Source organism: Polaromonas sp. P3_A5 (assembly GCF_056403055.1).
Window position 1 is genome coordinate 1 of the sequence record NZ_JBFUGF010000005.1, and the last position, 57,671, is coordinate 57,671.

Sequence of the window (57,671 nt, forward strand, 5' to 3'; positions counted from 1 at the left end):
CGCCGCTGGCGTTCTTTTCACAGCCCCAGTTATTGGCGATCGGCAGAACCGTACTGGCAGCAGATTGAACAGTTTCCGTGATGCTGGTACGGCACTGTGATGCAGCCAGAATCACTTCAGACACTTTCGCACGAATGGTGTAGTCCTGATAGGCAGGCAGAGCCACCGCAGCCAGGATACCGATAATCGCCACGACGATCATCAATTCGATCAGGGTAAAACCCCGTTGGATGGAACGCTTCATAAAAAACTCCTTGGTTAAAAACCGGCTGTAGTAATTTAAACAGTTATGGCAGTTTGATGCCAATTTAGATAGTTACAGCAATTTTTGAACCATATTAAAGAGTTTTCTTTTTTATGATTTTGAAGCTACAAAAAACCGAAAAATTACTTTTTTGACGTATGTCTTTAAATTTCACGACATTTCTGTCATTTGATGCAGACGGATCGGACCATCTTTAAATCTGTCATGCCCATGAGTACCTTTTCCATGCCGTCCATCTTGAGAGTCCGCATGCCGCTATTGACGGCGCTTGAAAACAGCTCCGCGACGCGGGCCCGCTCCTGGATCAATTTTTTGGCAGCATCATCGGCAATCATCAGTTCATGCAGGCCAATACGACCCTTGTAGCCGGTCTTGTTGCACTTGTCGCAGCCGACCGCACGATACAAGGTCAATTTATCGTCCTTCCCATAGCGCGCCATCCAGTCTTCATAGAGTTTTTGTGACTCGCCACCAGGATCGGCTTTCCAGGCTTCGGTATGGCGCAGCTCTTCAGCGTATTCCTTGATGAAATCTTTGACTTCCTGAGCACTGGGCTGATAAGCCTCTTTGCAGTCGCAGAGTTTTTTGGCCAGACGCTGAGCCAGGATACCCAACAATGCGTCCGCAAAATTAAAGGGGTCCATGCCCATGTCCAGCAGGCGGGTGATGGACTCGGGGGCCGAATTGGTGTGCAGCGTCGAGAAAACCATGTGCCCTGTCAATGAAGCCTCCACGCCCATCGCCACGGTTTCTTTGTCGCGGGACTCACCGACCATGATGATGTCCGGATCGGCTCGCAGGAAAGCACGCATGACCAGTGCGAAGTCAATGCCCGCCTTCCGGTTAATTTGCACCTGACGCAAACCCTTCTGGGTAATTTCCACGGGGTCTTCAGCGGTCCAAATTTTGGTGTCCGGGGTGTTGAGAAACTTAAGGATGGAATGCAGCGTCGTGGTCTTGCCGGAGCCTGTGGGGCCACATACATAAAAAAGACCATACGGCTTGGAGATCGTTTTTTCCAGTCGCTCCTTGTTGTGCGCCGTCAATCCGAGTTTTTCAAGCGGGATCGGCTCACCTGCGGCAAGAATCCGCATGACCACGTCTTCCACGCCACCGGCGGAGGGGATCGTGGCTACACGCAATTCGATGTCGAGTGGGCCGTATTTTTTGAACTTGATCTTCCCGTCTTGCGGTTTACGTTTTTCAGAGATATCCAGGTCGCACATGATCTTGAGCCGCGTGACCATGGCTTGGCGAAACTGTGCCGGCACTTCAATATAGGGCTGCAAGGTGCCGTCAATGCGAAACCGGATACCGGTTTTGGCTTTCCCGGGCATGGGCTCGATGTGAATGTCCGAAACCTTCTGGTTGTAGGCGTCAATGATGACCTTGTTGACAAACTTGACCAGCTCGTTGTCCGCTGCGGCAGACTCCAGCGAAGAGTCGTCATTTGACTCACTCTCCAGTGGTGAGTCCATGTCTGCAAGCAATTGGTCGATGGTGCTACTGTCTGCAGCCACGCCAAAGAGCTGCCCCAGGGTTTCTTCAAATTCGGTCTGGGTTGTAACGCGGTAAGAAAATTTGGAGACGCGGGGAAACACCTGTGGAACCACGCGTGCCCCTCGCACAGCCTCCGGATCCACACACATGATCACGAGGCCTTCGGTAGTTTCCTCCAGCGGAATCCAGCCTTGCTGTTCAATAAAGTCCCGTTTTAACGCACCATGCAACATCTCCGAGCGAATCCGTCCAGCATTGAATGCTTCGTAGGCCACACCGAAAAACTTGGCAAGCGAAGCACCAATCTGAGTGGGCCGGATGTGGAAGTTGGCCATGAGCATATGCTCGACGGACTGACCTTCTTCCCGGGCCTGGCGGATGCATTGCTGTAATTCTTCTTGGGACAGCACACCTTCCGTCACCAAGCCGTCGTACTTGGTAGCTTTGCGCCTTTGGCTGTCGCCCGCTTTTTGCATTCGCTGGCGTATGGCAATGCCCAAAGTCTTGCACAGCTGCAGCGCACCGTCTTCCTCAAGCTTCCCAAAAGGCTGATCGCTCCGGTTGTTGATAACCTGCAGCACGCCGTACAACGTCTCTCCGTCCATGACGGGAGCCACCAGCATCTGCTTGGTTCTGTACCCGGATCGCTTGTCAACTTCCTGGAGAAAGCTCAACGCAGGATGAATTTTCTTCAGCGCCTCCTCATCGTAGACGTCCGCAATATTCACCATCTGGCGAGCCATGGCAACGTAGCCCGCAATGCTCTGCGCGCTGACCGGGAGCTTCAGGTCGCGGCTGGTATTGAGCCCCGTTTTGACCTTGGAAACAATGGAACTGCGGTCTTCGTTGACTGCATAAAGTGTTAACCGGTCCGCATTAAAAAGCTTGCAGATGTCCTGGCTGGCTTCGAGCATGATCTGCTCGACATTTTCCGTTTCGTGAATCCGGTTGGTAACCAGCTGAAGCTGCCGGAAATACAGGGCTTCAAAAGTAACGCCCCGCTCCTGGGGAGGCAACATCTGCGAGTCAAAAAACTCGTCCTCGGGGTCACGTTGCAATACGGCGCTCATAGCTCAAACTCCTGGCCTGCCCTCAACCACCGGATGTCGTGCGATACATTCGGGCCAAACGGGCGGGTTTGGTCAAAACGCTGTATCTCGGCCATGATCAGGTCGGTCTCGGCCGGTTTGGTATGGGTAATGTAGATGGGATAACTGTTTCCTCGCTCGATGCAATCGAGTTCATTGGCAAGCGCATGAGGAGAAAGATGAAGGCTCCGCTTGGCAAGGTCGCGCTCGCGATTGCTAAATGCCGTTTCGATGACCAGCATGGCAACCCTTATCTGATTAATTCGGGCCCACAGAGCCGGATTCTGTTCCGTGTCGCCCGTGAACACCCAATACCCCTTGCCCGTGGCCACCGCGTAGCCTGCAGCCGGGACGGTATGCACGGCAGGTAGAACCTCTATTTGCTTACCAGCCAATAACAAGGTTTGTCCGATTTCCAGAGGGTGAAAACTGACAAACGGGGCCTCGGGGCTGGGAATGCGGGAAAAGTCGGGCCAAATGGTGTTGTTGAAAATATGCGCCTTCAGTGCGTCAATCGTGCCCTGCAGCGCATGAATCTGGATAGGTGTTGTTCGCCGGGCGGCAATGGCGTCCACCATCAACGGTAACGCGGCCACGTGATCGAGGTGCGAATGCGTCAGCAGAACATGGTCAACACCAGCCATCTCATCCAGCGTGAGATCTCCCACTCCCGTACCGGCATCAACCAACAAGTCATGGTCAAGCAAAAAAGACGTGGTCCGGCAGTCTTTGGCAATGGCTCCCGAGCAGCCGAGTACACGTACTTTCATGAGATTTTCCGGTTGGCCTTGACTTGGAGGGTTGTGCTATTTGGTTTCAAAATTGGTTGCGCCATCCCATTCCGGATCAAAAGGCAACAGCCTCATAGAGGCTACACGCTCCGCATACAGCCGGTAAAGGAACTTTTTGCCATTTATCCGATGTAAATTGAGCAATTGCACATCGCATTGATCCCAATCCTGCGCGCGGTAAGCTTTTAACGCCATTCCCCAGGTTTTCAGCTCAGCCGCAATGTCCTTGTCGATCTGGTCTCCCGGCACCAACGGCCAAAAAATGGAAACCGCCTGATCTTTGCCTTTCACGCGAACCTTGTCGAGTTCCTGCCATGCAAAATCATTCGCCTGCTTTCGGGTTGACTCGCTGACCACGATATCCACCCCGTAGGTTTTTGACAGCCCCTCCAGACGCGAACCCAGATTCACGGAATCGCCAATCACGGTGTAACTGCGGCGGATATCCGAACCCATATCACCCACACACATCGTGCCCGTATTGACACCGATACCTATGCCAATCTCGGGTAAACCCTTGATCTTGTGTTCCTCGTTGATCTTCTTGACTGCATTCGACATCTCGAGTGCCGTTTTTACTGCAAGACCAGCATGATCAGGCGTGTCGACAGGGGCACCCCAAAAAGCCATCACGCAGTCACCCATGTATTTGTCAATGGTGCCTCGATTGCTGCGAATCAGGTCTGTCAGCCGGCTGAAAACACTGTTTAGCAAAGCCTGTAGTTGGGTAGGCTCCATCGACTCCGACATTTTGGTGAACCCGCGCATGTCGCAAAACATGACCGTCAGCTCCTTGGTCGTTGCCTTCATGCTGTAGCTGTCGGGATCTTTCACCATCTCGTCAACCAGTTCGGGGGGTACATAGGTGCCGAACAGATGGGCCAACTCCCGCTTGGATCGGCTTTCCACGAAATATCCATAACTCATATTCAACGCAAATGCGGTCAAAGCCATAACCAGCGCACTGGCCAACGGCAGCACAAGACCGTAACCAGAGTAAAGCCAGAAATTCAAGCCGGCTATGGCGGCAATCACCGCCAGGCTGACCAGCACCGCACGGGAAGCTGAAAGCAGGGGCAGTGCAAAAGCCAGCGTCAGCCCCGAAAAAAGCAGGATGACCACCTCGAATCCGATGGCGTAGTCGGGCTTGACGAATACCTTCCCGTCAAGAAAACCAGAGATGACATTGGCGTGCGTTTCCACCCCCGGATAGGTTTCCCCCACCGGAGTCACTCTCAAATCGAGCAGGCCGGGCGCGGTGGTGCCGACCAGGATGATCTTATCCTTGAGCGTGCCAGGCGCAAGGCGTTTGGCCAGGACATCCGCCGCGGAGATATACCGAAACGAGCCGCCGTTCGCACCACCATTACCCCTGAAGGGCACCAAAGTGGCTACGCGATCATCGACCGGAATCGCCAGGGTTTTGTTGCCTTGCTTGAGCAGAATGCTTTCCAGCCCTTGATAGTTCCGGGTCAGGAATTTTTCCTGCGGAAAACCAGGCTCGACCTTGGGCAAACCCGCAAGCATGCGAAACATGGCGAGCGCCAATGACTCGTAGTACTGCCCCTTGAACTCCGCCAGCAAGGGAATAGAGCGCACCACACCATCGCCCTCGGTAATGGAGTTGAAGAAACCTCCCAAAGGGGCAGCTTTGGCCAACAACTCAATGTTGGCCCCGTATCCATTCCAGCTGGTGAATTTGATAGGACGGCCACCAAGCGCATCGCTGCCCATAACTGGCGGCGGCAAAACTCCATTGACCCGGCCATCTCTGTCGCTGGTGAAGTAATAGCCCATCACGACGGGGCGTTTTTCGATCGCTTTCGCGAAAACCGCGTCGTAATCCAGGCTGGTCTGCAGCTGGCTGAGTTTTTCCGAGAAACCCGGTTGATCTTTCAGCTCCGCCTGTGCAAGCTGCTTGAGCCGCTTTAGACCCGAGCTTTCGTCGGCTTCGGCAAATACGACGTCAAACCCCAGCAGTGCCGTTTTTTGACGATCCTGCAGCTCTTCGACCAGCTCCGCCAACCTGTTACGGCCCCAAGGCCATCGCCCCACCTCCGCAAGGCTCTTCTCATCGATGTCAACGATAACAATGCGTTCGTCCAGCGTATGCGGCATGGTCGCGCGCAGGCGTGCATCGTAGATGATGTCGTCCAACCTCTGCAGAACACCAATGCGAGCGACCCCGCTGGCATGCATCAATGCAAATACCAGCGGAATCAACGTGACGGCGATACGAGGCCAGTGCCGGAAGAGGAGTCTCATGCGACCTCGTTTGAAGGGTGCTTGCGGTCCGCTTGGCGCGAGACCTCTTAACACCAATGTCAGTGTTGGACGAACTGCATTTGCGTTCCGGCCAGCTCAAGCATGTCCCCATTTTTCAGGACAACCGGCTCCGCACCGATGGGGGCTCCGTTAAGCGTCGGCTTGCCAGTGCCCTCGACATGGGCAACGACAAAACCCTGAGGCCTCTTGGTAATGGCGGCAACTGCGACCCCGGGCTTTCCGATGGTTGTGACTACCTTCACCAATGCCACTTCACGACCAGCCGCAGCGCCCGACATCACTTTGATAGCCGCCGTGAGGCCCGTACCGGCTTCCGTCGATGCCACTGGCGAACCTGTCGGCGCCGGGGGCACAAGACCGGCAGAGCCGGCTTTTATAATCATGGTCTTCTCAAAGCCTGCGGGTGCAGCTTCGTTGACGTACTTGATTTTGTACTTGCCAATTTCAACGGTATCGCTGTTCTGCAGCAGCAGCTTTTTAACGGCCTTCCCGTTGACATAGGTGCCATTGGTGCTGTTGAGATCCTCTAGATAGACCTCGTTGCCGGTCATTTGCAAAACGGCATGCTCCCCACTGACAGCTAGGTTGTCGATGACGATGTCGTTGTAGGGCCTGCGCCCCAAAGAAGTCCGGTCTTTCGTCAACTGGACTTCCTTGATCACAACGCCGTCAATAGAGACGATCATTTTCGGCATGGCCGACTCCTGTCTGTTTGTAATATTTCAGTCATCGCTATTTTCCCAGCATTCTGGACAAAAGGCCGCGCTTGGTCGAGTCTTCTTTCGCGTATGCCAACAGTACGGAAATATTATCGCGTCCACCAGCCTCATTCGCCGCAACAATCAGCTGTTTCGCTTTTTGCTCCAAGGTCCCTGCGCCTGTAAGGATAGCCGCAATGCCCGGATCCGCAACCATGTCCGAGAGCCCATCCGAACACATCAGATAAAGGTCCCCCGCGTCCACACGATGCTCATTGACCTCAACCAGCACCGTGTCTTCGACGCCCAAGGCGCGTGTGACCAAGTTCTTGTTCAGGGAAGTCAGCGCCTGCTCGGGAGTTATCAGCCCAGCGTCAATCTGTTCTTGCAACAGCGAGTGGTCTTTGGTGATTTGCTGCAGCTCCTGGCCGCGCAGGCGATAGCAACGGGAATCACCAATATGACCCAGCATCAGTCGCCCGTCCTGGAACACCCCTACCACCAGCGTGGTGCCCATACCCGCGTACTGGGGGTTGGAGTTCGCTGCGTTGAAGATCGAATGATTGGCATTTTCCACGCAGATTTCTAAAGCCCGGCGCACTTCCTTGGCATTGGCATGCCTGCCCGCCTGGGAAAGCCAACGGCCCATTTCCGACTTGATGAAAGCGGCAGCCATGCCGCTTGCAATTTCGCCTGCGTTATAGCCACCCATTCCGTCCGCCAGGATGCAAAGCCGCGTCGCAGCATCAAAAGCAACTGCATCCTCATTGTTGTCCCTCGTCAACCCCGGGTCGGTATGTGTACAAATCTCGTAGTTCATCTTGTTCGTGTGATCACTGGGTGTCGGTATCGGCAGCAGGTGCTTTGGAAACCACGGTTTTCTCAAACGTCTGCGTGCCGTCGACATTCACGGCCTGGGTCGCATCATAGGTCTTCGGGCCGGCAGCTGGTACAGCCGCTGATTGCACGACTGTGGCGTCAAATTGGGCTGCTGGCGCACCCTGTTGAGGCGCAAACGATGGGGCCGGTGCAGTACCTTCCATTGCGGCAATGACAGCGCGCAGATCTGTCGCCAATCGATCACCATCCTGATACCGCAACTCCGGCTTCTTGGCCAGAGACAGCGCAACAATCTCGGCCAGCCGCGCCGGCAGCTCTTTACGGATGATACGGATATCGGGGGCTTCTTCGTTCGCGATCTTGTACATCAGTTCGGCCATGGAATCGCCACGGAATGGCAACACTCCAGCCAGCATCTGAAACAGCATGACACCCAGCGAGTACAAGTCCGAGCGCCCGTCGACTTTTTTACCGGCAATCTGCTCCGGCGACATGAAGCTGGGCGTCCCCAGTACAAGGCCGGTCTTTGTTTTGCTTGAATCCGTAATGCGGGCGATGCCGAAGTCGGTCACCTTCACCGTATCGCTTTCGATTTCATACATGATGTTGGCCGGCTTGATGTCCCGGTGCACCACATTCTGCTTGTGCGCGTAAGCCAGGGCTTCAGCCACCCGTGCCACGATGGACAGGACCTTCGGGACCGGCAACAAATGACCGTCCTTGGTGACATCTGCCAGGTCCTTGCCCTTCAGAAACTCCATGGCAATGAATGCCAGGTCGTGTTCTTCACCTGCATCAAAAATCGTGACGATGTTCTGGTGCTGCAGCCGACCAGCGGTCTCGGCTTCCCTGAAGAAGCGCTCCCGCGCATCGTCAAGCTCCTCGCCCTCGAACTCCTGGCTCAAGGCCATGGTCTTGATGGCGACGACACGGCCAATCTTTGGGTCCTTGCCGAGGTACACCACGCCCATGGCGCCCTTGCCCAATTCCTTTTCAACTTGATAGCGACCCAACATGGGCTTTTCAACACCCCCACCGTCAAGGAGCATGGTCCCGCCCGGGTGCGCGCCGCCACCGCCCAAAATGACGGTTTCCGACAGGTTTTTGGCCCGATTGAGCTTGGACTGCAGGTCTTTGTGGTTCTTGTTGTAGGTGGCCATGTACTCGTACACGGCCTGAGCTTTGTTGAACTGGCGCTTGCGCTCGAAATCCAGCGCCAGGTTGTTCATGTTGTCCATCAGCGCATCGGTGAAAGGTACGCGGCGAAAACGATCAAACGCCATATCGAGCTGGCCTTGGCCTTGCAGCGCCAGACCCATCATGCGATTGGTCTCGGCCGATTCCTCGTCGGACTTGAGCTTGCCAGCCTCGGTCATGAGGAAGCGCTTGGTCGTCAACGCCAGGTGGCCGATCACCAGCAGGGCTGCGGGAAAGACAAACTTGAGCCAGGTCGCGGCCGCCGACAGCAAGCCGAACTCAACCACCAGCAACACCACGAATAACAGCAGTGTGATGATCGCGGCCTTGCCAGCCGACAGCCGTGGCAGGCCGGCAACCAGATAAGCCACAACCACCAGCAGCACACCCAGAGTGACCCAGACACCCCAACCAGGCTGCACGATGAAATGCTCACTCAGGATACTGGAGGTAATGTGCGCGATGGTTTCTGCTGGCGAAAGCCCCGGACCCGCCGGCGTCGGGAATTGGGTGCCTACCCCCGCCGCAGTGGCGCCAATGATCACGATCTTGTCGGCATACTTGGTAGCCGGAATCTTGCCGGAAATCACGTCATAGAATGAATCAACGGCAAAAGCTGGCCGACCGTCCTTGCCCTTGTAAAACTGTGGAAGCATCAAGGCTGATTCGTCGGTTTTGACCATCAGCTTGCCGATCTGCACAGACTCACCCACATTGAGTTTGATGTCGGCAGGCCCCAGGTTCAGGCTCCTGGCCGCGGCGAGCAGGCTCATGGAAGGCACGGCTTTCCCGTAATAATTGATAAGCAACGGTTCTTGCCGCACGGCACCATCCACGTCGGGCAGCTGGTTGAGGTGAGCAATACCCGCCGCCGCTGCACCTATCAACTCAATCGGTTGTTGACCGCGGATGGCCGGAAGGGAAAACCCGTTAAGCTCGTCTACAGCACTCTTCAGTGCGTAAGCCGGGAGCGGATTGTCCGGACGCCCTTGCGGCACTCCCAGCGAAAAAACCGAAGGTACCAAAACATTGCCGGCCTTGGTCATGCTGGCCGCGAGCTTGGCGTCAGTGTCCAGGGCTATTTCAGCCTCAGCGATGACTTTGCCCAATTGTTCAGGCAGACCACCGCTTGGAGCGGCCGCTGGATCGGATACTGGACCAAGAGCCTCCTTGATTTTGCGGATGAACACCAAGCCTCTATCGGTTTGCGGTTCAAAAAAGAAGGCTGTATGCGCAATGGTTTTGGCCTTGGCGGCCGAAAGCTGGTCAATCAGCTGCGCATGCACGTCGCGCGGCCAAGGCCAACGACCTATGTTGGCGATACTCTGGTCGTCGATCGCAATGATGGCTATGCGGTCTGAGGGCTGCCGCGAAGTGCTGGTGCTGGCATAGTCATAGTAACGGCGCTCAAGTGTGCCGAAAAAATCAGTCAGGCCATGCAAAAAAAGGACGGCCAGCACCACCAGAACGCCCACAAACCAGTCGGCCCGCCAGAACTGACTCAATTTCCTAGATGTTTTGGCCACTTCCCGTCCCTTGTCCTGATTCGCTATGCATAGCCCCAGCCATTTTTGTAATTGCTTTGTACTATCGGTCCCCCGGCAACAAATTTCGTGCGCCGGGTACCACCCGCCGACTGTTTCGGCAGGTTACAAGTCTCCTGACAATGGACATTAACAGACGGGGTGCGGCTGGACAAGCGACTTCTGCACCGCAAGCGTGCCGACTGTTGCAAATAAGTGGTTTTCTGGTATGCGCGGTGCGCATCCGGTCCGCAGCAGGTGGCGAACGCTAAGAAACGACCCTAACCGCCAAAGGGGGCTGCGGCGGCTGGGCCGTACGCCAGTTCAGGCTGAAGGCGCCTTTGTCTGCTGCCGTTTGGTCAGGTAGGTGCCCAGAGCCACCACAAGCACGGCACCCACAATCCCACCGGCAGTCACCGTATGGTCGCTAACGGCACCAAAATAGCTCACTACCGCAGGATCCGTCAGCAGCATCTCACCCGCCAGAAAGCCCAAAAGAGCTGCGCCGATGGTAATGATGATGGGGAAGCGCTCCATCACCTTTGTCAACAAGGTGGCGCCGAAAATAATCAGCGGGATGCTCACCAGAAGACCCAGTACCAGCAACGGGAGGTTGCCCTTGGCGGCTGCTGCGACTGCCAGAACGTTGTCCAGGCTCATCACCAGATCGGCAATCAGGATGGTGCGGATGGCTGCAGCCATGCCATTGATCTCGTGTCCCTCGCCGTCTTCATCTTCTTCGCCCTTGAGCAGGTCCACGCCAATGTAGACCAGCAGAACCGCACCTATCATCTTCAGGTACGGCAAGCTCAACAGCTGAATGGCCACGATGGTCAGCACGATACGCATCACGATCGCGGCGGCGCTGCCCCAGAAGATCGCCTTGCCGCGCTGCTCGGGTTTGAGTGTGCGCGCAGCCATGGCAATTACCACGGCGTTATCGCCAGACAGCACGATGTTGGCAAGAAGGATGGAGCCGAAAGCACTCCAGAAGAGGGGGGACGCGAGGTCCAGTCCGAAAAACATGGCAGCTCCTGTTATGAATTAAAAAAGCGCCGGGAAGCGCTTTTTTGTTTTGGAGAGTCTAAGCCGCAATAGGCCAATCCCGATTGGTATTACTGCTTACCTGCTTGACCGCGGTCAAGTTTTTAAATCACTTTTTCGTTGGTGGCTTACAGCAGCGCCTTGAGCAATTTGGCCATTTCCGACGGGTTGCGCGTCACGGTGAAGCCGCAAGCCTCCATGATGGCCAGCTTGGCATCCGCCGTGTCGGCGCCACCGGAGATCAGCGCACCCGCGTGACCCATACGCTTGCCGGCAGGGGCAGTCACACCAGCAATGAAGCCAACGATCGGTTTTTTCATATTGGCCTTGCACCACTGGGCGGCTTCGGCTTCATCGGGACCGCCGATTTCGCCGATCATGATGACGGCGTCAGTGTCCGGATCGTCATTGAAGGCTTTCATCACGTCAATGTGCTTGAGGCCATTGATCGGGTCGCCGCCGATACCGACTGCACTCGATTGGCCCAGGCCGATTTCGGTCAATTGCGCCACAGCTTCATAGGTCAGCGTGCCGGAGCGGCTGACTACGCCGATACGGCCCTTGCGGTGGATATGGCCGGGCATGATGCCGATCTTGATTTCTTCAGGTGTGATCAGGCCGGGGCAATTGGGGCCCAGCAGCAGGGTTTTCTTGCCGCCGGCAGCTTCCTTGGCTTTCATGCGGTTGCGCACTTCCAGCATGTCCTTGACCGGAATGCCTTCGGTGATGCAGATCGCCAAGTCCAGGTTGGCTTCAACAGCTTCCCAGATGGCGGCGGCAGCGCCCGCAGGGGGCACATAGATGACCGACACGGTTGCGCCGGTCGCCTTGGCGGCTTCGGTCACGTTGGCAAAAATCGGGATGCCTTCGAAGTCTTCGCCGGCTTTCTTGGGATTCACACCGGCCACAAAAGCTTCTTTGCCGTTCGCGTAGTCGCGGCACATGCGGGTGTGGAATTGACCGGTTTTGCCGGTGATGCCCTGGGTGATGACTTTGGTGTTTTTGTTGATGTAGATGGACATGTTCTTGGCTCCGGGCTTATTTGACAGCGGCGACGATTTTGGTCGCGGCTTCGGCCATGGTGTCTGCGGCGATGATGGGAAGGCCAGAATCGGCCAGCATCTTCTTGCCCAGGTCTTCGTTGGTGCCCTTCATGCGCACGACCAGTGGAACCGAAAGGTTCACGGCCTTGCAGGCGGTGATCACGCCGTCGGCGATGGTGTCGCACTTCATGATGCCGCCGAAGATGTTGACGAGGATGCCTTTGACATCAGGGTTCTTCAGCATGATCTTGAAGGCTTCGGTGACTTTTTCAGCCGTTGCGCCGCCGCCCACGTCCAGGAAGTTGGCCGGCTCACCACCGAACAGCTTGATGGTGTCCATGGTCGCCATGGCCAGGCCTGCGCCGTTGACCAGGCAGCCGATGTTGCCGTCCAGGCTGATGTAAGCCAGGTCGAACTTGCTGGCTTCGACTTCGGCCGGGTCTTCTTCGTCCAGATCGCGATAGGCCACGATTTCGGGGTGGCGGAACAGCGCGTTGGCATCGAAGTTGAACTTCGCGTCCAGGGCCATGACTTCACCCTTGCCGTTGCGGTTCAGGGGGTTGATTTCAACCAGCGACGCATCGGTGTCCATGTAGCACTTGTAGAGCTTTTGCAGGATATCGACGGTTTGCGCCACAGAGTCGGCAGGCATGCCGATGCCGGCGGCGACTTCCCTCGCCTGGGCGTCCGTCATACCGACCAGCGGATCGACAAACACCTTGATGATTTTTTCAGGGTTGGAGTGAGCCACCTCTTCGATGTCCATGCCGCCTTCGCTGGAAGCGATGAAGGCTACCTTTTGCGACTCACGGTCGGTCACGGCCGAAACGTAATATTCCTTCTGGATGTCGGCACCGTCTTCAATATAGAGGCGGCGGACTTTCTGGCCTTCTGGGCCGGTCTGGTGCGTTTTCAGCTGCATGCCGAGGATTTCGCCGGCAATGCGCTTGACGTCGTCGATGGTTTTGGCAACCTTCACGCCGCCGCCCTTGCCGCGGCCGCCCGCGTGGATCTGGGCCTTGACCACCCACACCGGGCCGCCTAGCTTCTGGGCGGCTTCCACCGCTTCCTGCACCGTGAAGGCCGGGATGCCGCGCGGCACTGGCACACCAAAATTGCGCAAGATTTCCTTGCCCTGGTACTCGTGAATTTTCATGAAAGACCTTCAGAATTCAGTAAAAGAGGGGGGTGCAACAGGGATTTGGGCAGAGGAATGGGGTGTCGGAAACAGGCCACACCGGCCCAAAAAACCACGTCGGCGGTCACTGCAGGCAGCAACGCAGAACTGTATCATGGTGCGACGCACAACTCTTGTGCCCGCCTTACACCCCGAAATGGGCCGAAATTGACCTCTAGGGCGGCCAGCCGCCCATTTTGTTTTGTACCTGGAAGTTCATGCCTAAAGTATTTATTGACGGCGAAGCCGGCACCACGGGCCTGCAAATCCGCGAGCGGCTGCAAGCCATGCCGCAGATCGAACTCGTCAGCATCGCGCCCGAGCTGCGCAAGGACGCGGCCGCCAAGCGCGCCCTGATGGCGCAGGTGGATATGGTGATCCTGTGCCTGCACGACGACGCGGCACGCGAGTCGGTTGCCATGATTGACAGCTTGACCGGCAAAAAACCCAAAATCATTGACGCCTCCACGGCTCACCGCACCGTGTCCGGCTGGGTTTACGGCTTTCCCGAACTGACCCAGACCCAGCGCACCGCCGTGGCCGCTGCCGACCGCGTGGGCAACCCCGGCTGCTACGCCACCGGTGCGATCGCGCTGATCCGCCCGCTGGTGGATGCTGGCGTAGTGCCTGCCGACTTCCCGCTGAGCCTTCCCGCCGTGAGTGGTTACTCCGGCGGCGGCCGGCAGATGATTGAAGACTACGAAGCCGGCACCGCTCCCCTGTTTGAACTTTACGGCCTGGGCCTGAAACACAAGCACCTGCCCGAAATCATGAAATACACAGGGCTCACACGCCGGCCGGTGTTCATTCCGTCGGTAGGCAACTTCAAGCAGGGCATGCTGGTGCAATTGCCGCTGCACCTTGACTTGCTGCCCGGCAAACCAACCGGGGCGCAGTTGCAGGACATACTGGCCAGACACTATGCCGGCAGCGAATGGGTCACCGCCGAAGCTGCGCCCGAGTCGGGAAAGCTGGATGCGCTGGCGCTCAACAACACCAACAAGATGGAGTTGCGCGTGTTTGCCAATGAAGAGTACCGCCATGCGGTGCTGGTAGCGCGGCTGGACAACCTGGGCAAGGGCGCATCCGGCGCTGCAGTACAAAACCTCAAGTTGATGCTGAAGCTGTAGGCGCCGCGCCAAGCCCGGCAACCGAGGGCCTCGGGCAGAGCTCAGGACAACGGTAGCGCGCGCGGCAATTCCCGGCCAACCTGGTTGACCACGTCCTGCCAGCTGCGATTCTCGCCTTGGCGAAAAAGCCGCGCACTGGGGTACCAGGGAGAGTCCTCCCTGTCGAGCAGCCAACGCCAGTCCGGACGAAAGGGCAGCATGACCCACAACGGCTTGCCCAGGGCTCCTACCAGATGGGCGACGCTGGTATCAATGCTGATCACCATATCAACGCAATCGGCGAGAGCCAGGGTATCGGCAAAGGTCCGCAATTCCTGCCCGGCGTGGAAGATACCCGATGCCTCCAGCGCGGCCAGATCCGGCTCGTTCACATCCTTCTGCAGGCTGATGAACTGATAGCCGGGTGGCATCGCTTCATGCAGCATGGCCATCGACATCGAGCGGTTCAGCGCAGTCTTGAGTGCCACATTGCCGGACCAGACCAAACCTACGCGCGGGCCGTCACGCGCGGGCAATCTGGCCTCCCACGCCTGCTTGAGAACCGGGTCGCTTCGCAAATAGGGCGCACCGGGAACATTGGTGACGCGCGTGCCAAAGGCCAGTGGCAGACTGAACATCGGGCATTGAAAGTCGAAAGATGCCGCAATATCTCTGCCGTCCCTGCTTTCCACCAGAGTACAGCCACTCTTCCAATCCGCACAAAGGGGCCGCAATGGCGCTGGCAGATGCAGGAAAATCCGTGCACCCATGGCCAGAATCACCGGGATATAGCGCAGCAGCTGGATAGAGTCGCCCAAGCCCTGTTCCGCATACAGAAAGATGGTCTTTCCCTTCAGGGGCTCCCCTGACCACATCGGCTGGGACAACACGGGCTTGAGCGTGCGCGGCCCCAGCGCATGGGCATACCAGCGCCACTCATACTCCTTCCACCCCTCTTCCCATTGGCCGAGCAGCAGTTGTGCAAATGCCTTGTTCCAGTGCAGGTTGGCATGCCGGGCATCCACAGCCAGCCCGATTTCGCAAATGGCCACCACTTCATCGCATTGCCTCAAGCTCAGCAGGGTGCAACCCAGGTTATAGAGAACATCAGGGTTCTTTGGCTGGAGGTGTTGCGCGCGACGGTGAAAATCCATCGCCTGCTCGAACCGCCTGAGCCGGTCGCAGGCCGCGCCAGCGTTGGACAGGGCATCCACATTTCCAGGCTGGAGGGCAATGATCTTTTCATAAATCTCCAGGGCTTCCTCATGCCGGATCATTGCTGCCAGGACCGCGGCTTTTCCACTCAGGGCAGGCACGTCGTCCGGATCTGCTGCCAAGGATCTGTCGATGATGGTCAAGGCCTCTTCGTGGCGCTCCAGGCCGTTCAGTGCGCAAGCTTTCTCCATGGGGAAAACCGGATGGGCCGCAGCAACGGATTGCTGGTCAGCAAAATCAATGGCCTCCTGCCAGCGCTCATGCGCAAGCAAAAGGCTGATGCGACGATAGCCCGCGTCGGTAAAACCCGGGTTGATGCGTAGCGCCTGGGCATACGCATCCAGTGCCGGCACCGGCTGGCCCAGGTCCTCGAAGGCGCGGCCCAGCTCGAACCAGGCGAAATCAAAGTCCGGCTTGAGCGCCAGCGCCGCCCTGAAGCTGTGGATGCCCTCCTCCGTCAAGTGCAACTGCATCTGCACCTGGCCCAGCAGAAAATGCGCATCAAGCAGTGTTGCGTCCAGTCGGATCGCATGGTGAAAACTATCAACAGCTTCCCGCAACTGGCCCAGTTCCATCAGGCCATAACCCAGGTTGACATGGGCCAAGCCATCGTTCGGTGTCATGGCAACCACCCGGCGATAGCAGTCGGTGGCCTCGGAAATCCTGCCTTGTGCCAACAATTCGTTGCCACGTGAGCGCAATGACTGGGCATCTTCGTCCGGGACAATCGGTCCGGCAGATACAGCGCTTTTATTGCGTGCCAGAAGGGTGCGGATACTCTGGAAAATGGCTGACTCCTGAAAGCTTTTCACATTCCCAGGCCAGACTTTGGGAGGAAGGGCCACTGCAGCCTGGATCTCAAGCTCCTTCGTTATCAGGATTTTTGAGCACCCACGATGCAACCTCCAGTGTAAAACCTCTTCCCGCCAGAAATCGGATTTGCCGGGCATGTTCTGCGGGGTTGGCCGGGGCTGTGCCAAACTTTCGCTGCCAGATGTCTCGCGCCCGTTCGCGCTCGGTGGCCTTAAGCTGCCCAACCGCTTCCCGTATGGCCGTCACGTCCAGTCCTTTGGCCTGCAGCTCCTGCTGGATACGCGAGGCGCCCAGCTTGCGGGAACGCCGGTTGATGACCGAATCGATGACACGCTCTTCGCTGATGAAATCCTTGAGCTCAAGGTCGTCGAGCACCGCCTTCAGCTGGCCCGGCGTTTCTTCATGCGGAGCCAGCTTGCGTTCAAGTTCGGCGCGTGAATGTTCGCGCGCGGCCAGGTAACGCAATGCACGGCCCTTGAGGGAAAGGCCAAAACCCGCGCGGCGGGCGGGTTTGGCGGGGGAGCTGTCTGCCGGGTTTTCCATGTCAAGGGACCCAGCCAGATTGAAATGCAAGCGCTACTCTTTTGATAGCTGCTTGCGCCCATTCTGATTGGTCTGTCGCCTTATTTGGCATTCAAAAGACAGGCTCAGGCGGCTACTTTGGCGGGTTTTTCGGCTTTCTCGGCCTTGGGCGCCTTTTCAGCCGGTGCTGGCTCGGTGCCGGCCGCGGCTTGCACCAGCGGAATACCCAGCGATTCGCGCACCTTGTTTTCGATCTCGATGGCGAGTTCGGGGTTTTCTTTCAGGAACTCACGCGAGTTGTCGCGCCCCTGGCCGATTTTTTCGCCGTTGAAGGCGTACCACGCACCGGCTTTTTCAACGATGTGGCCGGCGACGCCCAGATCCAGCACCTCGCCCAGGCGGCTGATGCCCTCGCCGTAGAGGATGTCGAACTCTGCCGTCTTGAACGGCGAGGCCACCTTGTTCTTGACCACCTTGACCCGGGTTTCGTTGCCGATCACCTCTTCGCCCTTCTTGATGGAGCCGATGCGGCGGATGTCCAGGCGCACCGAGGCGTAGAACTTCAGTGCATTGCCACCGGTGGTGGTTTCGGGCGAGCCGAACATCACGCCGATCTTCATGCGGATCTGGTTGATGAAGATGACCATGCAATTGGCCTTCTTGATGGTGGCGGTGAGCTTGCGCAGCGCCTGGCTCATCAGGCGGGCCTGCAGGCCGGGCAGCGAGTCGCCCATTTCGCCTTCAAGCTCGGCCTTGGGCGTGAGTGCCGCCACCGAGTCCACCACGATCAAATCGACCGCGCCGGAGCGGGTCAGCGAATCAACGATTTCAAGCGCCTGCTCGCCGGTGTCGGGCTGGCTGATCAGGAGGTCTTGCAGGTTCACGCCCAGCTTTTGCGCGTACTGGATGTCCAGCGCGTGCTCGGCATCCACAAAGGCGCAGGTGCCGCCCAGTTTTTGCATTTCGGCGATGACCTGCAGGGTCAGCGTGGTTTTGCCCGACGATTCAGGGCCGTAGATTTCAACCACACGGCCGCGCGGCAGGCCGCCGACGCCCAAGGCGATGTCCAGGCCCAGGGAGCCGGTGGAAACGACCTGGATGTCCTCGATCACCTCGCCGTCGCCCAGCTTCATGATGGTGCCTTTGCCGAACTGCTTTTCGATCTGGGCCAGCGCGGCCTGCAGGGCCTTGGCCTTCTCGGTGTTCAGGGCGGCGCTTTGCACAGGGTTTTGAGCGGGGTTCAGTTTGCTGGTCAGTTCCATGAAAAACTCCTTGAAAATCAATGATGTAAAACTTTTTGCTCTAATTTCCAGCCTCTGCTTTTAATCACAGCGCTGGATGCATGATCAGTACTTTATGGGCGTCATCGAAATAAGTAAACCCTATTTTTAGTCAGTTTGCCTGATCAATTGAGATACCATGATTTCATGCCCGAAGCAGTCAATCCACCTCACATTTCCAGCCCCTTTGGCGCCACCGAAGCCGGCTGGCGGCAGACCCACCTGGGCCGGCTGATGGGCCACGCGCTGCGCCGCTTTGACGAGCGCGTGCTGTCACTGATGGCCAGCAGCATTGAGGTACCGCTGGCGCTGTCCAACCTCGCGGCGCGCGACCAGGTCGGCGCTGCGCATATCCACATCACACGCCACCTGGCCGTGGGCGGCTCGCGCCTGACGGACCTCGCGCAAAGCGCCGGCATGAGCAAGCAGGCCATGGGCGACCTCGTCGACCAATGCGAAGCCTGGGGTTTGGTGACGCGCCAGCCCGACCCGCACGACAAACGCGCCCGCCAGGTGCTGTTCACCGAATCGGGCCTGCTCTGGCTGGAAGCCTTTCACAGAGCGGTTCGGCAAGCCGAGGATGAGTTTCGCCAGGCTGTGGGGCATGATGTAGCCACAGTGGTGGCGCTGGGACTGGAAGCATATGCAGGCTGAATGTGGCACCCACGGTCGCTCACCGCGCGTAACTCCCTGCACCTGGGACAGACGCAAGCGCCTAAAATTCAGGCAAACACACTAACTTGCGGCGCAGCAGGCGCTGCCGCCCCACCCGGAGACAACCATGCGTATCCTGATTGCCGAAGATGACCAGGTCCTGGCCGACGGCCTGCTGCGCACTTTGCGTGCCTCCGGTGCGGCAGCCGACCACGTGGCCAGCGGCACCGAAGCCGACGCCGCGCTGCTCACCAACACCGAATTCGATCTGCTGATCCTGGATCTGGGCTTGCCGCGCATGCACGGGCTGGAAGTGCTCAAGCGACTGCGCGCCCGCGGCTCGGCCATGCCGGTGCTGATCCTGACCGCCGCCGACAGCGTGGAAGAACGCGTCAAGGGCCTGGACTACGGCGCCGACGACTACATGGCCAAACCGTTTTCGCTGCAAGAGCTGGAAGCCCGCGTGCGTGCGCTGATCCGCCGAGGCATGGGCGGCGCCAGCAGCACCATCAAGCACGGCCCGCTGGTGTACGACCAGGCCGGACGCGTGGCCACCATTGATGGCCAGATGCTGGAGCTGTCGGCGCGCGAACTCGGCTTGCTCGAAGTGCTGCTGCAACGCGCCGGCCGCCTCGTCAGCAAGGACCAGCTGGTGGAACGCCTCTGCGAATGGGGCGAAGAGGTCAGCAACAACGCGATCGAGGTGTACATCCACCGGCTGCGCAAGAAGATTGAAAAAGGCCCGGTGCGGATTGCAACAGTTCGAGGCCTGGGTTACTGCCTCGAAAAAATACCAGGTTGAACAATGCCCCCACGGTCGCTCACTCCGTGTAGCTTCCTGCCCCCCGAGGGGGCCGCCCGCCTGCGGCCTGGCAAAGCCAGTTCCGCGGCTCATGCTGGCTTGAAGATAACGCCACCGCGCTCTAGGCTGTGGCATTAAGGCTCTTCCAGCGTGAGCGCCGAAGCCTTTTCGGCGAAATCCTCGACTGGATGCTCACGCCACTGTTGTTGCTCTGGCCGATCAGCCTGGCGCTGACCTGGCTGGTGGCGCAGAACATTGCCGGCAAGCCGTTTGACCGTGCGCTTGAATACAACGTGCAGGCACTGGCCAAGCTGGTGGCGGTCAAAAACAACCAGGTCCAGTTCAACCTGACGGCGCCTGCGCGCGAGATCCTGCGTGCCGATGACACCGACCTGGTCTATTACCAGGTCGTGGGCACGCAAGGCGAACTGCTCAGCGGCGAGCACGACCTGCCCCTGCCGCCCGATGAAGACAAGCCTACCAACGGCGAGGTGCGGCTGCGCGAAGACCTGATCCAGGGCGAAGATGTCCGCGTGGCCTATACCTGGCTCAAGGTCGAGGTCAAAGCCCCGGCGCCGACAGGCAAGGCGGCTGCACCGCGCAGCGACAAGGGCGCTGGCGCACCCGAAGCCGTGTCCGCCCAGATGGTGCTGGTGCAAGTGGCCGAGACACTGGAAAAGCGCAAGACCCTGGCCACTGAAATCGTCAAGGGCACCATGGTGCCGCAGTTCGTAACGCTACCGCTGGCCGTACTGCTGGTGTGGCTGGCACTGGTGCGCGGCATCAAGCCGCTGGCCCAGCTTGAAAAGCGCATCCGCGCACGCAAGTCCGACGACATGAGCCCGCTCGATGAAACCGCGGTGCCGGAAGAGGTAGCACCGCTGGTGTCCTCCATCAACGATTTGCTGAGCCGGCTCAAGGTGTCGCTGACCACGCAGAAACGCTTTCTCGCCGATGCCGCGCATCAGTTGAAGACACCGCTGGCGGGCCTGCGCATGCAGGCCGACCTGGCGCAGCGCGAAACCGATGCCGATGAACTCAAAAAATCGCTCAAGCACATCGGCCGTGCCAGCATACGCGCCACCCACACCGTCAACCAGCTGCTGGCGCTGGCGCGCGCCGAGACCACGGGCCGCAGCCTCGCCAAGCTGCACATCGACCTGGTGCATATCGTGTCGGAAGTGATGGCCGACTCGGTGCCTCGCGCCCTTGAAAAACAGATCGACCTCGGCTACGACGGGCCCGCCGCCGGCGAGCAGGCGACTCAGCTGGAAGGCAACCCGACCCTGCTCAAGGAGCTGGTGCGCAACCTGCTGGACAACGCCATCAACTACACGCCCGAAAAAGGACAGGTCACGCTGCGGCTCATGACCGACCGCTTCAGCGGCGTGCTGGTGCTGCTGGTAGAAGACTCCGGGCCGGGCATCCTTGAGTCCGAGCGCGAGCTGGTGTTCCAGCCGTTCTACCGCACGCTGGGCACCAACGTCGACGGCTCCGGCCTGGGCCTGGCTATCGTCCTGGAAATCGCCAAGCAACACGGCGCCACCATCACGATTGAAGATGCGGCCCTGCCGGGCCACCCGCAAACGCCGGGCACGCGCGTCACCGTGCGTTTTGTCGGCATGGATTTACCTGACGGTCAGTAGCGGCCGCACCTGCACCCATGCCCTTGGGGCCCGGAAGTTTTTAAGAAAATCGCCTGAAGGCCATACAGTACTTGCGCGAGCAGCTCCTGAAATGATAGCGAATCAGGATCTGGCAAGCGGCCACTTATCGTAAAGCTTCACGCCGATGCGCTCGCCCCACAGCTCGATTTGCGCGGGCGTGCCGGCGTGCGGCTGATTGGCGCTGCCGCCGCGCACATAACCCAGGGCCACGCAGACGCCGGCCAGCGGGCTCCAGCCGACCGATGAGATTTCGCCCACCGTTTGCCCGCCCATCACAATCGCTTCCCCGCCCCAGGCAAAGGCGTCCGGCGTGTCAAACACCAGCGTGACCAGCTTTTTGCGCAGGGCCAGTCCCTGTGAATTGAGCAACGCGGCCTTGCCGATGAAGTCAGCGGGCTTGTCGAGCCTCACACTGAAGGCCAACCCGGCCTCCCACGGCGTTTCGTCCGGGCCAAGCTCTGCGCCCCAGGCGCGCCGGCCCTGTTCGATGCGAAGCGCATCCAGCGCGTAGTAGCCCGCATCGCGAATGCCCAGTGCCTTACCGGCCTCCATCAGTGCCAGGTACACATGGCGCGCCATTTCGATCGGCGTGTAGAGCTCAAAGCCCGGCCCGCCCACATAACTCATGCGGGCGGCGCGCACGCGGGCAAAGCCGACATCGATGTCCTTCGTCCATGAGAACTTCAGCGCCTCGGGCGACAGGTCGTCCGGGCTAACGAGCGCCAGCAGCTCACGCGCCTTCGGCCCCATCACCGACAGCACCGAGTACATCGCAGACACATCGGTGAGCACCGCATGCTCCGCCTCGCCGATATGCCGAGCGATCCAGTCGAAGTCCCTTACCGTTTGCGCGGAGCCGGTGATGATGAGGAATTGGTTCACGGCTTGCCTCATCACGGTCAAGTCACTTTCAAAACCGCCGCGCTCATTGAGCATGGCGGTGTAGACCATCTTGCCGACATGCACGCCCATCTCGTTGGCGCACAGGCGCTGCAACACGGCCAGTGCATCGCGGCCCTGCAACAGGTATTTGGAGAACGAGGTCTGGTCGTAAAGGGCAACGGTTTCGCGCGTGGCCTTTTGCTCTTCAATCATCCAGGGTAGCCAGACCGGTTTATCGAGGGAGTATTCCGGGCGCGCCTGCCCCTCCGGCCTGAAATAGCTTGCACGCTCCCAGCCATTCTTGCTGCCGAACTCCGCGCCTCTGGCGGCCAGGATGTCGTACAGCGGTGAGGTACGCAACGGCCGCGCCGTTTCCAGTTCCTGCCTCGGCCAGCGCATCGCATAGTGCAGGCCCAGTGTCTCACCGGTGCGCTCGGCCAGGGCCCTGCGGTTGCCGGTGAAGCTGCCGAAACGGCGTATGTCCACGTCCCACAAATCGGTGCTGGGCTCGCCACCCACAATCCATTCGGCCATGAGCCGGCCCGCGCCGCCGCTGTTGGCAATGCCGGCGGAGTTGAAACCCGCGCAGACAAAGTAGTTGCGCAGTTCAGGCGCCTCACCCAGGATGAAGTTGCCGTCGGGCGTAAAACTCTCCGGCCCGTTGAGCAGCATCTTGATTTCGGCCGTCTCCAGGCACGGCGTGCGGTGCAGCGCGGCGGTCATCAGCGGTTCGAACTGGTCCCAGTCTTCGTCCAGCAATTCGAACTGGAAGGTAGCCGGAATCGGGTCCATCTTCCAGGGTTTGGCCTGGGGTTCAAAGCCGCCCATCACCAGGCCGCCGACTTCTTCCTTGTAGTAGATGTAGCCGTCCGGGTCGCGCATGACCGGCAGCATGGGGTGCACACCCGGAATCTTGCCGGTGACGATGTAGAAATGCTCGGCCGAATACAGCGGCACATTCACGCCCGCGAGCTTGCCGAACTGCCGCGCCCATTGGCCGGCGCAATTGACGACGACTTCGCAGCGCACGTCACCCTGCGCGGTCTTCACGCCCACAGCCCTGCCGTTTTCAATGATGACACCGGTCACCTCGATGCCTTCAACCATCTTCACGCCGCGGTTGCGCGCGCCCTTGGCCAGCGACATGCAAAGGTCCGCCGGATTGGCCTTGCCGTCGCCCGGCAGCCAGATCGCGCCCTGCAGGTCGTCGGTGCGCATGATGGGATATTTGTCGCCGGCTTCCTGCGGCGAGATCTCATGGCATTCCACGCCAAAGCTGTTGGCCATGGCGACCTGCTTTTTGAGCACCTTCATGCGCTCCGGCGTGCGCGCCACGTTGACGCTGCCGCATTGTTTCCACCCGGTGGCCAGGCCCGTTTCAGCCTCAAGCGAGGCATACAACTCGATGCCGTACTTGCTCATCTGCGTCATGTTGCGGTTGGGCCGCATCTGGCCGACCAGGCCGGCCGCATGCCAGGTGGTTCCGCTGGTGAGCTTGCCCTGCTCGAGCAGCAGTACGTCTGTCTTGCCCATTTTGGCCAGGTGATAGGCCACGGAGCACCCGGCGATGCCGCCACCCACAATGACGATCTGCGCTTGAGTCGGGATATTCATGCGTGCAGTCCTCTACGGTATGAAATCAGCGGCTGCCGCGGAACCGGCTTTGCCGGGCCGCAGGCCGCGCCCCCTTGAGGGGGAGGCGCCGAAGGCGCTTCGGGGGGGAACTCATATCTAGGCCAACCGTATCGCCATCACGCCGCCCACAATCGCGCAGGTGCCCACAAAACGGCGCACGGTAAATGTTTCTTTCAACATCCAGGTGCCCAGCAAAACGGCGAACAGCACCGAGGTTTCGCGCAGCGCCGCCACCGTAGCCACCGGCGCGCGTGTCATGGCCCACAGCGCGATTCCGTAGGAGCCCAGCGACGCCAGCGCGCCGCCGGTAGCCACAGGCCAGCGATGGCGGGCGTAGTCGGCCATGGCACGCCCGCGCCGCGCCATCATCAAGAGGCCGAAGGGCCAGCCGTCGAGCAGGAACAGCGTGGCGACGTATTGCAGGGCATTGCCGGAGGCGCGAACGCCCAGTCCATCCACCACCGTATATATGGCAATGATGAGCGCGTTGGCCAGCGCAAAGCCAACCGCCTTGGGGGCATGCAGGGCATGGCGGCTCAAGCCCAGCACCAGCACGCCGCCGGAGATGCCCAGGATGCCGGCCCACGCCAGCGGGCTCAAAGTTTCGCCCAACGTGAAGGTTGCCGACAGCGCCACCAGCAGCGGCGCCACACCGCGCATCAGTGGATAGGTCAACCCCAGGTCGCCGTGCTTGTAGGCCTGTGTGGTCGCGATGAAATAGCCGATGTGGATCAGCACCGAAGCGCCGATAAACGGCCAGGCCTCGATACGCGGCAGGCCCACCACCAGCACCAGCGGCAACGCCAGCACAGAGCCGATCAGGTGAATGACCGCCATGTCCAGCGCCTTGTCGGCACTGGACTTCACCAGGGCATTCCAGCCTGCGTGCAGCAGCGCGCCAAACAGCACAGCGCCCAGCACCGGCCACGTCAGTGCCAGAATTTCAGGCGGCAAGCGAGGGCTCTGCGGCGGGAAGGGTGCAGCGCCTGGCCCGTGCCAGGTAGTGCGCCAGTGGCGGCGTGGCCTTGTGCGCATCTTTCGCAAGATCGTCCCAGAGGCGCAGCTTCACCGCATCCCCGGCACCGGGCTGCGCGATGAAGCGCGCCGCTTCTTCAGCGGAAAAAATGCCGCCTTGCAACTGCAAGCTGCGTTTGGAATCCGCTGAAAGGCTGGAATGGTAACCACGCCGCGCCGCGCACAGATAGCGCTTGGCGTCCACATGCAGCTTGATGGCGTCCAACACCTCGTCGGGGAAAAGACCCCGCAAAAAAGGCAGTGCTCGGTACTGATGCACATCATCCACACCACGCAGCGACGGTGTTTCGCCCAGGTCGTGCAGAAGATGCCCAAGGTCATGCAACAGCGCCGCGGTCACCAGGGCATCGCTCGCGCCTTCGGCTTCGCCGAGTGCCGCAGTCTGCAGCGCGTGCTGCAGCTGCGTTACGGGCTCGCCGCTGTATTGTTCGCCGCCGCGCTCTTTGAAAAGGTGTTCGATGTCGTCAAAGTTCAGCACGTGAATTCCTAGAAAAGTGAACTCGAAAAGAAGAACGCTTTCGCCAGTGGCCGCCGCGGAACCGGCTTTGCCGGGCCGCTGGTGGCCGCCCCTGGGGCTGAGAGCCGCGGCTCCAAGCCTGCCTTCGCAGGCTTGGACGGCCTCGAAGAGCTTCGGCCTCTGGCCGTTGCACGGGGCGCCGAAGGCGCTTCGGGGAGAACTTTAGCCATTCCAGGGGAGCGAATAAGTTTTCAGGTTGGTAAAGCTTTTAATCGCTTCCTGCACACCCTCTTTATAGCCCAGGCCCGAATCCTTGATACCACCGAAAGGCGTGAGCTCCAGGCGATAGCCCGGCACCTCCCGCACATTGACGGTACCGACATGCAGCTCGCTGACAAACCGGTTGATATAGTCCAGGCGGTTGGTGCAGACGGCGCTTGAAAGGCCGTAGGCCGTGCCGTTCGAAATCTGGATAGCTTCGTCGATGTTTTTGAAACGTATGACCGGAGAGACGGGCCCGAAGGTTTCCTCGCGCGCCACCGTCATCTGCGGTAACACATGGTCCAGCAGCGTAGGCGAATAAAGCGCGCCGCGCCTATGGTTGCCCGCCAGCAATTTCGCGCCCTGCGCCACCGCCTCATTCACACGCGACTCAAACAGCATGGCTGCCGGCTCATCAATCACCGTGCCCATGTCATTGGCCTTGTCGGCCGGGTCGCCGTATTTCCAGGCCAGGGTCTTGGCCAGCACCTGCTCCACAAATTCGCCCGCCACCGCCTCATGCACCAGGAGCCGCTTGATGGCCGTGCAACGCTGGCCCGAATTCTTATAGGAACCCTGCACGGCCAGCGTGGAGGCCTCGTTGAGATCGGCATCCTCCATCACGATGATGGGGTCGTTGCCGCCCAGCTCCAGCACCACGCGCCGGTAGCCGGCCTTGCCGGCAATGTACTTTCCGATGGCCACGCCACCCGTAAATGTCACCAGGTCCACCAATGGGTTGGTGATCAATTCGTCCGCAATCTCGCGCGGGTCGCCCGTTATCACGCTGAGCATTTCGGGCGGCAAACCCGCCTCATAAAGGATGTCGGCGAACAGGAGGGCAGAGAAAGGCACTTTCTCGGACGGCTTGAGCACCATGCGGTTATTGGTTGCAATGCTGGGCACCACCTTGTGCGCCACCTGGTTCATCGGGTGGTTGAAAGGCGTGATGGCGGTGATCACGCCCAGGAGCGGGGAGCGGTGCGTGTAGACGCGACGCTTCTTGCCGTGCGGCGTGAGGTCGCAGCTGAAGATCTGGCCGTCGTCCTTGAGCACTTCGGTTGCGCCGAAGAGCAGCACGTCACTGACACGGCCTGCTTCGTAGATGGAATCCTTCAGGCACAGCCCTGCCTCCGCCGTGATGAGATTCGCGACCTCCATCAACCGCGACTGGACGATGGCCGCCGCGCGGTTGAGGATGGCTGCGCGTTCATAACGGCTCAGCTGGGGCTTGCAGGCGTGCGCCTTGGCGAAAGTCTCACGGACTTCCTCAAGCGTAGCCTTGGGCACGCTGCCCAGCAGCTTCGCCGTGTACGGATCGAACACCTCGATCGCGCGGTCACCGGTCCGGCCGGCACCAACCTTGCGGCCGGCCAGTCGCATGGCGTTGAGCTGGTGGTCGCGGATGTACTGGTCAATCACTCTGCGGCTTTCAGGACAGGTTATGTGCGGACATGTTTCTGGCGTTTGTTGCCGGATATCTATTGGGCGTAATTGAGCGCCAGGTCGAAGGCATCGAAGTTACGAAAACGCCGGTTACGGTTCAGGCCCGGCAAGTCCCGGTTCACGATCAGCGGGACACGCTGCTCGCTCATGCCGCCGTGCGAGCGCAGCGGAACTTCGAGCGCAGAGAGATCGTGGCGCGAGGCTGAGGTGCCGATCACGGTGAAGCGTTCAGACACCGCCACAATGTCGCCGATCCTGTCGGCAGGGAGTTCAAAGCGCTCGGCGGCCTGCTCACGTGAAAGCACCAGCTCCATGCCCTTGAGCGCCGCCAGCCGTTTGCGGGCGGCCTCGATGTTCGTGCCCTCGGGCAGGTAGATCGTGGCGAAGGATCCCAGCGCGCCGTGATGCACCACATAGGGGTCGGTGATCGGAAGAATCACACGCGCAACGCCCGCGCCCAGCCAGCTGTCAAACCAGTCCTGCAGGTAGATCACGTCGGGCGTGCCGTCCATGGCGACCTTGGCGTTCATGCCATGGTCGGCCGTGAGCACGATCACGCAGCCCAGATCGTCGAGCTGCTGCATATAGCCGTCCATCATGCGGTAGAAGGAATTGGCGCCGTCGGTGCCGGGCGCGTGCTTGTGCTGCACGTAGTCGGTGGTCGACAAGTACATCACATCGGGTTTGTATTTCTGCATGATCTTCACGCCGGCCGCAAACACGAACTCCGACAAGTCTGCGCTGTAGACACTGGGTAGCGGCTGACCCACCAGGCCCAGCACATCTTCAATGCCGTTTTCTTCCAGCGTGACCTGGTCGGCCTTCTCGGACGAAAAGCAGATTCCTCTCATCTTGTGGCCCAGCAACTTGCGCAACTTGTCTTTGGCTGTGACCACCGCCAGGGACTTGCCCGCGTCCGCAAGGGCCGCCAGCAGGGTGGGCGCGCGCAGCCACTTGGGGTCATTCATCATGACCTCGGTGTCGGTGGCGGTATCGAACAGGTAGTTGCCGCAGATGCCGTGCACGCTGGGCGGTGCGCCCGTCACGATGGACAGGTTGTTGGGGTTGGTAAAGCTGGGCACCACGCAATCACCCGTCAGGCCAGAACCCAGCGCCAGGGTGCGCTTGAGCCACGGCATGTGGCCGGCGGCCACGGCTTGCGCCAGGTAATCGGGCTCGCAGCCGTCAACGCACACCACCACGACGGGCTGGGTCGGCAGCCTGTATGCCCGGCCATTGACTTTCACTTCGGTCTTTTTATCAGCGACTGCCACGTTGGAGCCTTCCCTTGTCCATGTTTTTCTCTGGGCCTTTTGCGATGTCGTCATCGACCAGGTGCGACGCCCTGGCCTGTGCCGCACGGGCAGCCGGGCTGGCCTGCAGGCGCGCCTGACGCCGCAGGTCGTTTTCAATCGTGCGTTCCTTGCTTTCGATCACGTGGTCGTACATGGCCCGGCCTGCGACGTCCGCGTCACCGGAGGCGATGGCCTTGACGATCTGCCTGTGCTCATTGGCCGAAATCGGCATGAGCCAGCCGTCGGCCAGGTTCAGGCGCCGGAACAGCGACAGCTCCTTGATGAGCTTGCGATAGATGGCCGTGAGCTTGCTGTTGCCTGCCATTTCCACCAGCCGGTCGTGGAATTTCAGGTTAAGCAGGTGGTAGTTGTAGGCGTCTTCTGCCTTGACGGCCTTTTCCATCGAGTCGACGAGGCCCCGGATTTCCTTGAGTTGGGCCGGCGTGATGTTCCTGGCGAGCTGGCGGCCGACGAGTTCGTCCATCGCGGCGCGCAGGTCGAAAATCTCGACGGCTTCCTCGATGGGAATGTCACGCACGAAGACGCCGCGATTTTTTTCGTTGCGCACCAGGCCAGCTTCCTCCAGCATTCGGAAGGCTTCACGCACCGGCCCGCGGGAGACGCCCATCTTTTCAGCCAGCGCTGCCTCAATGAGTTTGCTGCCCGGTTCGTATTCGCCAACAAGAATGGCGCGCTCGATTTCCTGCTGCACCACCGTGGTGAGGGAACTGGTCTGCAACAGCGCGATAGTGGGATGAAACACGGCATTCATGCCCTGCATTGAAGCACAAAACACAGGATTGTCAACAATCTGCAAAAAACAATTGACAAGATAAAAGGGGCAGCGTTAAATAAATATTGAGCTGGGTTGATATGACCTGAACACAGGTTGGTCATCGCAGTGTCACTGCCCCGACACGAACAGGTCACAACATTGCAGGTTTTCCACAAAGGACTTTTTATGCAGCTGGCTACCCATCTCAAATCCCTGCCAAAGGCGATCGCTCTTATCGGCTTTTTTGGCCTGCTCACCGCCTCCACCGGCGCATTCGCCCAGAAGACCCAGTTGCTGGTCTACACCGCGCTGGAAACAGACCAGATCAAGGCCTATCAAGAGGGCTTCAACAAGGTCTACCCCGATATCGAAATCAAGTGGGTCCGCGACTCGACCGGTGTGATCACCGCCAAGCTGCTCGCCGAAAAATCCAATCCCCAGGCCGACACCATCATGGGTGTGGCTGCCTCCAGCCTGGCCCTGCTCGACAAGCAGGGCATGCTCGAACCCTACGCGCCGATCAACCTTGACGGCATCATGAGCCAGTACCGTGACAAGAAGAAAGTTCCCGCCTGGTTCGGCATGGACGTGTGGGGTGCCACCGTGTGCTTCAACACCGTCGAAGCCAAGAAGAAAAACATCCCTACACCCGAGACCTGGCAGGACCTGACCAAACCCATCTACAAGGGTCAGGTCGTCATGCCCAACCCCGCCTCCAGCGGCACCGGCTACTTCGACGTGACCGCCTGGCTCACGCTCTTTGGCGACAAGGACGGCAAGGGCGGCGGCTGGAAGTACATGGACGCGCTGCACGAAAACATCGCGCAGTACACTCATTCGGGTTCCAAGCCCTGCAACATGGCCGCCTCCGGAGAATTTCTGGCGGGCATTTCGTTTGAATACCGCGGCAACACCAACAAGGCCAAGGGTGCGCCGATCGATCTGGTGTTCCCCAAGGAAGGGCTGGGCTGGGACCTGGAAGCCTTTGCCATTCACAAAGGCACCAAGAAACTGGACGCCGCCAAGAAACTGGCTGACTGGGCTTCGAGCAAGGACGCCATGATGCTGTACGGCAAGAACTTCGCGATCACCGCGCAGCCCGGACTGGCGCCGCCGCTGGCCAATGTGCCAAAAGACTATGAGGCCCGCCTCGTCAAGATGGATTTCAGCTGGGCAGCAGACAACCGCGAGCGCATTTTGAATGAGTGGACGAAGCGCTATAACTCCAAAACAGAGAAGAAGTAGCCCCCTGTCGGCGGCCTTTGGCCGCCGTCTCCCCCTCAGGGGGACGGCCGCTGTGGCCCGGCGGAGCCGGTTCCACGCCGCCGCTTGCCCTTTGCGCTGGCGCGACCGTTCAGGTAATACACGTATGACCCACGAATGAACAACGACACCTTTCTGAACCTGCGCCATATCCGCAAGGAATTCGGCGCCTTCACCGCGCTGCAAGACATCAACCTGGACATCCGCAAGGGCGAGTTCGTTTGCTTTCTGGGGCCTTCGGGTTGCGGCAAGACGACGTTGTTGCGCATCATTGCCGGGCTGGAAGTGCAGACCTCGGGTGAAGTGCATCAGGGCGGGCGCGACATCTCGCGGCTGCCGCCGGCGCTGCGCGACTACGGCATCGTGTTCCAGAGTTACGCGTTGTTTCCCAACCTCAGTGTGGCCGACAACGTGGCGTATGGGCTGGTCAACCGCAAGACACCCAAGGCTGAAGCGGCCCAACGCGTGAGCGAGCTGGTCAAGCTGGTGGGCCTGCCGGGCAGCGAGGCGAAATATCCCAGCCAGCTCTCGGGCGGTCAGCAGCAGCGCATTGCGCTGGCACGCGCGCTGGCCACCTCGCCAGGCTTGCTGCTGCTGGACGAACCCCTGTCGGCGCTCGATGCGCTGGAGCGCGTGCGCCTGCGCCAGGAAATCCGCGCGTTGCAGCAAAAACTGGGCGTGACCACCATCATGGTGACGCACGACCAGGAAGAAGCTTTAAGCGTCGCCGACCGCATTGTGGTGATGAACCACGGCCTGATCGAACAGGTGGGAACACCGATGGAAATTTACCGCGAGCCGGCTTCGCCGTTCGTGGCGGATTTTGTCGGCAAGGTCAATGTCATGCCAGCGAATGTCAGCGGCAGCCAGATGAGGTTCGGCACCATGTGCCTGCCTTGCGACGGAGCCGACCGCGAGGTCAAGGTTTACCTGCGCCCTGAAGATGTGCTGGCCCGGCCCATTGCAGCGGATGACGCCCATGTGTTCGACGCCACCATCGAAAAAATCGAATTCCTCGGCTCCTTCTGCCACGTTCACGTGGCCTCTCCTGCACTGGGCACCCACAAGCTCACGGTTTACCTCTCGCTCAATTTCCTGTCGGAGCAATCCTTGCAGGTCGGCTCGACCCTCCCCCTCAAATTGCTGCCAGAGCGCATCAAGGTGTTCTGATGCCCGTCTATACACCTCCTGCTTTGCCCCTGGTGCGGCAGCGTGTGCACTGGATTGACCACCTGGCCTATGCTGCCCTTGCGCTGGCAGCTATTATTTTGATAGCGTTTCTGGCAGCCCCGTTGCTGGCCATCCTGCAGCAGGCCGTGCAGGACAAGGCCGGGGATTTCATCTGGCTTGACAATTTCATCGAGTACGCCAAAACGCCGGCACTGCTCGAAAGCCTGTGGAACAGCCTCTGGATTTCAGGCGCCGTCACCCTGATTGCGGTACCCCTGGCGTTTGGTTTTGCCTATGCGCTGACCCGTTCGTGCATGCAATACAAGGCGCTGTTTCGCGGCATCACGCTGGTTCCCCTGCTGGCCCCCTCCCTCCTGTCGGCCATTTCGCTGATTTACTGGTTTGGCAACCAGGGGGTGCTCAAAGGCTGGATGCAGGGTATCGGCATCGACCAGATTTATGGTGCGCCCGGCATTGTGGTGGCCGAATGTTTTGCGGTGTTTCCGCATGCGCTGATGATTCTGGTCACCGCGCTCAGCCTGTCCGACGCTCGGCTGTACGAGGCGGCTAATGCCATGGGCACCAGCGCCAGGCGCAAGTTCTTCACCATCACGCTGCCCGGTGCCAAGTACGGCCTTATTTCCGCGGCGCTCGTCACCTTCACGCTGGTCATGACGGACTTCGGCATTCCCAAGGTGATAGGCGGCAACTTCAATGTGCTGGCCACCGACGTCTTCAAGCTGGTGATCGGCCAGCAGGATTTCGCCAAGGGCGCAGTGGTCGCTATCTTGCTGCTGGCGCCCGCCGTCCTGACATTCGCGGTAGACAGCTACGTCAGCAAGCGCCAGACCGCGATGCTGACGGCGCGTGCCGTGCCCTACCGGCCCACGCCTTCGCGCGGCTACGACCGGGTCATGACGCTGTATTGCTGCGCCATCGCCTTCCTGGTGCTGGCCATGCTGGGCATGGCGGTGTTCGCATCCTTCGCCAGCTTCTGGCCCTACAACCTCACGCCCAGCCTGCGCCACTACACCATGGGCCTGATCGACGCGGAAGTCGGCGTCGGTTTTCTCAACAGCCTGAAGATGGCGGCGGGCACGGCCTTCTTCGGCACCGCTCTGGTGTTTTGCAGCGCCTACCTGCTCGAAAAAACCAAAGGCATGGACGGCCTGCGCGGCTTTGTGCGCATGCTGGCCATGTTGCCCATGGCCGTGCCCGGCCTGGTGCTGGGACTGGGCTACATCTTCTTTTTCAATGCGCCCGGCAATCCGCTGAACGGCCTGTACCACACGCTGACCCTGCTTACGCTGTGCACCATCGTGCACTTCTACACCACCGGCCACCTGACGGCCGTAACCGCACTCAAGAGCCTTGATGGCGAATTTGAAGCCGTGAGCGCCTCGCTCAAGGTACCCTTCTTCAAGACCTTCTGGCGCGTCACCCTGCCCATCTGCACGCCGGCGCTGGTCGACATCGCGCGCTACTTCTTCATCAACGCCATGACCACCATCTCTGCCGTGGTGTTTCTCTATTCGCCCGAAACCAAAGTTGCGTCGATCGCCATCCTGAACCTGGATGAAGCCGGCGAAATGGGCGCCGCCGCAGCCATGGCCGTCCTGATCGGTATGGCATCAACGATTGCAACCCTGCTTTTCATGGCGCTGGCCTGGTGGGTAAACCGCCGTACGCAGGCATGGCGAACCAGCTCGCGCTAGGAGCTTCATGACAGCCCAGCGCAACATCCGCATGCTCACACGTTACAACGCGTGGGCCAACGACCGCCTGTTCGGCGCATTAAAGCAACTTCCTGCAGCTGAACTCCTGGCACCGCGCGCGACAGGCTTTGGCAACATGCTTCGTACGCTGAACCACGCCTATGTGGTGGATCTCATCTGGCAGGCGCACCTGCAGGGGCGGCCGCATGGCTTCAGCTCCCGCAACACAGAGGCTACTCCCACACTGGAAGCGCTGTGGGCAGCTCAGGGGCAAATCGACACCTGGTACATCGAATACGCGGACACCCTGAGCGTCGAGGCACTCGACGAAATCGTGCATTTCACGTTCATCGATGGCGACGCGAGTGCCATGACACGGGGAGACATGCTGCTGCATGTCGTCAACCACAAAACCTACCACCGGGGCTACGTGGCCGACATGATTTACCAGGTTCCGGCGCGCCCCCCAGGCATGGATTTGCCCATATTCCTGCAGGGATACCCGGCCCGACTGAATTGAATCGCCCGCAACGAAGACCACAGGCATAACAAATGGACAGAGACAAAATCCTCCTCACCCCCGGGCCGCTGACCACCACCCTGCGCACCAAGCTCGCGATGCTGAAAGACTGGGGCTCCTGGGACAGCGATTTCAACGCCGTCACGGCGAGTGTGCGCAAAAGCCTGCTGGCCGTCATCCACGGGCAGGATTCGCATGTCGTCGTTCCGCTTCAGGGAAGCGGTACTTTCAGCGTGGAAGCGGCAGTGGCCACCGTGGTGCCGCGGGACGGTCACGTGCTGGTGATGGACAACGGCGCCTACTGCAAACGCGCGGCAAGGCTCACCACGCTGATGGGACGGCGCTGCACCATCATGCCCTTCGACGAAGCGGCACAGGTCTCTCCCGCCGCACTGGACGCCATGCTGGAAGCCGACACCAGCATCACCCACGTCATGCTGATCCACTGCGAGACAGGCGCGGGCGTGCTCAACCCGCTGAAGGAAGTGGCCGACGTCTGCAAAACCCATGGCAAGGGCCTGTTGGTGGACGCCATGAGCTCCTTCGCCGCGATAGAAATCGATGCGCGCAAGGTGCATTTCGACGCACTGGTGGCGGCCAGCGGAAAATGCCTTGAAGGTGTGCCCGGCATGGGTTTTGTCTTCATCCGCAAGGCCGTACTGGACGGCTGTACCGGCCGCAGCCAGTCGCTGGCCATGGACCTGCACGACCAGTACGCCTACATGGAAAAAACCACGCAGTGGCGCTTCACGCCGCCCACCCATGTGGTGGTGGCGCTGGCCGAGGCGATTGCGCAATTCGAGGAAGAAGGCGGCCAGCCCGCGCGCCTGGCGCGCTACGAAAGCAACTACCGCACGCTGATTGCGGGCATGGCGAAACTCGGTTTCAAGCCCTTCCTGGACCCGGCCATCCAGGCACCCATCATCGTGACCTTCCACGCGCCAGCCGACACCCGCTACGAGTTCAAGAAGTTCTATGCCGCTGCACGAGATCGCGGTTTTGTCCTATATCCCGGCAAGCTCACGCAGGTGGAAACTTTCCGGGTGGGCTGCATCGGTGCGATCGGCCCGAATGAGATCGAACAGGCCGTGCTGGCTGTGGCGGGCGCCTTGCAGGACATGGGCATCACATCCGCCGCACCGGCAACCCACGCGCACGGAGCGTAGGCCCTGAGAACGTCTCTTTACAAGCATGAGCCGTGGAACCGGCTTTGCCGGGCCACAGGCGGGCGGCCCCCTCGGGGGGCAGGGAGCTACACGAAGTGAGCGACCGTGGGGGCCTAGTGACTTCGGCGAAACGCCTCAGAAGGAAGTTCGCCAAACATTTGCTGGTAGTCGTGCGCGAAATGACCAAAATGCCAAAACCCCAGGTGCGTTGCAGCCGCCGTCACGGACGTAGCGGTCTTCAATGCCTGCCTGGCCGCGTTCAAGCGCACGGCGCGCAGATAAGCCAATGGGCTGATGCCCAGCGCTGTCTGGAAGCCGTTTTGCAAGGTCCGCCGGCTCACGCCGAGCTGCTCGCACAGCGCCAGCACCGTGGGCGGCTGATCGAGCTGCGCGTGCACCAGTTCGCGGGCACGTCGCGTCAGCGTCCAATGCCCATGAGTGCCGACAGCGTCCGCGCTACCCGCGGGCGCAAGAACGCGGCCGAGCTGCTCCACCACGCTGTCGAGCATCGCAGCCTGCACGGCGGGCGACTGCAGCAGCGCAGGGGCCGCCTCCACCGTATCCAGCACACCGGTGAGGCACTGCCTGAGCCCCGCCTGCGCCGCGCCATCCAGCCGGCGCAACCCTGCCTGCGCACCGAGCCGGGCCTGCAGCGCCGGGTCATGCTCGCCGCAGCGGCGCCAGGCCGCTTCGTCAAGCTCCAGCCCCAGCATCACATGACGCCGGGAAGAGCGGAACTCAAAACCCGACGCCCCCGAAAACACATGCAATGCACCTGCGTCGCTGGGCGCGCCGCAAAAAACGCTGGGGCCTTCGACCTGGAGCGGCAGCCCCAAGGCCAGGGCACCATCGCGTATCCGTCCGGTCTGGTACACCGACTCCCGCAGGCTTTCCACAAAGAGGCGAAGGCCCGCGAATTCCAGCTGGCGCACCTCGCCGCCAAAGGCGCCGCGAGACAGCTGGAGGTAGCTCTGGTTCCAGCCCGTAAGTGCCGCCGCCTGCTCGTCTGCGTCGGCGAACGACGCGCGGGACAGCAGGGCTGGCTGGAGAGTGTCAGGCGTGTGGACCATGGCCGCATTCTTGCAGGATTCGTGCCGTGTGCAAGCAACGCTTTGAAACACTTCGACTTACTCGCCATCTCCTTAAGCTCAATCTCGCTGCGTTACTTGCCGAAATGGGATTTCAGCGCACCTACGCTCGCCCTACGATGCAAGACAGCCCCACCGGGCCCTCAACCTTGCAACCTATAGGGAGCCACCATGTCAGAACGTTCCAGCGTGCAATACGCGAAAGTCGACGGCAGCTATTTTGAAAAGAGGGGGCTGCGCCGCTATGCCGGCGTCTGGTCGCTCTGGGCACTCGGCGTTGGCGCCGTGATCTCCGGCCACTTCGCCGGCTGGAACCTGGGTCTGGCCAACGGCTGGGGCAGCATGTTGCTGGCCACCATCATCATCTCCGTGATGTATCTTGGCCTGACCTTTTCGCTGGCCGAGATGTCACCCGCATTGCCCCACACTGGTGGCGCGTACTCTTTTGCACGCACCGCCATGGGGCCCTGGGGCGGCTTCCTGACGGGGCTGGCCGAAAACGTGGAATACGTGCTGACGCCGGCCGTCATCGTGTTCTTCATCGGCAGTTACATGGGCAGCATTTTCGGCACACCACCGGCCTGGCAGCCTTTGTGGTGGATAGGTTTTTACATCGTCTTCATCGGGCTGAACATCATCGGCGTCGAGCTGTCGTTCAAGATCACACTGGCCGTCACGCTGCTGGCGCTTGCCTGCCTGGTGGCGTTCTGGATCAGCGCCTTTCCCAAGATCGACTTCGCACGCTGGGCCATGAATGTCGGCGCCGGCGGCGCCGTGCTGCCCGAGGGCCGCGGCCCCTTCCTGCCGCTGGGCTTCGCCGGCGTGCTGGCGTCGCTGCCATTTGCGGTGTGGCTGTTCCTGGCAATCGAGCAGCTACCGCTGGCGGCTGAAGAGTCGGTGGACCCGCGCCGTGACATGCCACGCGGCATCATTGCCGGCATCTTCACGCTCATCCTCTCGGCCTTCATGATCCTCTGGCTCAACCCCTCGGTCGCAGGCATAGGCTCGCACGCGCTGAGCACCTCGGGTGAGCCGCTGCTCGACGGCTTCAAGGCAATTTACGGCAACGGCATCGCCAAGATACTGGCGCTGGTGGCCGTGCTGGGCCTGGTGGCGAGTTTTCACACCATCATCTTTGCCAAGGGCCGGCAGATCTATTCGCTAAGCCGCGCCGGGTACTTTCCTTCGGCACTGTCCGTCACGCACGGCAGCCGCAAGACTCCGCACATCGCCATGATCGTCGGCTCGGTGGTGGCGCTGGTGGTCATGTTTGTGCTGTGGTTTTCGCTGGGCGTTGACAAAGGCTCGGCCGTCATCGGCGGCACCTTGCTCAACATGGCGGTGTTCGGCGCCATGTTCTCCTATGTGATGCAGGCGCTGTCGTTCATTCGGCTGCGCAGCAAGCTGCCGAATATGGAGCGCCCCTACCGCAGCCCGCTGGGCGTTGCGGGTGCGGTGCTGACTTTGGTCATCGCGCTGGTCACGATTTACTTCCAGCTCAGCGACCCGATCTACCGCGTGGGCGTGCTGTGGGTGGCGCTGTGGTTTGCCATCGGCATCAGCTACTTCGCAGTAATGGGCCGGCACCGGCTCATCCTCTCGCCGGAAGAAGAATTTGCGATTGGCCTGGCCGAAAAAGGCCGGGCAAGCGCCCACCCCTAAAACCACAAGGTGCCCACGACCATGCCCAAAAAAGCCACCAAATCCTCCGCACCCCATCCAGCCCTGGAGATGCTGCGCAAGTCGGGCGCCAACAAGATGAAGGTTGCCGTCAGCGACATCGACGGCGTGCTGCGCGGCAAGTACCTGCACAAAGACAAATTCTTCGGTGCGGCCGAACCCTACCCCGCCGGGGGCTTTGGGTTTTGCGACGTGGTGCTGGGCTGGGACATGATGGACAACTGCTACGACAATACCTCGGTGACAGGGTGGCAGCACGGCTTTCCGGATGCGCTGGCACGGCTGGACCTGGCCACCACACGCCATGTTCCCTGGGACAACAACGTGCCCTTTGTGCTGGGTGAATTCGTGAATGCCGACGGCACGCCACACGCCGTCTGCCCACGCCAGACGCTCAAGCGCGTGCTCAAGCGCGCCGAAAAAATGGGCTTCATGCCCATGACGGGCATGGAGTTCGAATGGTTCAACTTCCTGGAAACGCCGCACAGCTGGGCCGCGAAAAACGGCGTGGGGGCCGAAAAACTCACGCCCGGCATGTTCGGCTATTCGCTGCTGCGCATGAACGAGAACCAGGATTTCTTCAACGCCATCATGGACGAGATGCTGGCCTTCGGCATCCCGATCGAAGGCCTGCACACCGAAACCGGGCCGGGCGTGTATGAAGTAGCCATTGGCTTCAGCGAGGCACTGGAGCAGGCCGACCGCGCCATCCTGTTCAAGACCGGCGCCAAAGAGATCGGCTCGCGTTTTGGCATCATGCCCAGCTTCATGGCCAAGCCCCACCAGCAGCTGCCGGGCTGCAGCGGCCACATCCACCAGAGTTTGTCGGACGGCAAGACCAATCTGTTCTTCGACGCAAAGCACCCGCGCAAGATGAGCAAGCTGTTCGAGAGCTACGTCGCCGGCCAGGTCGCCTGCATGATGGAGTTCGGCCCCATGATCTGGCCCACCATCAACAGCTACAAGCGCCTGGTCGACGGCTTCTGGGCGCCTGTGAAGCCGACCTGGGGCATGGACAACCGCACTGCAAGTTTCCGCGTGATCGCGGGCAGCGCCAAAGCCACCCGGCTGGAAACCCGTTGCCCTGGCGCCGACGTGAACCCTTACCTGGCGATGGCTGCCGTCATCGCTGCGGGACTGGACGGCGTCGAAAAAGGCCTCAAGCTGGGCGCGCCGATCACCGGCACCAACCAGGGAGCCGAACACATTGCCCGCGCACCGCGCACCCTGATCGAAACCACACGTATTTTCCAGAAATCGGACATCGCGCGCGACTGGCTGGGCGATACTTTCGTGGATCACTTCGCGGCAACGCGCGAGTGGGAATGGCGCCAATGGCTGGACGCCGTCACCGACTGGGAAATGAAACGCTATTTTGAAATCATCTGACCTCCTGATCCGCAGGCTGACCGTGCCCGACGCCGCCGCTTACCGCGAATTCCGCCTGCGCGGCCTGCGCGAGCACGCGGACGCGTTCACCTCCAGCTTTGAGGAAGAAAACCTGCGCGTGCTGGCCGACACCGAAAAGCGCCTTTCACCCGCCGGCGACACCGTCATGTGGGCCGCCTTTTTGGACGGCGCGATGGCCGGCGTGGCAGGGCTGAACCGGGAGACGCGGCTGAAGAACCGTCACAAGGCCACGCTGGTTGCGATGTACGTCGCGCCCGAATACCAGGGGCATGGCATAGGCCGGGCGCTGGTCGGCAAGGTGCTGGAGGAGGCACGCGCCGGCGGCGTGGAGCTCGTGGTGCTGACGGTCACCGCCGGCAACCGCGAGGCGACGGCACTCTACGAGAAATGCGGGTTTAAATCCTTCGGCATAGAGCCCGACGCGATTCGGGTCAACAATGTCTCTTACGGCAAACAACACATGTACTTCCAGGTCGCACCACTATGAGCATCACCGGTTTTTCCTTCCCCACCACCATCAAGTTCGGCGCAGGCGCGCGCAAGCTCGTCGCCGACACCCTGAAAGAAGCGGGCTGTAAACGCCCGCTCATCGTGACCGACAAAGCGCTGGGCGCCTTGCCCGTTCTGGCCGAATTCAGGACCCACATGGCCGGCCTGGACGTGGCGGTGTTCTCGGGCGTGTTTGGCAACCCGACCTGCAGCCAGGTCATGGACGGTGCCGCAGCCTACAAGGCGCACAAGGCCGACTGCGTGATTGGATTTGGCGGCGGCGCAGCACTTGACGTCGCCAAGGTGGTCGGTATCGCCGCCACCCATGAAGGCGACATCCTTGAATATGTCTGGGACCATCCGCAGGTACGGCCCATCGTCAATGAGTTGCCTTACTTCGTGGCCCTGCCCACCACCTCGGGCACCGGCTCCGAAGTCGGCCGTTCCAGTGTGGTCAGCGAAAACGACACGCACCTGAAGCGCGTGGTGTTCAGCCCAAAAATTCTGGCGAAAGTGGTGTTTGCCGATCCCGAACTCACGTTGGGCCTGCCGCCCGCCGTCACGGCCGCCACCGGCATGGACGCCCTCACCCATAACATCGAAAGTTACCTCTCGCCGGCCTATCACCCGCTGTGCGACGGCATTGCACTCGAAGGCACGCGCATCGCGGCGCATGCGCTGCTCAAGGCCGTGAAGGAACCTTCCAACCTGCAGGCTCGCAGCGACATGATGATGGCCTCCATGATGGGCGCCATCGCCTTCCAGAAAGACCTGGGCGCCGTGCATTCATGTGCCCACGCGCTGGGCGCTGTCTGCGACTTGCACCACGGCCTGGCCAATGCGCTGATGATCGACACGGTGCTGGCATGGAACTACGAATCGGCGCCCGCCAAATTTGACGAGCTGGCCCACGTATGTGGCGTGGCCGGCGGTGGCAAAGCTTTTGTAGCCTGGCTCAAGCAGCTCAAGGAGAGCGTCGGCATCACCGGCCCGCTGTCGGCCCACGGTGTCAAGCGTGAACACCTGCCGCGCCTGGTCGAGATCGCCACCGCCGACATCTGCCACCAGACGAATCCACGGCCCTGCAAGGCTGAGGACTTCCAGCGATTGTTCGAGGCCGCCTTATGAATGTGGCCCCCACGCTTTTCACTGCGTCTTCGACTTCGTGTAATGCGCGAGGCCTTGCAGGCCGCGGCTCGCGGGACGCTTCGCCTCTGTCGCCCGTCCAAGCCTGCGCAGGCAGGCTCGGAGCCGCGGACTCCAGCCCCTCGGGGGCCGCTGCGCCTGCGGCCCGGCAAAGCCGGTTCCGCGGCCCCGGCTTGGGCAGAACAGAACGATCACTTTTGAGAAGGGTACTCGCATGATCGCCGCTAGTCGTCTCAAGATTGGGTTGTCAGCGTGTTTCTCGCATGCCGACCCAACCCGCTCTTTCTTCACCGGCAAGACGCTGCAGTATGTCGAACAGTCGATTGCCCACTGGGTGATGTCTTCCGGCGCCATGGTCGTCATGGTGCCTTGCCCGACGGGCAGCACGCAGCGCGGCGACGTGACCTATGAACATTACGCGCAGTGGCTGGACGGCCTGGTGCTGCACGGCGGCGCCGATGTCTGGCCGGGCAGTTACGGCGAGGAGCCGCTGGAAGAAAAATGGTCGGGCGACCGTGTGCGTGACGAATACGACAAGGCACTGGTAGCCGCGTTTGAAAGAGCCGGCAAACCGGTGTTTGGCGTTTGCCGCGGCCTGCAATTGCTTAATGTTGCATTCGGCGGCACGCTCTACCAGGACATCAATACGCAGGTGCCTGACTCCTTCGTTCACCGCGACGCCGTCACTTACGACCAGAACTTTCACAGCGTGAACATCGTGCAGGGCTCCAGGCTTTCCGCCATGTACCCCGGCGTGGAGCGCGTGCGCGTCAACAGCATCCACCACCAGGGCATCAAGGACTTGTCGCCCGAGTTTGAAGCCGAGGCTTTCAGCGTGGACGACGGCATCGTGGAGGCGATACGCCGCAAAGACAAAACCAAGAGCTACATCGCCGCCACCCAGTGGCATCCCGAATTCCATAAACCCGGCTCCGACACGATTGACGACGCCGCCGTACTCGATGATTTCCTCACCGCCGTAGCGACGGCCAAAAGCAAAGCCAATAAACATGACCAAACTCGCCATTCATAACCCCGCCACAGGTGAGATGATCACCGAACTGCCTGCGGACGACGCGGCTTCCGTTGCTGCCAAGGCAAAGCAGGCGCGCACCGCGCAGGCTACGTGGGCCACCGTGCCTGTGGCCGAGCGCAAGGCCTGCATCACGCGCTTTCGTGCCGGCATCGTTGCAGAGCTCGACACCCTGGCGGCCGTCATGACGCGAGAAACCGGCAAGCCGATCAAGATGTCACGCAATGAACTCAACGGCCTGCTTGGCCGTATTGATTTTTTCCTGGCAGAGCTTGATGCCTCCACGGCCACGCAGACCGTGTTTTCCGATGGCGGCATGACCGAGCAGATCGAGCACACACCGCTGGGCGTGGTCGCCAATATTTCGGCCTGGAACTACCCCTGGTTTGTCGGCGGCAATGTGTTCATTCCCGCGCTCCTGACAGGCAATGCCGTGCTTTACAAGCCTTCCGAATATGCGGCCATGACGGGCCAGGCCATCGCGCGCCTGCTGCATGCGGCCGGTGTTCCGCAAGACGTGTTTGTGCTGCTGATCGGTGGCGGCGCAGTCGGTGCGGCGTTGATGGAGCAGCCGGTGGACGGCCTCTTTTTCACCGGCTCCTACGCCACCGGTGCAAAGATCGCAAAAGCCATCGGCCCGCGCATGGTCAAGCTGCAGCTGGAGCTGGGCGGCAAGGACCCTACTTACGTGACCGAAGACGCCAACGTGAAGAACGCCGCCGAATCACTGGCCGATGGCGCGATGTACAACACCGGCCAGAGCTGCTGCTCGGTTGAGCGCATCTACGTGCATGAAAAAATTTACGACGCGTTCGTTACCGCCTTTGTGGACACCGTGAAGACTTTCAAGACCGGCGACCCGATGAGCGAAGACACCTACATCGGCGCCATCACCCGCGCGCCGCAGCTGGAGGTTCTGGATGCCCAGGTCGCCGATGCCAAAGCCAAAGGGGCGACCCTGCTGGCAGGTGGCAAGCGCGGCGCTGGACCTGGCACCTGGTATGAACCCACGGTGTTCAGCAACGTCAACCACAGCATGGAGCTGATGCGCGAGGAAAGCTTTGGGCCGGTTATCGGCATCCAGAAGGTATCGGGCGACGCAGAGGCCGTCAAACTCATGAACGACACACGCTACGGCCTGACCGCCGGCGTCTTCACGCCCGACGAAAAGCGCGCCAGGACGCTGCTGTCCCAGGTCAACGCCGGCAGTGTTTACTGGAACTGCTGCGACCGCGTCAGCCCGCGCCTCCCCTGGAGCGGCTACGGTGATTCCGGTGTCGGCCTGACCTTGTCCACCTACGGCATCCAGACATTCACCCGGCCAAAGGCTTGGCATCTCCGTCAATCCTGAGCATGAAGCTCACCCTCTTCGACCTGGACCACACCGTGCTCAACGGTGACAGCGATGTGCTGTGGTGCGATTTCCTGATCGAGAAGGGTTACCTGGGCAGGACGGAATTCACCGCACGCAACGCCGACATGGCAGCGCGCTACAAGGCGGGCACCGTGGGCCTGAAGGAGTTTGCCGATTTTTATGTGGGCACCCTGGCAGGTCGCACCGCCCAGGAGTGGGAGCCCATGCGGCAGGAGTTTTTGGCCAAATGGGTCGTGCCGCGCATCACGCCAGCCGCGATCGCGCTGGTCGACAAGCACCTGGAAGCCGGCGACCTGGTGGTCATGACGACGGCCACCAACCGCTTCATCACCGAGCTCACGGCCATCTACTTCGACATCGAGCACCTGATTGCCACCGAGCCCGAGATGCAGGGCAGCCGTTTCACCGGCAGCACCACCGGCGTGCTGAACATGCGCGAAGGCAAGGTCGAGCGCCTGCATGCCTGGCTCACCGCACGCGGCCTGCGCTTCAAGGATTGCAAAACCACCGCCTACAGCGATTCCATCAACGACCTGCCGCTGCTGGAAGCCGTGAAACACCCGGTGACTGTGAATGCCGATGCGACGCTGGCAGCGATTGGGACTGAGCGCGGCTGGCCCGCGCTGCAGTTGCACTGAGCAACCCGACCTGCGCAGCTGAAACAGCCCCGGAGAGGGCTGCATCCGCCTCATTTGAGTATAAAAATGGCCTGCAAGGCAATCAGGACGAGCGCTGGCAGCTATTAAAACAATAGCGGTTACGCCCGCACCTGCCTGCTTATTCCGCGCTCAGGTGCTTGCCGACAATCCCGGCCAGCTCAAACATCGTCACCTGCGGCTTGCCGAACACGGGCAGCAGCTTCGCGTCGGCGTTGATGGCGCGCTTGTTGGCCGCGTCCTGCAGGCCTTCGGCCTTGATGTAGTCCCAGAGCTTTTTGATGACCTGGGTGCGTGCCACCGGTTCGGCGCCAATCACCGCAGCCAGTGCGTCGCTGGGCTTGAGGCCTGCACCCGGCTTGGCGACGCGGGGCGTCTTGGGCTTGGCGGTTTTGGCGGCGGGCGTTTTCTTGGCGGCGACTTTTTTGGCCGCCGGTGCTTTTGCCGTTTTCGCGGCGACGGTTTTTCCGAAAGGCGTCTTCACCGTCCCGGTCTTGGCGGCCGCCGGTTTGCGCGGCGGAAACTTGGACGGGGCAAACTCGAAGTTCACCTTGTCGGCCTCCTTGTCCCAGGCCAGCATGGCCTTGAAGGGGCGGCGCGTGCGCATCGAAACGAACTTGTCGAGCAGATCGGTCTTGCCGGTTTCCAGCAGCTTGTGCATCTGCTCGCGCTCAATCGGCTGCTGCAGGATCACCTGGCCGGTCTTGAAGGTGCAGCTGGGCGTGGGCTGGGCCAGCGTGGGCACCGACTTTTCGCAAACGTAGTTTTTACCGAGTTCGAACACCCGCGCGGCGCAGCGCGGGCAGGGGCCCAGCGACTGCTGGTCGCCAAAGTCGACGATCTCGCCGGTCTCGGCATTCTTGTCGTCGCCGAAATCAAACTCCAGCTTGTAGTTCTTGGTTTCCTCGTCGAACTTGATCACCATCTCGGCGGTGAAAGGCCATCCGGCCTTGGAACGGAAGCCGTCCAGCGGGCCGATCTTCTTGTCGCGCAGGAACTGTTCAACCTCTGCCACTTCAAAGGTGCGGCCCGCCGGCGTTTTGCCGAAGCTGAAACCACAGCCGTCGTCGCCGTTCTTGCCGGTGCAGGTGTAGCGCCGGTAGTTTTCCTTCATGACACCGCCGCAGTTGGGGCAGGGCGCCGAGAGCGTGGCGTAGTCGCCGGGAATCGTGTCCTTGTCGTAGCCCTTGGCCTTGGCCACCATGCGCTCGGTCATGGTGGCGATCTCGGCCATGAAGGTTTCGCGGCTCAACTTGCCGTGCTCCATCTGCGCCAGCTTGAACTCCCACTCGCCGGTGAGCTCGGCCTTTGAAAGCTCCTGCACGTCCAGTCCGCGCAGCAGCGTCATGAGCTGGAAGGCCTTGGCCGTGGGGATCAGCTCGCGGCCTTCGCGCAGCATGTATTTTTCGGCAATCAGCCCTTCAATCGTGGCGGCGCGCGTCGCCGGCGTGCCCAGGCCTTTTTCCTGCATGGCTTCGCGCAACTCGTCGTCGTCAATCGTCTTGCCGGCGCCTTCCATCGCGCCCAGCAGGGTGGCTTCTGAATAGCGGGCGGGCGGGCGGGTCTTCAGGCCCTTGGCTTCGACCACTTCGGCGCGCACCATTTCACCCGGCTTGACCGGCACCAGGCTCTGGCCCTTGTCGCCGTCCTTGGCGTCGGCCACTTCATCGGCGGCTTCCTTGCCGTAAATCGCCAGCCAGCCCGGCTTGACCAGTACCTTGCCCTCGGTCTTGAAGCTGTGGCCGACCGACTGGGAAATACGCGTGGTGACCAGGTATTCGGCGCTCGGGAAAAACACCGCCATGAAGCGGCGCACCACCAGGTCATACAGCTTTTGCTCGGCTTCGCTCAGGCCACTGGGCGCCTGCAGTGTTGGGATAATGGCGAAGTGGTCGCTCACCTTGGCATTGTCGAAAATGCGCTTGCTGGGCTTGATGTAATTGCCCTTGATGGCCGTGGCCGCATGCGGCGCCAAGTGCTTCATGCCGCTGCTTTCCAGCATTTCAAAGGTCTTTTTGACCACCGGCAAATAGTCTTCCGGCAGCGCGCGTGAATCGGTACGCGGATAGGTCAGGGCCTTGTGGCGTTCATAAAGGCTTTGCGCAATCGACAGCGTCGTCTTGGCTGAAAAGCCGAACTTGCCGTTGGCCTCGCGCTGCAAGGAGGTCAAATCAAACAGCAGGCCGGCGGCCTGCGTGGTGGGCTTGCTTTCTTCCGTCACCGTGGCGGACTTGCCGCGCACGGCTTCTGCAATCGCCATGGCTTCGCGCTCGGACCAGACCCGGTCAGCTTTCAGTTCGGCGTCGGGCTCCGTGTTGTCGGCATTGGCCGCGGCTTTTTTCCACTTCGGGTCAAACCACTTGGCGGGGTATTCGCCGGCCTCGGCCAGAAAAGTCGCGTGGATTTCCCAGTAGTCACGGCTCACGAACTTGCGGATTTTTTCCTCGCGCTCCACCACCACCGACAGCGTCGGCGTCTGCACGCGGCCCACGGTGGTCAAAAAGAAACCGCCGTCACGCGAGTTGAAGGCCGTCATGGCGCGCGTGCCGTTGATGCCGACCATCCAGTCGGCTTCCGAGCGTGAGCGCGCCGCATCGGCCAGGCCCTGCATCTGCTTTTCAGTGCGCAGGCTCTCAAAGCCGTCGCGGATGGCTGCCGGTGTCATGGACTGCAGCCACAGCCGCTTCACCGGGTGCTTGCTGTTGGCGTATTGCTGGATCAGCCGGAAGATCAGCTCACCTTCGCGGCCCGCGTCACAGGCATTGACGAGGGCGTTCACATCCTTGCGTTTGGTCAGCTTGACGATCGCGTTGAGCCGCGTCTTCGTCTTGTCCATGGGCTTCAGGTCAAAGTAGGGCGGAATGACGGGCAGGTTGGCAAAGCTCCACTTGCCGCGCTTGACGTCAAACTCTTCCGGCGCCTGGATCTCGACCAGGTGGCCCACGGCCGAGGTGACCAGCCACTCGTCGCTTTCAAAGTACTCGTCGTGCTTTTCGAACTTGCCAGCCGTAGGCATGATCGCCCGCACAATGTCTTGTGCGACCGAGGGTTTTTCTGCAATCACCAGAGTTTTCATAAGTACTTCTTCAAACCTTCTACATCTTCGGGGAACATTTCCCCGCTTTCGGCAAATACGACTTTGCCTTCACGTCCGTTCGCCGCCACCTTGAGCACCACCACCACGGGCAGGCCCACCGGCTTGGGCAGGAATTTGGCAACCTCGGGGGTCAGCATCCCGGCGGGAAAGCTGTAGCCCTTGGTCTTCATATAGGCAGCTGCGGCCGCCGGCTGCTTGTCAATCGACAGGGCCAGCACCTCCAGCCCGCTGGCCTTCTGGGCCCGCCACAAAGCTTCTATATGGGGCGACTGCACCGCACAAAAAGGGCACCAGCTGGCCCACCAGTACACCACAAGCGTCTTCCCGGCCACCTCGGCAGGCTTCCAGGCGCTGCCGTCCAGCAGCGTGACGGCCGGCAAAGGCAGGGTGCTGCCGGCCTTCGGCAAGGGGCTTTCCCCGCCTTTGGCCCACGCCGGCAGGCCCAGCCCCGCCGCGGTCGGCAAGGCAAGGGCAGCGGCGGTCTGCATCAGGTTTCTGCGGTTGAACACGGGGACTCCTTGGGCGCATCACTACAATAGCGGCTCTCGCGCATGTACGCGCGCGGGTGCGCACGCATGCGCACGCACGCGCACATGCATGAATTAACCATACCAAAAAAATACGTCGTGTCAAAAACCCAGGCTTCCGCGGTCCCCGCATCTCCTTCCAAACCCGCGGCTCCGGCTGCCGACGGACGCCGCATCCAGACGCGGCGTTCCGGCGTCCACGGCAAGGGTGTGTTCGCCGTGCAGGACCTGGCCGAAGGTGAAACGCTGATCGAATACGTCGGCGAAATCATCAACTGGAAAGAGGCGCTGCGCCGTCACCCACACGACCCGAAGGACCCCAACCACACGTTCTACTTCCACATCGACGAAGAGCATGTGATCGACGCCAAGCACGGCGGCAATTCCTCACGCTGGATCAACCACAGCTGCAAGCCCAACTGCGAAGCCGACGAAGAAGGCGGCCGCGTCTTCATCAAGGCGCTGCGCAACATCAAGGCCGGCGAAGAGCTGTTCTATGACTACGGCCTGATCATCGACGCGCCTTACACCAAGAAGCTGCTGGCCGAATACCCCTGCTGGTGCGGCGCCAAAAACTGCCGAGGCACCCTGCTGGCGCCCAAGGACGACGAAGGCAAGAAAAAGAACAAGAACAAGGACAAAAAGAAGTCCGACAAAAAAGCCGACAAAAAGGCTGAAGCCAAGGCTGACAAAAAGGCAGCCGATAAAAAGGCCGGCAAGAAACCCAAAAAGAAAAAGAAGGACTGAGCAGGCGCTCAACCCGCTTCACAGGCCATGCCGCCGGCGCAATCGGCTGCAACCTTCTCATGAGCACTCCCCTTACATCCCCCATCCGCTGGCCCGCCGAAGCTCTCTGGGAGGCCCTGGCGCCGTCCTTGCCGGGGTTCACGGTGGAAGTCCTGCCCGAGATTGATTCGAGCAACACCGAGCTGATGCGGCGTTTTCGCGGCAGCCCCTCCGGTAACGGCGGCAGCCCCGGCATCGCCCCCCGGCCCGAGCCCCTGCTGCTGGTGGCCGAACAGCAAACCGCCGGGCGCGGCCGGCTGGGCCGCCAGTGGCAAAGCCGCCGCGGCGACAGCCTCACGTTTTCGCTGGGCCTGCCGCTGGCGCCCGTCGACTGGTCCGGCCTCTCCCTGGTGGCCGGCATCAGCGTGGCCGAAAGTCTCGAGCCGCTCGCCGGCAGCGCCTCCGGCCAAGCCGCCAAACCCCGCATCGGCCTGAAATGGCCCAACGACCTCTGGCTGTCCACCCCCGAAGGCGACCGCAAGCTTGCCGGCATCCTGGTGGAAACCGCCAGCTGGGAAGGCATCCGTTACGTGGTGGTCGGCATCGGCATCAACATCCGCGCGGTGGAAATCCCCGTTGCGGCTGCCGCACCCGCCATGCCCGGCATTCCGCCGGGCGGCTTGCAGACGCTGCTGCCGGCGCTGGACGCACCCGCCACCTTGCTGCGCATCGTGCCGCCGCTGGTGCAGGCGATGCAGGCATTTGAGCGCTTTGGCTTTGCGCCTTTCCAGGCGCGTTTTGCGGCACGCGACGTTCTGGCAGGCCGGGCCGTGCAGCTGTCCGACGGCCAGAACGGCCTGGAAGGCACAGCCCACGGCGTGGGCGAAAACGGCGCGCTGCTGGTGCATACTGCGGCTGGCATGAAACAAATCACCAGCTCCGAAGTCAGCGTACGGCCTGTGGCGGCGCAACCTCCCAAGGATGCGCGCCCATGCTGAGGCTGCTGGTGCTGGCGCTGGTCCTGGCCAACGCAGGCTACTTCGCCTGGACGCAAGGCCTGTTGGCCGACTACGGTTTTGCACCCGTCGTGCAGGCCGAACCCCAGCGCCTGGCGCAGCAGATCCGGCCCAAGGCGATGCGCCTTCTGAGCGCCACCGATGCCGGCCAGCTGGAAAGCACCACCGCTGCAGCGCCGCCGCCCGCCCCTGAATGCCTGCAAGCCGGCCTTTTCACCCCCGAGCAAACCATCGCCCTGCGCTTCGGACTGGAGGCCGGCCTGCCCATCGGCAGCTGGTCACTCGAGAACAGCTCGGAGCCGGGCCGCTGGATCGTCTACATGGGCAAATACACCAACGAGGACGCGCTGGCCAAAAAGCGCAGCGAGCTGCGCGGCATGGGCGTGTCGTTTGAGCCCCTCGTCAACTCCTCGCTGGGACCGGGCCTCTCGCTCGGCCACTTCAGCTCCCAGGCCGATGCCGAGCGTGAACTGGCCAAGGTCGCCACGCGCGGCGTACGCACCGCCAAGGTGGTGCAGGAGCAGCCTGAAATACGCGGCCAGCTGCTCAGACTCCCGGCCGTCGATGCGCCGCTCATGGCCAAACTGGAGTTGCTCAAGCCGCAGTTGGCGGGCAAGCCCTTACGGGCTTGCTAGATAAGACCCCCACGGTCGCTCACTTCGTGTAGCTCCCTGCCCCCCGAGGGGGCCGCCCGCCTGCGGCCCGGCAAAGCCGGTTCCGCGGCTCATGCTGGCTTAAGAGCTCGCCGCGGTTACACGCTTCATATCCGATCATCCCGAGCCTGTCGAAGGTTCCGTATCCGGTGCGCACCCAGTTGCTATTGATTTAGGAGCTGCTTGCGCTCGTTCCGCTTGGCTCTCAACACTATTTTCTTGACAAATTCCGCCTGAGCCGTCGCACCCACTACCAAGCCAGCAGGGGCCGCGGAACCGGCTTTGCCGGGCCGCAGGCGCCGCCCCCTCGAGGGGGGAACAAGCTACACGCTGTGAGCTTGGACAGGGGTGATTCGCTAAACTGCTTTCCAGTGCCGCAGCGGCACACAGGTCTGCAGGCGCGTCACGGCCTGGTCCATCAGCGCGGGGTGCAGTTCGTGGCCCAGCCTGGCGGCCACGTCCAGGGTGGCGTCGGCGCCCAGTTCCATCAGGTGGTCGAAGTCGCCACGCGTGCGTGCCAGCGGCACCACATCGTCGTTTTGCCCGTGCAGCAGGTGCAGGGTGGTCAGCGCGGGTGCTTTCGCCGGCCAGATCTGGTAGCCGCCGCCGAAAGCCAGCAGGCGGCCGGCCAGGCCGTCGTGCGCATCACTCAGGGCCAGCGCCAGGCTCGCACCGGCGCCAAAGCCGGCCAGCGCGGTGTCCGACTGCAGGATCTCAAAGCGCTGCTGCTGCGCACGCACAAAGGCCGCCAGAACCTCCACGCGCGCCGCCAGCGCAGCGGCGTCGTCTTTGCCCGCCGCGGTAGCGCCTGCCGCATCGGCATGCGGGCCCGAAAGGCCTTCCGGGATCAGCACCGCCGCCTCGGGAAACGCGCCGCCCAGCAGGTTGCCCAGCTCCAGCATGTCGGCGGCCGTGCCGCCCGCGTCGTGCAGCAGCACAAACAGCTGCCGCGGTACAGCGGTGGCTGGAAGCAGTTCAATGGTTTCGGTGTCGATGGGGTTCATGGCTGAGCGTCGTGATCAAAAAAACAGGCAAAAGCTGGCGGAAAGGACGGAGAAAACCGCATCTGGGGCCTCCACGCCCGCTTTCAACATCAGCCGGCCGGCCCCGCGACAACAGCCTCCCTGTTCCGGCCGTCCGGACAATTTTGGCCCGAGTCGGCGAGAATCAGCGTTTTTCACGCACCAGAGATCTGGAAAAACACCATGAAAATCGGAAAAAACACCGCCGTTACCCTTAGCTACAAGGTGGCAGACGCCCAGGGCAAGCTGGTCGAGCAAAGCAGCGCCCCCATGGTTTACCTGCACGGCGGCTACGGCAACACCCTGCCCAAGATCGAAGAAGCGCTGGACGGCCAGGAAAAGGGCTTCCAGACCGTGCTGGCGCTGGAGCCGGCGGACGCCTTCGGCCTGCGCGACGAAAGCCTGGTGCGCACCATCCCCCGCACACAGTTTCCGCCCGGGGTCAAAGTGGGCGGCCAGCTCGAAGGCCGGGGCGACGACGGCCGCGAGCATGTCTTCAACGTCACCAAGATCAAGGGCGACACCGTCCTGCTGGACGGCAACCACCCGCTGGCCGGCAAGGCCCTGCGTTTCACCCTGAAAGTGACCGACGTGCGCGCCGCTTCGGAGGAAGAAATTGCCCACCGCCATGTGCACGGCGAACACGGCCATCACCATTAATCTGCGCTGCGTGACCGTTCGGCGATTAAGCCGTTAGCGTTACGTACCGTTACCGCTCCGGGGGACCCGCTGAATTACAGTGGGATTGAGCCTACATCCCCCGGTGATGCACGACCACAGCCCCGGCGCAGGATGATCGCTAACTTCATGGATTAACTTCAGAGGTACCCATGGTCATCAACGCGTTTCTTGTCGAAGACAAGCCGGACATACGCAAAACACTGGTTGAGGCCATGGAAGAAATCGCACCCCTGCGTTTCGTTGGCCACGCCGATTCCGAGTCCAGCGCCCGCCAGTGGCTGGGTTCCCACCATGATGACTGGGACCTTGCAATCGTCGACCTCTTTCTCGCCGAAGGCTCCGGCTTTGGCGTGCTGAAAGACTGCCAGCACCGCAGCTCCCGCCAGAAGGTCGTGGTGCTGACCAGCCACAACCAGGAAAACATCCTGCACTACTGCCGCGAGCTCGGCGCCGACGAGGTGTTCAACAAGTCGGAAGACGTGGAAAAGCTGGTGCTCTATTGCCAGGCCCATGCAGCCAGCCTGGGCGGCACGGCCCCGCTGCTGCCCCAGTAATCCCCACGTTCAAGCGGCAGGCGTTCTGCTCAGGCGCCCGCTAAAACAAGCCCACACACAAAAGCGAAAAGCGGCGCCATGCCGCGACTCTCGCTGCCGGCAAGCCCTGATGTGAACGCCTTCATGCGGTGCTTATAAGCGGCCGCCTGGGCACGCGGCATCGCCGCGCCCGCACTCCACGCCGGCTTCCGCGCCAAAACCAGAAAAGTGCTGCCTACCGCGGCTCCGTTTGATCTGGATCAACAGCGCCCAGGGACCGATGGCTAACCATAGGTGTATCTCGAATGCATCTTATGAAGACCATTCGCGATTCCTTTGAAAGAGTCCCCATGACACACACCGCTTCCCACACCAGGGTCGATCTCCGCGAGCTCGCGCCCAGCGAGCGCCATCCGCTGGTCTTCTCGACATTCGGCCAACTCGGCACCGGCCAGGCCATGGAGTTGATCAACGACCACAACCCGAAGCCCCTGCATGCCCGGTTCATGGTGGATCTGCCCGGCCGATTCTCCTGGGACTACCTGGAGCAAGGGCCCGACACCTGGCGCGTTGCCGTCACCCGGCTTGCGCCTGCGCAGGGCAGCAAGCAATGCTGCGGCGCCTGTGGCGGCGGCTGATTTCCACACATCCCCACTCACGACTTCCAAGGAAACCCGATGAAAAGCAACAACATGCTGTGGCGCTGGCTCGGCTTCGTATTCGTCCTGTCCTTCGGGGCGCTCGGCTACCTCGGCTGGCAGATCTACCTGACCGCGCCGCCCATCCCCAACGCCGTCGTCAGCACCACAGGCGACGTGCTTTTCACGGGCGAGCAGGTGCAAAGAGGGCAGCGCGCCTGGCTGGCCAGCGGCGGCCAGCAGCAAGGCAGTGTCTGGGGCCACGGCGCTTATGTGGCGCCGGACTGGTCTGCCGACTGGCTGCATCGGGAAGCGCTGGCCCTGCAGGCCCTGCGCACGCAGGAGCTCCACAAGGCGCCCGCCGCGCTCACGGCCTCAGACCGCGGCGCAGTCGCAGCGGCGCTCAAGGAAGAAATGCGCCGCAACACCTACGACGCGGCCAGCGGCGCCGTCACCGTCACACCCGCGCGGGCGCAAGCCATCCGCGAGGTGGCGCGCCACTACGAAGGCCTGTTCGGCCACGACGCCAGCCTGGATGCCTTGCGCGAGCAATACGCCATGAGCGAAGGCGCGCTGCCCGACGCGGCCGACCGCCAGGCGCTCGCGGCATTCTTCTTCTGGACGTCCTGGGCCGCCGTCACCGACCGCCCGGGAGAAGAAAACCTTTCGTACACCAGCAACTGGCCGCATGAACCGCTGGTGGGCAACACCATGACCAACTCGGCCGCCATCTGGTCGATGGTCAGCATCGTCCTGCTGCTGGCCTGCATCGCCGCCATGCTGTGGCTGCACGGAAGCCAGCGGCACGGGCCCGAAGCGCAGCCACCCAAGGCCGACCCTTTGCTGGGCGCCGTTGCCACACCTTCGATGAAGGCCACGCGCAAGTACTTCTTTGCCGTGATCGGCCTGATGCTGCTGCAGATCGGCATGGGCGTGATCACCGCGCATTACGCAGTTGAGGGGTCATCCTTCTTCGGCCTGCCGCTTGCGCAGGTGCTGCCCTATGTGATCAGCCGCACGGTGCACACGCAAGTGGGCATCTTCTGGATCGCCACCGCCTGGCTGGCCACGGGCCTTTACATCGCGCCGCTGCTGTCGGGCCGTGAACCCAAGCTGCAAAAGCTCGGTGTTGACGTGCTGTTCTGGGCGTTGATCGCCATCGTGGTCGGCTCCACGGCTACCGGCTGGCTGGGCACGCTGCAGCATCGCGGTGTCGACTTCAGCTTCTGGATCGGCAACCAGGGCCTGGAGTTCACCAGCATGGGCCGTGTCTGGCAACTGCTGCTGTTCGTGGGCCTGCTGTTCTGGGTGTTCCTGCTGGGCCGCGCGCTGTGGCCGGCGCTGGTCAAACCTTCGGAAACGCGCGGCATGATCGCCATGGTGTTCCTGTCGGCCATGTGCATAGGCGGCTTCTATGCCTCGTCACTCACCTGGGGCCAGCACACCCACTATTCGATGATCGAGTACTGGCGCTGGTGGCTGGTCCACCTGTGGGTCGAAGGCTTCTTTGAAGTGTTCGCCACCGCCGTCGTCGCGCTGATCTTCACCAAGCTGGGCCTGGTGCGCGCCGAAAGCGCCAACCGCGCCATCATCGCCGAGACCATCATCTTCCTGTTCGGCGGCATCCTGGGCACCCTGCACCACCTGTATTTCACCGGCACACCGATCTCGGTTATCGCTGTCGGCGCGGTGTTCTCGGCGCTCGAAGTGGTGCCGCTGACTCTGATCGGCCTGGAAGCCCTGCAGACTTACCGGCGCTCCAAAGCCATGCCATGGCTCGCCACCTACCAATGGCCCGTGATGTGTTTTGTGGCCGTCGGTTTCTGGAACACCGTGGGCGCCGGCCTGCTGGGCTTTGCCATCAATCCGCCGGCTTCGCTGTACTACGTGCAGGGGCTGAACATGACGGCGGCCCACGGCCATGCCGCGCTGTTCGGTGTCTACGGCATGCTGGGCATCGGCCTCATGCTGTTTTGCCTGCGCGGCCTGTATGCGCGCCACCTGCATGCCGACAACCTGCTCAAGCCCGCCTTCTGGAGCCTGAACATCGGCCTGGCGATGATGGTCTTCCTGTCGCTGCTGCCTGCCGGCATCTACCAGGCCTGGGCCAGCGTCACCAAGGGCCTGTGGTACGCCCGCTCGCCCGAGATCATCCACTCGGGCGTGATGGAAACCCTGGTCTGGATGCGCGTACCCGGCGACATCCTGTTCGCCATCGGTGCGTGCTTCCTGGCCTGGTATGCCGCGCGCCTGCTGCGCCGCCCGGCCGTACAGCCGGCCGGCATGACCGCGGCGCCCGCAACGGCGGAGCCCTGACCCGGCAAGCCACCATGAAACTCACGGCTTTCACCGACTACAGCCTGCGTGTGTTGATCTACCTGGCGGCGCAGCCAGAGCGGCGCGCCACCATCGCCGGGATTGCAAACGCGTTTGACGTGTCCGAACACCACCTGACCAAGGTTGTGCACTTCCTCGGCAAGAACGGCTGGCTGGCCAACGTGCGCGGCAAGGGCGGCGGGCTGGCACTGGCGAAATCGCCGGAGCTGATCGTTGTGGGCGAGGTAGTGCGCGCAACCGAAGGAACGGACGTGCCCGCCGAATGCTTTGAAGCGGCGGGCGGCCATTGCGCCATCACCCGCATCTGCCGCCTGCGCGGCGTGCTTGGCGAGGCGGTCGACGCGTTTTACGGCGTGCTCGATCGCTACACGCTGGCAGACCTCGTTCGCAACCGTCAGTCGCTCGCCAGCTTCTTCACCAGCCAGACGGCATCGGCTTCGCCAGCCGGGCGCGCCTCATGAGCGCAGTCCCTGTTGTCGCGGAGCGCGTCAGCAACAGCGCGCCGCCCACCACGCTACCCACGGATATTCCCGCATGACACAGCCCATCCAGTTTAAAAACCCACCCAAAAGCGCTCCTGTTCCATCGGCGCAAAGGCAAGGCATCGCGCTCTGGCAAACCGGCTTTCGGCCTTTCTACCTGCTGGCAAGCGTGTTCGCTGCGCTGTCGATTGGCCTGTGGGCGCTGCAGTTCGCCGGCTGGCTGGGCCAGCCCTACCTGCAGGGGCCGATGTGGCATGCGCACGAAATGCTGTTCGGCTTCACGCTGGCCGTGGTGGTGGGCTTCCTGTTCACGGCCGGGCGCAACTGGTCCAACCGCCCCACGCCCACCGGCCTGCCCCTGGCCGCGCTGGCAACGCTCTGGGTTGCCGGGCGGGTGCTTGTGCTCACGCCCTTCGGCTGGGCAGCGGCGGCGGTCAACGTCGCGTTTCCGCTGGCCGCGGCCGTCGCGCTGGCAATTCCCTTCATCGCCGCGCGCAATCGCCGCAACTACTTTTTCATCGGCTTGCTGCTGATGATGGCGGTGGCCGTGCTGGCGGTGCATCTTGCACAGCTCGGGCTCATGCAGCTGCCCGGCTGGGTCGGCATTCAGGCCGCGCTTGACGTCATGCTCTTCATCATGGCCGTGATGGGTGGCCGCGTGATTCCCATGTTTACCAACAACGGTGTGCCGGGCGCCAACGCCACCCGCCTCCCCTGGCTCGAGAAAGCGGCGCTCGGCTCGGTGCTGGCGTTGCTGCTGGCCGATGCGCTGCAGCTGCAGGGCGCGTCGCTGGCGGCATTCGCCGGTGTTTGCGCCGCCGCACACCTTGCGCGCTGGGCACTGTGGCAACCATGGAAGACCACGCATACACCGCTGGTCTGGGTGCTGCATGCCGCCTACTTCTGGATTCCGGTGCACCTGGTGCTGCGCGGCCTGGCTGCGGCTGGTTGGGTCACACCTTCGGCGGCAACCCACGCATTGACGGTGGGCGCCATCGGCGGGCTCATCATCGGCATGATGACCCGCACCGCGCTCGGCCATACCGGCCGGCCGCTCCAGGCGGGCCGCACCGAAGTCACCTGCTATGTGCTCGTCCTCGCCTCAGCAGCGGTGCGCGTGTTCGTGCCGCTTATCGCGCCGGCCGAGACGCTGCACGCCGTGCTGGTTTCGGCCGCACTGTGGTCCGCCGGCTTCGCGCTGTATGCCGTGAGCTACTGGCCGGCCCTGACGCGTGCGCGTGCGGACGGGCATCCCGGCTAGGTGACTGGCCGGGTCAGCCCGCCCCGCCACACCAAAGCTGAAAAACAAACACCCATAAAAAAGCGGCGCCAATGCGCCGCTGTTCATGCTGCCCGGCAAGCCGGGCATGCTGGCTCAAAAGCCTCAGAAGCGGTTGTTGCCCTTGGTCACGTCCTTGACGACTTCCTTGGCATCACCATAATTTTTCTGCACAGAGCCTTCCACCTGTTTGACCAAGCCCTTGGCTTGCTGGTCCTTGCTGCCCACGAGCTTGCCGGCAGCTTCCTGTGCCTTGCCAACTGCGTCTTTGGCTGCGCCTTTGACTTGATCCTTGTTCATGATGACTCCTGATGAATTCGACGGGAAGGTCCAGGAAACCCTGGCGAGACCCTTGCGAGGCCATCGCGAGGGGTATCCCGGGCCAACGTTCGTCGTGTCACGTCAGCCAGTTACCAAGATACCGGGCTGTCGGGAACGCAGCGTAGGCCAAGCACCCAAACGCATGTCGGTCCCTGTTTGCCTGTACGCCTTCATCACTCAATCAGCCACCGTCACCACATTGCTGGAGAACGTGATCCGGTCCGGCGCATCCGCCTGCAGCTTGATGGGCGGCACATTGGCGGGCGTGATCGGGTTGGGCGTGGTGCCACTCAGGCCGCGCGGCACAGTGCGCACCACCTGGCTGCCCGGCAGCGGTGCGCCGGTTTT

The 57,671-nt window shown here is 61.3% G+C and carries 50 protein-coding genes (1 of these 50 running past the window's edge); 25 read left to right on the forward strand and 25 right to left on the reverse strand.

Annotation, left to right across the window (positions count from 1 at the left end; genetic code table 11):
- The 10 genes from AC1DU8_RS22180 to sucC all read right to left on the reverse strand — a co-directional run.
- The coding region (locus AC1DU8_RS22180) for a pilin (protein WP_477727249.1) at positions 1–244 on the reverse strand (244 nt) is incomplete at its 3' end.
- 185 nt (positions 245–429) lie between these two features.
- Positions 430–2,835 carry a GspE/PulE family protein gene (locus AC1DU8_RS22185; protein WP_477689791.1) on the reverse strand — a complete coding sequence of 802 codons (2,406 nt, stop codon included), beginning with the start codon at positions 2,833–2,835 and terminating at the stop codon, positions 430–432.
- A complete protein-coding gene (locus AC1DU8_RS22190; protein WP_457282076.1) occupies positions 2,832–3,623 on the reverse strand; it encodes a 3',5'-cyclic-nucleotide phosphodiesterase in 792 nt (263 codons plus the stop codon). Before AC1DU8_RS22190 ends, AC1DU8_RS22185 begins: the two co-directional genes overlap by 4 nt.
- 36 nt (positions 3,624–3,659) lie before the next feature.
- Positions 3,660–5,909, reverse strand: a complete 2,250-nt coding sequence (locus AC1DU8_RS22195; protein WP_457282075.1) for a CHASE2 domain-containing protein — start codon at positions 5,907–5,909, stop codon at positions 3,660–3,662.
- Between the two features lie 59 nt (positions 5,910–5,968).
- Positions 5,969–6,625: an FHA domain-containing protein gene (locus AC1DU8_RS22200; RefSeq protein WP_457282074.1), complete on the reverse strand. Its 657-nt coding sequence runs from the start codon at positions 6,623–6,625 to the stop codon at positions 5,969–5,971.
- A gap of 37 nt (positions 6,626–6,662) precedes the next feature.
- Positions 6,663–7,448 (reverse strand): Stp1/IreP family PP2C-type Ser/Thr phosphatase, encoded by a 786-nt coding sequence (locus AC1DU8_RS22205; protein WP_457282073.1) that lies wholly within the window; start codon positions 7,446–7,448, stop codon positions 6,663–6,665.
- Positions 7,449–7,461: 13 nt separating this feature from the next.
- Positions 7,462–10,191: a CHASE2 domain-containing serine/threonine-protein kinase gene (locus tag AC1DU8_RS22210; protein ID WP_457282072.1), complete on the reverse strand. Its 2,730-nt coding sequence runs from the start codon at positions 10,189–10,191 to the stop codon at positions 7,462–7,464.
- Positions 10,192–10,512: 321 nt separating this feature from the next.
- Positions 10,513–11,214 (reverse strand): TerC family protein, encoded by a 702-nt coding sequence (locus AC1DU8_RS22215; RefSeq protein WP_457282071.1) that lies wholly within the window; start codon positions 11,212–11,214, stop codon positions 10,513–10,515.
- 146 nt (positions 11,215–11,360) lie between these two features.
- A complete protein-coding gene (gene sucD / locus AC1DU8_RS22220; protein WP_457282070.1) occupies positions 11,361–12,254 on the reverse strand; it encodes a succinate--CoA ligase subunit alpha in 894 nt (297 codons plus the stop codon).
- Positions 12,255–12,270: 16 nt separating this feature from the next.
- Positions 12,271–13,431 carry an ADP-forming succinate--CoA ligase subunit beta gene (gene sucC / locus AC1DU8_RS22225; protein WP_457282069.1) on the reverse strand — a complete coding sequence of 387 codons (1,161 nt, stop codon included), beginning with the start codon at positions 13,429–13,431 and terminating at the stop codon, positions 12,271–12,273.
- Between the two features lie 239 nt (positions 13,432–13,670).
- On the opposite strand from sucC, the gene argC reads away from it, so the two are divergent.
- On the forward strand, positions 13,671–14,582 hold the full coding sequence (gene argC, locus AC1DU8_RS22230; RefSeq protein WP_457282068.1) for an N-acetyl-gamma-glutamyl-phosphate reductase: 912 nt from the start codon (positions 13,671–13,673) through the stop codon (positions 14,580–14,582).
- A 41-nt stretch (positions 14,583–14,623) separates the two neighbouring features.
- Here argC and AC1DU8_RS22235 read toward each other — a convergent pair whose 3' ends face one another.
- The 3 genes from AC1DU8_RS22235 to recA form a co-directional block, all read right to left on the reverse strand.
- A complete protein-coding gene (locus AC1DU8_RS22235) occupies positions 14,624–16,726 on the reverse strand; it encodes a tetratricopeptide repeat protein (RefSeq protein WP_477667726.1) in 2,103 nt (700 codons plus the stop codon).
- Positions 16,635–17,132, reverse strand: coding sequence for a recombination regulator RecX (gene recX / locus AC1DU8_RS22240; RefSeq protein WP_477667725.1), 498 nt, complete (start codon positions 17,130–17,132; stop codon positions 16,635–16,637). The genes AC1DU8_RS22235 and recX overlap by 92 nt, the downstream gene beginning before the upstream one ends.
- A 104-nt stretch (positions 17,133–17,236) precedes the next feature.
- Positions 17,237–18,373 carry a recombinase RecA gene (gene recA, locus AC1DU8_RS22245; protein ID WP_457282065.1) on the reverse strand — a complete coding sequence of 379 codons (1,137 nt, stop codon included), beginning with the start codon at positions 18,371–18,373 and terminating at the stop codon, positions 17,237–17,239.
- A gap of 165 nt (positions 18,374–18,538) precedes the next feature.
- Between recA and AC1DU8_RS22250 the strand changes: the two genes are divergently transcribed.
- The 3 genes from AC1DU8_RS22250 (at position 18,539) to AC1DU8_RS22260 (ending at position 21,493) form a co-directional block, all read left to right on the forward strand.
- Positions 18,539–19,045, forward strand: a complete 507-nt coding sequence (locus tag AC1DU8_RS22250; protein ID WP_457282064.1) for a MarR family winged helix-turn-helix transcriptional regulator — start codon at positions 18,539–18,541, stop codon at positions 19,043–19,045.
- 127 nt (positions 19,046–19,172) lie between these two features.
- Positions 19,173–19,847 carry a response regulator gene (locus tag AC1DU8_RS22255; protein WP_007870259.1) on the forward strand — a complete coding sequence of 225 codons (675 nt, stop codon included), beginning with the start codon at positions 19,173–19,175 and terminating at the stop codon, positions 19,845–19,847.
- Positions 19,848–20,035: 188 nt separating this feature from the next.
- Positions 20,036–21,493 carry a sensor histidine kinase gene (locus AC1DU8_RS22260; RefSeq protein ID WP_457282063.1) on the forward strand — a complete coding sequence of 486 codons (1,458 nt, stop codon included), beginning with the start codon at positions 20,036–20,038 and terminating at the stop codon, positions 21,491–21,493.
- A gap of 102 nt (positions 21,494–21,595) precedes the next feature.
- On the opposite strand, the gene AC1DU8_RS22265 is transcribed toward AC1DU8_RS22260, so the two are convergent.
- The 6 genes from AC1DU8_RS22265 to AC1DU8_RS22290 form a co-directional block, all read right to left on the reverse strand.
- Positions 21,596–24,010: a GcvT family protein gene (locus AC1DU8_RS22265; protein ID WP_477667724.1), complete on the reverse strand. Its 2,415-nt coding sequence runs from the start codon at positions 24,008–24,010 to the stop codon at positions 21,596–21,598.
- Between the two features lie 117 nt (positions 24,011–24,127).
- Positions 24,128–24,985: an EamA family transporter gene (locus AC1DU8_RS22270; protein WP_477665449.1), complete on the reverse strand. Its 858-nt coding sequence runs from the start codon at positions 24,983–24,985 to the stop codon at positions 24,128–24,130.
- Positions 24,975–25,544 (reverse strand): phosphonate degradation HD-domain oxygenase, encoded by a 570-nt coding sequence (locus tag AC1DU8_RS22275; RefSeq protein WP_457282060.1) that lies wholly within the window; start codon positions 25,542–25,544, stop codon positions 24,975–24,977. Before AC1DU8_RS22275 ends, AC1DU8_RS22270 begins: the two co-directional genes overlap by 11 nt.
- A gap of 201 nt (positions 25,545–25,745) precedes the next feature.
- Positions 25,746–27,167 (reverse strand): phosphonoacetaldehyde dehydrogenase, encoded by a 1,422-nt coding sequence (gene phnY / locus AC1DU8_RS22280; protein WP_477727279.1) that lies wholly within the window; start codon positions 27,165–27,167, stop codon positions 25,746–25,748.
- 98 nt (positions 27,168–27,265) lie between these two features.
- Positions 27,266–28,504 (reverse strand): phosphonoacetate hydrolase, encoded by a 1,239-nt coding sequence (gene phnA, locus AC1DU8_RS22285; RefSeq protein WP_477667723.1) that lies wholly within the window; start codon positions 28,502–28,504, stop codon positions 27,266–27,268.
- On the reverse strand, positions 28,491–29,306 hold the full coding sequence (locus AC1DU8_RS22290; RefSeq protein WP_477727250.1) for a phosphonate utilization associated transcriptional regulator: 816 nt from the start codon (positions 29,304–29,306) through the stop codon (positions 28,491–28,493). Before AC1DU8_RS22290 ends, phnA begins: the two co-directional genes overlap by 14 nt.
- A 180-nt stretch (positions 29,307–29,486) precedes the next feature.
- Between AC1DU8_RS22290 and AC1DU8_RS22295 the strand changes: the two genes are divergently transcribed.
- From AC1DU8_RS22295 to AC1DU8_RS22315, 5 genes are all read left to right on the forward strand, one after another.
- Positions 29,487–30,545, forward strand: a complete 1,059-nt coding sequence (locus tag AC1DU8_RS22295; protein WP_477667722.1) for a putative 2-aminoethylphosphonate ABC transporter substrate-binding protein — start codon at positions 29,487–29,489, stop codon at positions 30,543–30,545.
- A 135-nt stretch (positions 30,546–30,680) separates the two neighbouring features.
- A complete protein-coding gene (locus AC1DU8_RS22300; RefSeq protein WP_457282056.1) occupies positions 30,681–31,733 on the forward strand; it encodes a putative 2-aminoethylphosphonate ABC transporter ATP-binding protein in 1,053 nt (350 codons plus the stop codon).
- A complete protein-coding gene (locus AC1DU8_RS22305; RefSeq protein ID WP_457282055.1) occupies positions 31,733–33,448 on the forward strand; it encodes a putative 2-aminoethylphosphonate ABC transporter permease subunit in 1,716 nt (571 codons plus the stop codon). The genes AC1DU8_RS22300 and AC1DU8_RS22305 overlap by 1 nt, the downstream gene beginning before the upstream one ends.
- Before the next feature lie 7 nt (positions 33,449–33,455).
- Entirely contained in the window at positions 33,456–33,968 is a 513-nt protein-coding gene (locus tag AC1DU8_RS22310) for a DinB family protein (RefSeq protein ID WP_457282054.1), read from the forward strand.
- Between the two features lie 32 nt (positions 33,969–34,000).
- Positions 34,001–35,134 carry a 2-aminoethylphosphonate--pyruvate transaminase gene (locus tag AC1DU8_RS22315; RefSeq protein ID WP_477702339.1) on the forward strand — a complete coding sequence of 378 codons (1,134 nt, stop codon included), beginning with the start codon at positions 34,001–34,003 and terminating at the stop codon, positions 35,132–35,134.
- 113 nt (positions 35,135–35,247) lie between these two features.
- Here the strand turns inward: AC1DU8_RS22315 and AC1DU8_RS22320 are convergent, their stop codons facing one another.
- Positions 35,248–36,204: a helix-turn-helix domain-containing protein gene (locus AC1DU8_RS22320; protein WP_477667718.1), complete on the reverse strand. Its 957-nt coding sequence runs from the start codon at positions 36,202–36,204 to the stop codon at positions 35,248–35,250.
- A gap of 189 nt (positions 36,205–36,393) precedes the next feature.
- On the opposite strand from AC1DU8_RS22320, the gene AC1DU8_RS22325 reads away from it, so the two are divergent.
- The 7 genes from AC1DU8_RS22325 to AC1DU8_RS22355 all read left to right on the forward strand — a co-directional run bounded on the left by AC1DU8_RS22325 (position 36,394) and on the right by AC1DU8_RS22355 (position 43,993).
- Positions 36,394–37,884 carry an amino acid permease gene (locus tag AC1DU8_RS22325; RefSeq protein ID WP_457282051.1) on the forward strand — a complete coding sequence of 497 codons (1,491 nt, stop codon included), beginning with the start codon at positions 36,394–36,396 and terminating at the stop codon, positions 37,882–37,884.
- Positions 37,885–37,893: 9 nt separating this feature from the next.
- A complete protein-coding gene (locus AC1DU8_RS22330; RefSeq protein WP_477667717.1) occupies positions 37,894–39,291 on the forward strand; it encodes a glutamine synthetase family protein in 1,398 nt (465 codons plus the stop codon).
- Positions 39,278–39,799, forward strand: coding sequence for an N-acetyltransferase family protein (locus tag AC1DU8_RS22335; RefSeq protein WP_477689789.1), 522 nt, complete (start codon positions 39,278–39,280; stop codon positions 39,797–39,799). The genes AC1DU8_RS22330 and AC1DU8_RS22335 overlap by 14 nt, the downstream gene beginning before the upstream one ends.
- The gene (locus tag AC1DU8_RS22340) at positions 39,796–40,929 is read left to right on the forward strand and encodes an iron-containing alcohol dehydrogenase (RefSeq protein ID WP_477689788.1); all 1,134 of its coding nucleotides are present in this window, start codon (positions 39,796–39,798) and stop codon (positions 40,927–40,929) included. The genes AC1DU8_RS22335 and AC1DU8_RS22340 overlap by 4 nt, the downstream gene beginning before the upstream one ends.
- A gap of 232 nt (positions 40,930–41,161) precedes the next feature.
- On the forward strand, positions 41,162–41,980 hold the full coding sequence (locus AC1DU8_RS22345; RefSeq protein ID WP_457282047.1) for a gamma-glutamyl-gamma-aminobutyrate hydrolase family protein: 819 nt from the start codon (positions 41,162–41,164) through the stop codon (positions 41,978–41,980).
- A complete protein-coding gene (locus AC1DU8_RS22350; RefSeq protein ID WP_477667714.1) occupies positions 41,958–43,331 on the forward strand; it encodes an aldehyde dehydrogenase family protein in 1,374 nt (457 codons plus the stop codon). The genes AC1DU8_RS22345 and AC1DU8_RS22350 overlap by 23 nt, the downstream gene beginning before the upstream one ends.
- Before the next feature lie 2 nt (positions 43,332–43,333).
- Positions 43,334–43,993, forward strand: a complete 660-nt coding sequence (locus tag AC1DU8_RS22355; RefSeq protein WP_457282045.1) for an HAD family hydrolase — start codon at positions 43,334–43,336, stop codon at positions 43,991–43,993.
- A gap of 139 nt (positions 43,994–44,132) precedes the next feature.
- On the opposite strand, the gene AC1DU8_RS22360 is transcribed toward AC1DU8_RS22355, so the two are convergent.
- Positions 44,133–47,087 (reverse strand): DNA topoisomerase III, encoded by a 2,955-nt coding sequence (locus tag AC1DU8_RS22360; protein WP_477727251.1) that lies wholly within the window; start codon positions 47,085–47,087, stop codon positions 44,133–44,135.
- Positions 47,084–47,617 carry a TlpA family protein disulfide reductase gene (locus AC1DU8_RS22365; RefSeq protein WP_477727252.1) on the reverse strand — a complete coding sequence of 178 codons (534 nt, stop codon included), beginning with the start codon at positions 47,615–47,617 and terminating at the stop codon, positions 47,084–47,086. Before AC1DU8_RS22365 ends, AC1DU8_RS22360 begins: the two co-directional genes overlap by 4 nt.
- Before the next feature lie 84 nt (positions 47,618–47,701).
- On the opposite strand from AC1DU8_RS22365, the gene AC1DU8_RS22370 reads away from it, so the two are divergent.
- From AC1DU8_RS22370 to AC1DU8_RS22380, 3 genes are read left to right on the forward strand one after another with little or no spacing between them, the layout of a single operon-like run.
- Positions 47,702–48,382 carry an SET domain-containing protein gene (locus AC1DU8_RS22370; RefSeq protein ID WP_477689785.1) on the forward strand — a complete coding sequence of 227 codons (681 nt, stop codon included), beginning with the start codon at positions 47,702–47,704 and terminating at the stop codon, positions 48,380–48,382.
- A gap of 59 nt (positions 48,383–48,441) precedes the next feature.
- Positions 48,442–49,359 (forward strand): biotin--[acetyl-CoA-carboxylase] ligase, encoded by a 918-nt coding sequence (locus AC1DU8_RS22375; RefSeq protein ID WP_477727253.1) that lies wholly within the window; start codon positions 48,442–48,444, stop codon positions 49,357–49,359.
- Positions 49,353–50,012 (forward strand): SPOR domain-containing protein, encoded by a 660-nt coding sequence (locus AC1DU8_RS22380; RefSeq protein WP_457282040.1) that lies wholly within the window; start codon positions 49,353–49,355, stop codon positions 50,010–50,012. Before AC1DU8_RS22375 ends, AC1DU8_RS22380 begins: the two co-directional genes overlap by 7 nt.
- Positions 50,013–50,386: 374 nt before the next feature.
- Here AC1DU8_RS22380 and ypfH read toward each other — a convergent pair whose 3' ends face one another.
- The gene (gene ypfH / locus AC1DU8_RS22385; RefSeq protein WP_457282039.1) at positions 50,387–51,034 is read right to left on the reverse strand and encodes an esterase; all 648 of its coding nucleotides are present in this window, start codon (positions 51,032–51,034) and stop codon (positions 50,387–50,389) included.
- A 201-nt stretch (positions 51,035–51,235) separates the two neighbouring features.
- On the opposite strand from ypfH, the gene AC1DU8_RS22390 reads away from it, so the two are divergent.
- From AC1DU8_RS22390 to AC1DU8_RS22415, 6 genes are all read left to right on the forward strand, one after another.
- Positions 51,236–51,712 carry an FKBP-type peptidyl-prolyl cis-trans isomerase gene (locus tag AC1DU8_RS22390; RefSeq protein WP_457282038.1) on the forward strand — a complete coding sequence of 159 codons (477 nt, stop codon included), beginning with the start codon at positions 51,236–51,238 and terminating at the stop codon, positions 51,710–51,712.
- A 170-nt stretch (positions 51,713–51,882) separates the two neighbouring features.
- Complete coding sequence (locus AC1DU8_RS22395; protein WP_477667711.1) at positions 51,883–52,287, forward strand: response regulator; 405 nt, start codon at positions 51,883–51,885, stop codon at positions 52,285–52,287.
- A gap of 329 nt (positions 52,288–52,616) precedes the next feature.
- Positions 52,617–52,904 carry a DUF2249 domain-containing protein gene (locus AC1DU8_RS22400; RefSeq protein ID WP_477727254.1) on the forward strand — a complete coding sequence of 96 codons (288 nt, stop codon included), beginning with the start codon at positions 52,617–52,619 and terminating at the stop codon, positions 52,902–52,904.
- Positions 52,905–52,943: 39 nt separating this feature from the next.
- Complete coding sequence (locus tag AC1DU8_RS22405; RefSeq protein ID WP_477727255.1) at positions 52,944–55,220, forward strand: nitric-oxide reductase large subunit; 2,277 nt, start codon at positions 52,944–52,946, stop codon at positions 55,218–55,220.
- 14 nt (positions 55,221–55,234) lie between these two features.
- Entirely contained in the window at positions 55,235–55,702 is a 468-nt protein-coding gene (locus tag AC1DU8_RS22410) for an RrF2 family transcriptional regulator (protein WP_457282034.1), read from the forward strand.
- 73 nt (positions 55,703–55,775) lie between these two features.
- A complete protein-coding gene (locus tag AC1DU8_RS22415; protein ID WP_477727256.1) occupies positions 55,776–56,984 on the forward strand; it encodes an NnrS family protein in 1,209 nt (402 codons plus the stop codon).
- Positions 56,985–57,107: 123 nt separating this feature from the next.
- On the opposite strand, the gene AC1DU8_RS22420 is transcribed toward AC1DU8_RS22415, so the two are convergent.
- Complete coding sequence (locus AC1DU8_RS22420; protein WP_457282032.1) at positions 57,108–57,302, reverse strand: CsbD family protein; 195 nt, start codon at positions 57,300–57,302, stop codon at positions 57,108–57,110.
- Positions 57,303–57,500: 198 nt separating this feature from the next.
- Positions 57,501–57,671 carry the end of a D-(-)-3-hydroxybutyrate oligomer hydrolase gene (locus AC1DU8_RS22425; protein WP_477727257.1) on the reverse strand. It continues 1,929 nt past the right edge of the window, so the window shows 171 of its 2,100 coding nt (coding positions 1,930–2,100); its start codon lies beyond the right edge, outside the window; its stop codon occupies positions 57,501–57,503.

Excerpts from the sequence above, each read along its gene's own strand:
- AC1DU8_RS22185 (WP_477689791.1), bottom strand. The coding sequence starts at position 2,835 with ATGAGCGCCGTATTGCAACGTGACCCCGAGGACGAGTTTTTTGACTCG.
- AC1DU8_RS22190 (WP_457282076.1), bottom strand. The coding sequence starts at position 3,623 with ATGAAAGTACGTGTACTCGGCTGCTCGGGAGCCATTGCCAAAGACTGC.
- AC1DU8_RS22195 (WP_457282075.1), bottom strand. The coding sequence starts at position 5,909 with ATGAGACTCCTCTTCCGGCACTGGCCTCGTATCGCCGTCACGTTGATT.
- AC1DU8_RS22200 (WP_457282074.1), bottom strand. The coding sequence starts at position 6,625 with ATGCCGAAAATGATCGTCTCTATTGACGGCGTTGTGATCAAGGAAGTC.
- AC1DU8_RS22205 (WP_457282073.1), bottom strand. The coding sequence starts at position 7,448 with ATGAACTACGAGATTTGTACACATACCGACCCGGGGTTGACGAGGGAC.
- AC1DU8_RS22215 (WP_457282071.1), bottom strand. The coding sequence starts at position 11,214 with ATGTTTTTCGGACTGGACCTCGCGTCCCCCCTCTTCTGGAGTGCTTTC.
- sucD (WP_457282070.1), bottom strand. The coding sequence starts at position 12,254 with ATGTCCATCTACATCAACAAAAACACCAAAGTCATCACCCAGGGCATC.
- sucC (WP_457282069.1), bottom strand. The coding sequence starts at position 13,431 with ATGAAAATTCACGAGTACCAGGGCAAGGAAATCTTGCGCAATTTTGGT.
- argC (WP_457282068.1), top strand. The coding sequence starts at position 13,671 with ATGCCTAAAGTATTTATTGACGGCGAAGCCGGCACCACGGGCCTGCAA.
- AC1DU8_RS22235 (WP_477667726.1), bottom strand. The coding sequence starts at position 16,726 with ATGCCCGGCAAATCCGATTTCTGGCGGGAAGAGGTTTTACACTGGAGG.
- recX (WP_477667725.1), bottom strand. The coding sequence starts at position 17,132 with ATGGAAAACCCGGCAGACAGCTCCCCCGCCAAACCCGCCCGCCGCGCG.
- recA (WP_457282065.1), bottom strand. The coding sequence starts at position 18,373 with ATGGAACTGACCAGCAAACTGAACCCCGCTCAAAACCCTGTGCAAAGC.
- AC1DU8_RS22250 (WP_457282064.1), top strand. The coding sequence starts at position 18,539 with ATGCCCGAAGCAGTCAATCCACCTCACATTTCCAGCCCCTTTGGCGCC.
- AC1DU8_RS22255 (WP_007870259.1), top strand. The coding sequence starts at position 19,173 with ATGCGTATCCTGATTGCCGAAGATGACCAGGTCCTGGCCGACGGCCTG.
- AC1DU8_RS22260 (WP_457282063.1), top strand. The coding sequence starts at position 20,036 with ATGCTCACGCCACTGTTGTTGCTCTGGCCGATCAGCCTGGCGCTGACC.
- AC1DU8_RS22265 (WP_477667724.1), bottom strand. The coding sequence starts at position 24,010 with ATGAATATCCCGACTCAAGCGCAGATCGTCATTGTGGGTGGCGGCATC.
- phnY (WP_477727279.1), bottom strand. The coding sequence starts at position 27,167 with ATGCGACTGGCCGGCCGCAAGGTTGGTGCCGGCCGGACCGGTGACCGC.
- AC1DU8_RS22290 (WP_477727250.1), bottom strand. The coding sequence starts at position 29,306 with ATGCAGGGCATGAATGCCGTGTTTCATCCCACTATCGCGCTGTTGCAG.
- AC1DU8_RS22295 (WP_477667722.1), top strand. The coding sequence starts at position 29,487 with ATGCAGCTGGCTACCCATCTCAAATCCCTGCCAAAGGCGATCGCTCTT.
- AC1DU8_RS22300 (WP_457282056.1), top strand. The coding sequence starts at position 30,681 with ATGAACAACGACACCTTTCTGAACCTGCGCCATATCCGCAAGGAATTC.
- AC1DU8_RS22305 (WP_457282055.1), top strand. The coding sequence starts at position 31,733 with ATGCCCGTCTATACACCTCCTGCTTTGCCCCTGGTGCGGCAGCGTGTG.
- AC1DU8_RS22310 (WP_457282054.1), top strand. The coding sequence starts at position 33,456 with ATGACAGCCCAGCGCAACATCCGCATGCTCACACGTTACAACGCGTGG.
- AC1DU8_RS22315 (WP_477702339.1), top strand. The coding sequence starts at position 34,001 with ATGGACAGAGACAAAATCCTCCTCACCCCCGGGCCGCTGACCACCACC.
- AC1DU8_RS22320 (WP_477667718.1), bottom strand. The coding sequence starts at position 36,204 with ATGGTCCACACGCCTGACACTCTCCAGCCAGCCCTGCTGTCCCGCGCG.
- AC1DU8_RS22325 (WP_457282051.1), top strand. The coding sequence starts at position 36,394 with ATGTCAGAACGTTCCAGCGTGCAATACGCGAAAGTCGACGGCAGCTAT.
- AC1DU8_RS22340 (WP_477689788.1), top strand. The coding sequence starts at position 39,796 with ATGAGCATCACCGGTTTTTCCTTCCCCACCACCATCAAGTTCGGCGCA.
- AC1DU8_RS22345 (WP_457282047.1), top strand. The coding sequence starts at position 41,162 with ATGATCGCCGCTAGTCGTCTCAAGATTGGGTTGTCAGCGTGTTTCTCG.
- AC1DU8_RS22350 (WP_477667714.1), top strand. The coding sequence starts at position 41,958 with ATGACCAAACTCGCCATTCATAACCCCGCCACAGGTGAGATGATCACC.
- AC1DU8_RS22355 (WP_457282045.1), top strand. The coding sequence starts at position 43,334 with ATGAAGCTCACCCTCTTCGACCTGGACCACACCGTGCTCAACGGTGAC.
- AC1DU8_RS22360 (WP_477727251.1), bottom strand. The coding sequence starts at position 47,087 with ATGAAAACTCTGGTGATTGCAGAAAAACCCTCGGTCGCACAAGACATT.
- AC1DU8_RS22370 (WP_477689785.1), top strand. The coding sequence starts at position 47,702 with ATGCATGAATTAACCATACCAAAAAAATACGTCGTGTCAAAAACCCAG.
- AC1DU8_RS22375 (WP_477727253.1), top strand. The coding sequence starts at position 48,442 with ATGAGCACTCCCCTTACATCCCCCATCCGCTGGCCCGCCGAAGCTCTC.
- AC1DU8_RS22380 (WP_457282040.1), top strand. The coding sequence starts at position 49,353 with ATGCTGAGGCTGCTGGTGCTGGCGCTGGTCCTGGCCAACGCAGGCTAC.
- ypfH (WP_457282039.1), bottom strand. The coding sequence starts at position 51,034 with ATGAACCCCATCGACACCGAAACCATTGAACTGCTTCCAGCCACCGCT.
- AC1DU8_RS22390 (WP_457282038.1), top strand. The coding sequence starts at position 51,236 with ATGAAAATCGGAAAAAACACCGCCGTTACCCTTAGCTACAAGGTGGCA.
- AC1DU8_RS22395 (WP_477667711.1), top strand. The coding sequence starts at position 51,883 with ATGGTCATCAACGCGTTTCTTGTCGAAGACAAGCCGGACATACGCAAA.
- AC1DU8_RS22400 (WP_477727254.1), top strand. The coding sequence starts at position 52,617 with ATGACACACACCGCTTCCCACACCAGGGTCGATCTCCGCGAGCTCGCG.
- AC1DU8_RS22405 (WP_477727255.1), top strand. The coding sequence starts at position 52,944 with ATGAAAAGCAACAACATGCTGTGGCGCTGGCTCGGCTTCGTATTCGTC.
- AC1DU8_RS22410 (WP_457282034.1), top strand. The coding sequence starts at position 55,235 with ATGAAACTCACGGCTTTCACCGACTACAGCCTGCGTGTGTTGATCTAC.
- AC1DU8_RS22415 (WP_477727256.1), top strand. The coding sequence starts at position 55,776 with ATGACACAGCCCATCCAGTTTAAAAACCCACCCAAAAGCGCTCCTGTT.
- AC1DU8_RS22420 (WP_457282032.1), bottom strand. The coding sequence starts at position 57,302 with ATGAACAAGGATCAAGTCAAAGGCGCAGCCAAAGACGCAGTTGGCAAG.